Annotated in this window: 51 protein-coding genes and 4 tRNA genes (1 of these 55 only partly in view); 40 read left to right on the top strand and 15 right to left on the bottom strand. The window is 55.5% G+C overall.

The window, feature by feature from the left end; genetic code table 11:
• Positions 1–8: 8 nt before the first annotated feature.
• The gene (gene gppA, locus ACMGGM_RS12595) at positions 9–1,493 is read right to left on the bottom strand and encodes a guanosine-5'-triphosphate,3'-diphosphate diphosphatase (RefSeq protein ID WP_045135413.1); all 1,485 of its coding nucleotides are present in this window, start codon (positions 1,491–1,493) and stop codon (positions 9–11) included.
• A gap of 6 nt (positions 1,494–1,499) precedes the next feature.
• Positions 1,500–2,765 (bottom strand): ATP-dependent RNA helicase RhlB, encoded by a 1,266-nt coding sequence (rhlB, locus tag ACMGGM_RS12590; protein ID WP_014885670.1) that lies wholly within the window; start codon positions 2,763–2,765, stop codon positions 1,500–1,502.
• A 144-nt stretch (positions 2,766–2,909) separates the two neighbouring features.
• On the opposite strand from rhlB, the gene trxA reads away from it, so the two are divergent.
• The 17 genes from trxA (at position 2,910) to ACMGGM_RS12505 (ending at position 18,066) form a co-directional block, all read left to right on the top strand.
• Positions 2,910–3,239: a thioredoxin TrxA gene (gene trxA, locus ACMGGM_RS12585; protein WP_006179218.1), complete on the top strand. Its 330-nt coding sequence runs from the start codon at positions 2,910–2,912 to the stop codon at positions 3,237–3,239.
• Positions 3,240–3,583: 344 nt separating this feature from the next.
• Positions 3,584–4,843, top strand: coding sequence for a transcription termination factor Rho (gene rho, locus ACMGGM_RS12580; RefSeq protein ID WP_008501566.1), 1,260 nt, complete (start codon positions 3,584–3,586; stop codon positions 4,841–4,843).
• A gap of 241 nt (positions 4,844–5,084) precedes the next feature.
• Positions 5,085–6,188 (top strand): UDP-N-acetylglucosamine--undecaprenyl-phosphate N-acetylglucosaminephosphotransferase, encoded by a 1,104-nt coding sequence (wecA, locus tag ACMGGM_RS12575; protein ID WP_014885669.1) that lies wholly within the window; start codon positions 5,085–5,087, stop codon positions 6,186–6,188.
• Between the two features lie 13 nt (positions 6,189–6,201).
• Entirely contained in the window at positions 6,202–7,248 is a 1,047-nt protein-coding gene (gene wzzE, locus ACMGGM_RS12570) for an ECA polysaccharide chain length modulation protein (RefSeq protein ID WP_014885668.1), read from the top strand.
• A gap of 56 nt (positions 7,249–7,304) precedes the next feature.
• Positions 7,305–8,435, top strand: a complete 1,131-nt coding sequence (gene wecB, locus ACMGGM_RS12565) for a non-hydrolyzing UDP-N-acetylglucosamine 2-epimerase (protein ID WP_014885667.1) — start codon at positions 7,305–7,307, stop codon at positions 8,433–8,435.
• Entirely contained in the window at positions 8,432–9,694 is a 1,263-nt protein-coding gene (gene wecC / locus ACMGGM_RS12560) for a UDP-N-acetyl-D-mannosamine dehydrogenase (RefSeq protein WP_063943809.1), read from the top strand. Before wecB ends, wecC begins: the two co-directional genes overlap by 4 nt.
• A complete protein-coding gene (gene rffC / locus ACMGGM_RS12555) occupies positions 9,691–10,368 on the top strand; it encodes a dTDP-4-amino-4,6-dideoxy-D-galactose acyltransferase (protein WP_063943807.1) in 678 nt (225 codons plus the stop codon). The genes wecC and rffC overlap by 4 nt, the downstream gene beginning before the upstream one ends.
• Before the next feature lie 4 nt (positions 10,369–10,372).
• On the top strand, positions 10,373–11,503 hold the full coding sequence (gene rffA, locus ACMGGM_RS12550; protein WP_063943805.1) for a dTDP-4-amino-4,6-dideoxygalactose transaminase: 1,131 nt from the start codon (positions 10,373–10,375) through the stop codon (positions 11,501–11,503).
• 1 nt (position 11,504) lies between these two features.
• Positions 11,505–12,755 (top strand): lipid III flippase WzxE, encoded by a 1,251-nt coding sequence (wzxE, locus tag ACMGGM_RS12545; RefSeq protein ID WP_014885663.1) that lies wholly within the window; start codon positions 11,505–11,507, stop codon positions 12,753–12,755.
• The gene (locus ACMGGM_RS12540; protein ID WP_063943803.1) at positions 12,752–13,831 is read left to right on the top strand and encodes a TDP-N-acetylfucosamine:lipid II N-acetylfucosaminyltransferase; all 1,080 of its coding nucleotides are present in this window, start codon (positions 12,752–12,754) and stop codon (positions 13,829–13,831) included. Before wzxE ends, ACMGGM_RS12540 begins: the two co-directional genes overlap by 4 nt.
• Positions 13,828–15,180, top strand: coding sequence for an ECA oligosaccharide polymerase (wzyE, locus tag ACMGGM_RS12535; RefSeq protein ID WP_063943801.1), 1,353 nt, complete (start codon positions 13,828–13,830; stop codon positions 15,178–15,180). Before ACMGGM_RS12540 ends, wzyE begins: the two co-directional genes overlap by 4 nt.
• Before the next feature lie 12 nt (positions 15,181–15,192).
• Complete coding sequence (gene wecG, locus ACMGGM_RS12530) at positions 15,193–15,933, top strand: lipopolysaccharide N-acetylmannosaminouronosyltransferase (RefSeq protein WP_023331579.1); 741 nt, start codon at positions 15,193–15,195, stop codon at positions 15,931–15,933.
• A 197-nt stretch (positions 15,934–16,130) separates the two neighbouring features.
• A complete protein-coding gene (gene thrP, locus ACMGGM_RS12525) occupies positions 16,131–17,516 on the top strand; it encodes a bifunctional threonine/serine APC transporter ThrP (protein WP_032635139.1) in 1,386 nt (461 codons plus the stop codon).
• A 102-nt stretch (positions 17,517–17,618) separates the two neighbouring features.
• Positions 17,619–17,695 (top strand) — tRNA-Arg (locus ACMGGM_RS12520).
• Between the two features lie 67 nt (positions 17,696–17,762).
• Positions 17,763–17,838, top strand: a tRNA-His gene (locus ACMGGM_RS12515).
• A 21-nt stretch (positions 17,839–17,859) separates the two neighbouring features.
• A tRNA-Leu gene (locus ACMGGM_RS12510) sits at positions 17,860–17,944 on the top strand.
• 45 nt (positions 17,945–17,989) lie between these two features.
• Positions 17,990–18,066, top strand: a tRNA-Pro gene (locus ACMGGM_RS12505).
• Positions 18,067–18,607: 541 nt separating this feature from the next.
• Here ACMGGM_RS12505 and hemY read toward each other — a convergent pair.
• The 4 genes from hemY to hemC are packed head-to-tail and all read right to left on the bottom strand — an operon-like array spanning position 18,608 to position 22,711.
• Positions 18,608–19,807: a protoheme IX biogenesis protein HemY gene (gene hemY, locus ACMGGM_RS12500; protein ID WP_014885656.1), complete on the bottom strand. Its 1,200-nt coding sequence runs from the start codon at positions 19,805–19,807 to the stop codon at positions 18,608–18,610.
• 2 nt (positions 19,808–19,809) lie between these two features.
• The gene (hemX, locus tag ACMGGM_RS12495; protein WP_063943799.1) at positions 19,810–21,012 is read right to left on the bottom strand and encodes a uroporphyrinogen-III C-methyltransferase; all 1,203 of its coding nucleotides are present in this window, start codon (positions 21,010–21,012) and stop codon (positions 19,810–19,812) included.
• 20 nt (positions 21,013–21,032) lie between these two features.
• On the bottom strand, positions 21,033–21,773 hold the full coding sequence (gene hemD, locus ACMGGM_RS12490) for a uroporphyrinogen-III synthase (RefSeq protein WP_014885654.1): 741 nt from the start codon (positions 21,771–21,773) through the stop codon (positions 21,033–21,035).
• On the bottom strand, positions 21,770–22,711 hold the full coding sequence (hemC, locus tag ACMGGM_RS12485) for a hydroxymethylbilane synthase (RefSeq protein WP_063943797.1): 942 nt from the start codon (positions 22,709–22,711) through the stop codon (positions 21,770–21,772). The genes hemD and hemC overlap by 4 nt, the downstream gene beginning before the upstream one ends.
• 350 nt (positions 22,712–23,061) lie before the next feature.
• Between hemC and cyaA the strand changes: the two genes are divergently transcribed.
• Positions 23,062–25,605 carry a class I adenylate cyclase gene (cyaA, locus tag ACMGGM_RS12480; protein ID WP_014885652.1) on the top strand — a complete coding sequence of 848 codons (2,544 nt, stop codon included), beginning with the start codon at positions 23,062–23,064 and terminating at the stop codon, positions 25,603–25,605.
• A 91-nt stretch (positions 25,606–25,696) separates the two neighbouring features.
• On the opposite strand, the gene cyaY is transcribed toward cyaA, so the two are convergent.
• Positions 25,697–26,017: an iron donor protein CyaY gene (gene cyaY / locus ACMGGM_RS12475; protein WP_050862996.1), complete on the bottom strand. Its 321-nt coding sequence runs from the start codon at positions 26,015–26,017 to the stop codon at positions 25,697–25,699.
• 135 nt (positions 26,018–26,152) lie between these two features.
• Here cyaY and lptM point away from each other — a divergent pair, with 135 nt between their 5' ends.
• From lptM to corA, 8 genes are all read left to right on the top strand, one after another.
• The gene (gene lptM / locus ACMGGM_RS12470; protein WP_014885650.1) at positions 26,153–26,356 is read left to right on the top strand and encodes an LPS translocon maturation chaperone LptM; all 204 of its coding nucleotides are present in this window, start codon (positions 26,153–26,155) and stop codon (positions 26,354–26,356) included.
• A gap of 35 nt (positions 26,357–26,391) precedes the next feature.
• Positions 26,392–27,216 carry a diaminopimelate epimerase gene (dapF, locus tag ACMGGM_RS12465; protein ID WP_014885649.1) on the top strand — a complete coding sequence of 275 codons (825 nt, stop codon included), beginning with the start codon at positions 26,392–26,394 and terminating at the stop codon, positions 27,214–27,216.
• A complete protein-coding gene (locus ACMGGM_RS12460) occupies positions 27,213–27,920 on the top strand; it encodes a DUF484 domain-containing protein (protein WP_023331571.1) in 708 nt (235 codons plus the stop codon). Before dapF ends, ACMGGM_RS12460 begins: the two co-directional genes overlap by 4 nt.
• The gene (gene xerC / locus ACMGGM_RS12455; RefSeq protein ID WP_063943795.1) at positions 27,917–28,819 is read left to right on the top strand and encodes a tyrosine recombinase XerC; all 903 of its coding nucleotides are present in this window, start codon (positions 27,917–27,919) and stop codon (positions 28,817–28,819) included. Before ACMGGM_RS12460 ends, xerC begins: the two co-directional genes overlap by 4 nt.
• Positions 28,819–29,535 (top strand): 5-amino-6-(5-phospho-D-ribitylamino)uracil phosphatase YigB, encoded by a 717-nt coding sequence (gene yigB / locus ACMGGM_RS12450; protein ID WP_063943793.1) that lies wholly within the window; start codon positions 28,819–28,821, stop codon positions 29,533–29,535. Before xerC ends, yigB begins: the two co-directional genes overlap by 1 nt.
• A 107-nt stretch (positions 29,536–29,642) precedes the next feature.
• Positions 29,643–31,805, top strand: coding sequence for a DNA helicase II (uvrD, locus tag ACMGGM_RS12445; RefSeq protein ID WP_014885645.1), 2,163 nt, complete (start codon positions 29,643–29,645; stop codon positions 31,803–31,805).
• A gap of 149 nt (positions 31,806–31,954) precedes the next feature.
• Entirely contained in the window at positions 31,955–32,011 is a 57-nt protein-coding gene (ysgD, locus tag ACMGGM_RS12440) for a YsgD/CorL family protein (protein WP_212743980.1), read from the top strand.
• Positions 32,012–32,161: 150 nt separating this feature from the next.
• A complete protein-coding gene (gene corA / locus ACMGGM_RS12435) occupies positions 32,162–33,112 on the top strand; it encodes a magnesium/cobalt transporter CorA (protein ID WP_008501540.1) in 951 nt (316 codons plus the stop codon).
• An 84-nt stretch (positions 33,113–33,196) separates the two neighbouring features.
• On the opposite strand, the gene rarD is transcribed toward corA, so the two are convergent.
• Together rarD and yigI are read right to left on the bottom strand one after the other, a co-directional pair.
• The gene (gene rarD / locus ACMGGM_RS12430; protein WP_014885644.1) at positions 33,197–34,093 is read right to left on the bottom strand and encodes an EamA family transporter RarD; all 897 of its coding nucleotides are present in this window, start codon (positions 34,091–34,093) and stop codon (positions 33,197–33,199) included.
• Positions 34,094–34,144: 51 nt separating this feature from the next.
• Entirely contained in the window at positions 34,145–34,612 is a 468-nt protein-coding gene (yigI, locus tag ACMGGM_RS12425; RefSeq protein WP_023331568.1) for an acyl-CoA thioesterase YigI, read from the bottom strand.
• Positions 34,613–34,772: 160 nt separating this feature from the next.
• Here yigI and pldA point away from each other — a divergent pair, with 160 nt between their 5' ends.
• The 3 genes from pldA (at position 34,773) to rhtC (ending at position 38,244) form a co-directional block, all read left to right on the top strand.
• Positions 34,773–35,642, top strand: coding sequence for a phospholipase A (pldA, locus tag ACMGGM_RS12420; protein ID WP_014885642.1), 870 nt, complete (start codon positions 34,773–34,775; stop codon positions 35,640–35,642).
• 90 nt (positions 35,643–35,732) lie between these two features.
• Positions 35,733–37,562: an ATP-dependent DNA helicase RecQ gene (gene recQ / locus ACMGGM_RS12415; RefSeq protein ID WP_014885641.1), complete on the top strand. Its 1,830-nt coding sequence runs from the start codon at positions 35,733–35,735 to the stop codon at positions 37,560–37,562.
• A 61-nt stretch (positions 37,563–37,623) separates the two neighbouring features.
• On the top strand, positions 37,624–38,244 hold the full coding sequence (gene rhtC, locus ACMGGM_RS12410) for a threonine export protein RhtC (protein ID WP_014885640.1): 621 nt from the start codon (positions 37,624–37,626) through the stop codon (positions 38,242–38,244).
• Here rhtC and rhtB read toward each other — a convergent pair.
• Positions 38,241–38,861 (bottom strand): homoserine/homoserine lactone efflux protein, encoded by a 621-nt coding sequence (gene rhtB, locus ACMGGM_RS12405; RefSeq protein WP_014885639.1) that lies wholly within the window; start codon positions 38,859–38,861, stop codon positions 38,241–38,243. The genes rhtC and rhtB overlap by 4 nt on opposite strands.
• A 111-nt stretch (positions 38,862–38,972) precedes the next feature.
• Between rhtB and pldB the strand changes: the two genes are divergently transcribed.
• The 3 genes from pldB to ACMGGM_RS12390 all read left to right on the top strand — a co-directional run bounded on the left by pldB (position 38,973) and on the right by ACMGGM_RS12390 (position 41,779).
• On the top strand, positions 38,973–39,965 hold the full coding sequence (gene pldB / locus ACMGGM_RS12400) for a lysophospholipase L2 (protein ID WP_045135424.1): 993 nt from the start codon (positions 38,973–38,975) through the stop codon (positions 39,963–39,965).
• A gap of 31 nt (positions 39,966–39,996) precedes the next feature.
• Entirely contained in the window at positions 39,997–40,797 is an 801-nt protein-coding gene (yigL, locus tag ACMGGM_RS12395) for a sugar/pyridoxal phosphate phosphatase YigL (RefSeq protein WP_023331564.1), read from the top strand.
• Positions 40,798–40,879: 82 nt separating this feature from the next.
• Positions 40,880–41,779, top strand: coding sequence for a carboxylate/amino acid/amine transporter (locus ACMGGM_RS12390; RefSeq protein ID WP_063943791.1), 900 nt, complete (start codon positions 40,880–40,882; stop codon positions 41,777–41,779).
• On the opposite strand, the gene metR is transcribed toward ACMGGM_RS12390, so the two are convergent.
• Positions 41,667–42,620: an HTH-type transcriptional regulator MetR gene (metR, locus tag ACMGGM_RS12385; protein ID WP_023331563.1), complete on the bottom strand. Its 954-nt coding sequence runs from the start codon at positions 42,618–42,620 to the stop codon at positions 41,667–41,669. The genes ACMGGM_RS12390 and metR overlap by 113 nt on opposite strands.
• 115 nt (positions 42,621–42,735) lie before the next feature.
• Between metR and metE the strand changes: the two genes are divergently transcribed.
• Complete coding sequence (gene metE / locus ACMGGM_RS12380; protein WP_063943789.1) at positions 42,736–44,997, top strand: 5-methyltetrahydropteroyltriglutamate--homocysteine S-methyltransferase; 2,262 nt, start codon at positions 42,736–42,738, stop codon at positions 44,995–44,997.
• A gap of 32 nt (positions 44,998–45,029) precedes the next feature.
• On the opposite strand, the gene ACMGGM_RS12375 is transcribed toward metE, so the two are convergent.
• The 3 genes from ACMGGM_RS12375 to ACMGGM_RS12365 are packed head-to-tail and all read right to left on the bottom strand — an operon-like array spanning position 45,030 to position 48,567.
• Positions 45,030–46,112: an ABC transporter ATP-binding protein gene (locus ACMGGM_RS12375; RefSeq protein ID WP_045269174.1), complete on the bottom strand. Its 1,083-nt coding sequence runs from the start codon at positions 46,110–46,112 to the stop codon at positions 45,030–45,032.
• The gene (locus ACMGGM_RS12370; RefSeq protein ID WP_063614532.1) at positions 46,109–47,497 is read right to left on the bottom strand and encodes a phosphomannomutase/phosphoglucomutase; all 1,389 of its coding nucleotides are present in this window, start codon (positions 47,495–47,497) and stop codon (positions 46,109–46,111) included. Before ACMGGM_RS12370 ends, ACMGGM_RS12375 begins: the two co-directional genes overlap by 4 nt.
• 29 nt (positions 47,498–47,526) lie before the next feature.
• A complete protein-coding gene (locus ACMGGM_RS12365) occupies positions 47,527–48,567 on the bottom strand; it encodes a LacI family DNA-binding transcriptional regulator (protein ID WP_050863000.1) in 1,041 nt (346 codons plus the stop codon).
• Positions 48,568–48,753: 186 nt separating this feature from the next.
• On the opposite strand from ACMGGM_RS12365, the gene ACMGGM_RS12360 reads away from it, so the two are divergent.
• From ACMGGM_RS12360 to ACMGGM_RS12340, 5 genes are read left to right on the top strand one after another with little or no spacing between them, the layout of a single operon-like run.
• Entirely contained in the window at positions 48,754–50,043 is a 1,290-nt protein-coding gene (locus ACMGGM_RS12360) for an ABC transporter substrate-binding protein (RefSeq protein ID WP_063614531.1), read from the top strand.
• A gap of 8 nt (positions 50,044–50,051) precedes the next feature.
• Positions 50,052–50,918, top strand: a complete 867-nt coding sequence (locus tag ACMGGM_RS12355) for a carbohydrate ABC transporter permease (protein ID WP_080463683.1) — start codon at positions 50,052–50,054, stop codon at positions 50,916–50,918.
• Positions 50,919–51,746: a carbohydrate ABC transporter permease gene (locus ACMGGM_RS12350; RefSeq protein ID WP_014885628.1), complete on the top strand. Its 828-nt coding sequence runs from the start codon at positions 50,919–50,921 to the stop codon at positions 51,744–51,746.
• A gap of 10 nt (positions 51,747–51,756) precedes the next feature.
• Positions 51,757–53,340 carry an alpha-amylase family glycosyl hydrolase gene (locus tag ACMGGM_RS12345; protein ID WP_063614530.1) on the top strand — a complete coding sequence of 528 codons (1,584 nt, stop codon included), beginning with the start codon at positions 51,757–51,759 and terminating at the stop codon, positions 53,338–53,340.
• Positions 53,324–54,382 carry a glycoside hydrolase family 130 protein gene (locus ACMGGM_RS12340; protein WP_023331554.1) on the top strand — a complete coding sequence of 353 codons (1,059 nt, stop codon included), beginning with the start codon at positions 53,324–53,326 and terminating at the stop codon, positions 54,380–54,382. Before ACMGGM_RS12345 ends, ACMGGM_RS12340 begins: the two co-directional genes overlap by 17 nt.
• Before the next feature lie 41 nt (positions 54,383–54,423).
• Here ACMGGM_RS12340 and ACMGGM_RS12335 read toward each other — a convergent pair whose 3' ends face one another.
• Positions 54,424–55,227: a dienelactone hydrolase family protein gene (locus ACMGGM_RS12335; RefSeq protein WP_047626220.1), complete on the bottom strand. Its 804-nt coding sequence runs from the start codon at positions 55,225–55,227 to the stop codon at positions 54,424–54,426.
• A gap of 255 nt (positions 55,228–55,482) precedes the next feature.
• On the opposite strand from ACMGGM_RS12335, the gene udp reads away from it, so the two are divergent.
• Complete coding sequence (gene udp / locus ACMGGM_RS12330) at positions 55,483–56,244, top strand: uridine phosphorylase (RefSeq protein WP_003860792.1); 762 nt, start codon at positions 55,483–55,485, stop codon at positions 56,242–56,244.
• A 139-nt stretch (positions 56,245–56,383) separates the two neighbouring features.
• Positions 56,384–57,671, top strand: the 5' portion of a protein-coding gene (gene rmuC / locus ACMGGM_RS12325; RefSeq protein ID WP_063943787.1) for a DNA recombination protein RmuC. It continues 170 nt past the right edge of the window; 1,288 of the gene's 1,458 nt are visible here — the first part of the coding sequence; it begins with the start codon at positions 56,384–56,386; its stop codon lies off the right edge, out of view.

Genomic DNA, 57,671 nt, shown 5'->3' with positions numbered 1-57,671 from the left:
TTACTCTCTTATTTTACTTCCAGTGCCCAGTGCACATAGCTTTGCCACTGGTACTCCTGCTCGATCATCTCTGCGCCGAGCGGGTGATGATCAATCCAGTTTTCCGGCAGCGTCAGCGTCAGCTTCTCATCATCGGCCACCAGATTAATCGCAGACAGCAAATCATCACGACGACGGCTGGCAAACAGAATCGCCAGACGCAGCAGGCGGCACAGATGCTCGGCCACGCGCGGCGGTACGGCGTTTTGCTGATGAAGAGAGGAGAGATCAACGGCGTTGGTCTGGTTCAGCAGCAGCGTTGCCAGCAGCTTTTTCTGTGCGGGCGTGTAGCCCGGTAAGTCAAGGTTACGCACAAGGTAGGCTGCATGAGCCGGGGCCTGCTTAAAGTCGATACTCAGCCCCACTTCATGCAGAGCACAAGCGCTCAGCAATAAATCGCGGCTCAGAGGGTCAAGATCCCAGACGTTAGCGACCTGATCGGCAAAGCGAGAGGCCAGCTGCGATACGCGGCCAGCCTGATCGATATCAACCAGAAAACGACGCTGCACGTTGCGCAAAGTACGGTTGCGGATGTCCTGATCCACTGAAAGATGCAGCATCCCGTAGACCAGACCTTCGCGCAGCGCGCCGCCGGCAAGGGTCATACACTGGATGTTCAGCTCGGTGAAAATGGCGATCAGAATGGCGAGCCCGCTCGGGAAGACCAGGGCACGTTCCAGCGTCAGGCCTTCAATTTCCAGCTCTTCCAGGCGTCCGCACTGAATAGCGCGCTGTTTAAGCTGCTGAAGCTTGGCAAGCGTAATGCGCTCGTCCATTCCCTGCGCCATCATGATTTCCTGCAGGGCCTGAACGGTACCTGACGCACCGACACACACTTTCCAGCCGTGGTAGCGCAGTTCGTCCATCACCGGACGTAACACTTCGCGCGCGGCATTTTCTGCCTCGTCGAAATTCTCTTTACCCAGATTGCGGTCAGCGAAGTAACGCTCAAGCCAGGTTACGCAGCCCATCGACAGGCTGAACAGCGAGGTCGCCTGCGCGCCGGTACCGGTCACAAGCTCGGTACTGGCACCGCCGATATCCACCACCAGACGGCGATCGTCCCCGCCTGTCGTATGCGCAACTCCCTGATAGATCAGGCGAGCTTCTTCTTCGCCGCTGATTACCTGAACCGGGCACCCCAGGATTTCCTGCGCTTTGGCAATAAAATCCACGGCGTTAACCGCCAGGCGGAGCGTCGCGGTGGCGACCACGGTGATTTGGGCATGCGGGATATCCTGCAGACGCTCTGCAAAGAGCCGCAGACACTGCCAGCCACGTTCCATGGCTTCGGGAGAGAGAACATTATCGCTGCTCAGGCCCGCCGCGAGGCGGACCTTGCGCTTAATGCGCGTCAGCGTTTGTATGCTCCCTGCCACCTCGCGCACAACCAGCATATGAAAACTATTCGAACCGAGATCGATTGCTGCATAAAGCGAGGTGGAGCTGAGCATATTTTCTTAACCTGAACGACGACGATTACGCGGCGCGCCTGAACGACGCGGGCCATTGCCGGAGCGTGGGCGTGTAAGACGCTTAGGCGGCGGCAGTTCGCTTAACAGCGCTTCCGGATTGTATTTGCTCTGCGGAATCGAGTGACCGATGTACGTCTCAATGGCTGGAAGATTCAGCGCATACTCTTCACACGCAAGGCTGATTGAGTGGCCGCTCGCACCCGCACGACCGGTACGACCGATACGGTGTACATAGTCTTCGCAGTCATCCGGCAGATCATAGTTAAAGACGTGCGTAACGGCAGGAATGTGCAAGCCACGCGCTGCCACGTCGGTTGCGACCAGAATATCGAGATCGCCACGGGTAAATTCGTCGAGGATACGCAGGCGTTTTTTCTGTGCAACGTCGCCAGTGAGCAGGCCCACACGGTGACCGTCTGCAGCCAGATGGCCCCAGATGTCTTCACAGCGGTGTTTGGTGTTTGCGAAGATAATGGCGCGGTCCGGCCACTCTTCTTCGATCAGCGTTTGCAGCAGACGCATTTTCTCTTCATTAGAAGGATAGAAGAGCTCTTCTTTAATGCGATGACCTGTTTTCTGCTCAGGCTCGACTTCCACGTATTCGGCGTTGTTCATCTGTTCAAACGCCAGTTCACGCACACGGTAAGAGAGGGTGGCAGAGAACAGCATGTTCAGACGCTGATTGGCCGGCGGCATGCGGCGGAACAGCCAGCGGATATCTTTAATGAAGCCCAGATCGTACATACGGTCGGCTTCATCAAGCACCACAACCTGGATTGCGCCGAGGTTGATGTGGTTCTGTTTGGCGTAGTCGATAAGACGGCCAGTGGTACCAATCAGGATATCCACGCCGCTTTCCAGCACTTTCAGCTGCTTATCGTAGCCGTCACCGCCATAGGCCAGGCCAAGCTTCAGACCGGTAGCCTGTGCCAGGGGTTCAGCGTCTGCGTGGATCTGTACCGCCAGTTCTCGCGTCGGGGCCATAATGAGCGCGCGCGGCTGGTTAACTTTGCGGTCTGCAATCGCTGGGTGAGAAAGTAAATAATGAAACGTTGACGTTAAAAACGCCATCGTTTTGCCGGTACCGGTTTGCGCCTGCCCTGCAACATCGCGACCGGCCAGCGTCAGCGGCAGTGCGAGAGCCTGAATGGGCGTGCAGTTATGAAACCCTTTAGTTTCAAGGGCTTCAATCACTTTTGGGTGCAGGGCGAAGTCGGAAAACTTCTGTTCTGTTAAATGTGTTTTGCTCATAGTGTGGTAGAATATCAGCTTACTATTGCTTTACGAAAGCGTATCCGGTGAAATAAAGTCAACCTTTAGTTGGTTAATGCGACATCAACACGTCGTTGGTGTAGACAAAACCAACGTACCAGGCTTATTCCTGTGGAGTTATATATGAGCGATAAAATTATTCACCTGACTGACGATAGTTTTGACACGGACGTACTTAAGGCTGACGGGCTGATCCTCGTCGATTTCTGGGCTGAATGGTGTGGTCCTTGCAAAATGATCGCTCCGATTCTGGATGAAATCGCTGACGAATATCAGGGCAAACTGACCGTTGCCAAACTGAACATCGACCAGAACCCGGGCACCGCACCAAAATACGGTATCCGTGGCATCCCGACCCTGCTGCTGTTCAAAAACGGCGAAGTGGCGGCGACCAAAGTGGGCGCGCTGTCCAAAGGTCAACTGAAAGAGTTCCTGGACGCTAACCTGGCGTAAGGTTTCTCCGCTGCGCGTCCAGAGCACCCGGCTAAATGATGTGGAACTCTGGACGCCCGGCTTAAGTCGTGCTAAGTTAGCTATGACTTCGTTTTAAACATATCTGTTGTTTGAATCTTGTTTTACCCGATACTTCCCCTTGTTGACATCAACAGTGCGTGAAGTGGCTAAATTCCGGGCTTGTCACTCAATCCGTCTTGTCGTTTCAGTTCTGCGTTCTTTCCCTGTGACCAGACAGCGAACAGACATGAGATGATGGCCGCTAAACAGGCATGGATGACCCTGCCATACCATTCACAACATTAAGTTCGAGAATCACCCCGAGTTTAAGAACCCACACCATTATGAATCTTACCGAATTAAAGAATACGCCGGTTTCTGAGCTGATCACTCTCGGCGAAAATATGGGGCTGGAAAACCAGGCTCGTATGCGCAAGCAGGACATCATTTTCGCCATCCTGAAGCAGCATGCTAAGAGTGGCGAAGATATCTTTGGCGACGGTGTGTTGGAGATATTGCAAGACGGATTTGGTTTCCTCCGCTCTGCAGACAGCTCCTACCTCGCCGGCCCTGACGACATCTACGTATCCCCCAGCCAAATCCGCCGTTTCAACCTCCGCACTGGTGACACCATTTCAGGTAAGATTCGTCCTCCTAAAGAGGGTGAACGCTACTTTGCGCTGTTGAAAGTCAATGAAGTTAACTTTGACAAGCCAGAAAACTCACGTAACAAGATCCTCTTTGAGAACTTAACGCCTCTGCACGCGAACTCTCGCCTGCGCATGGAGCGTGGTAATGGTTCAACGGAAGACTTAACCGCGCGTGTTCTGGATCTGGCATCGCCAATTGGTCGCGGCCAACGTGGTCTGATTGTGGCACCGCCAAAAGCGGGTAAAACGATGCTGCTGCAGAATATCGCGCAGAGCATCGCCTATAACCACCCAGACTGCGTGCTAATGGTACTGCTGATTGACGAACGTCCGGAAGAAGTGACCGAGATGCAGCGTCTGGTTAAAGGTGAAGTGGTTGCTTCTACCTTTGACGAACCCGCCTCTCGTCACGTTCAGGTCGCGGAAATGGTTATCGAGAAGGCGAAACGCCTGGTTGAGCACAAGAAAGACGTGATCATCCTGCTCGACTCCATTACCCGTCTGGCACGTGCTTACAACACCGTGGTTCCGGCTTCCGGTAAAGTACTGACCGGTGGTGTGGACGCCAACGCCCTGCACCGTCCGAAACGCTTCTTCGGTGCAGCACGTAACGTGGAAGAGGGTGGTAGCCTGACCATCATCGCAACGGCGCTGATCGATACCGGCTCCAAAATGGACGAAGTGATTTACGAAGAATTTAAAGGTACAGGTAACATGGAACTGCACCTTTCTCGTAAGATTGCTGAAAAACGCGTCTTCCCGGCAATCGACTACAACCGTTCCGGTACCCGTAAAGAAGAGCTGCTCACTACCCAGGAAGAGCTGCAGAAAATGTGGATCCTGCGCAAAATCATCCATCCAATGGGTGAAATCGACGCAATGGAATTCCTCATTAACAAACTGGCGATGACCAAAACGAACGACGATTTCTTCGATATGATGAAACGCTCGTAACGTAAATAAAGCCTGTAAACGCCACGTTTTTACGTGGCGTTTTTCTTTTATGGATTATACGCTAGTACCATCTACTCCCAATTTTGACCGGTCAGTGCGACAATAAGATAATTCGCACAGTAAAAACATTAATAGCTTGAATAATAAGCAAATGGAATTGTAAGAGGTTTGCTTTATAACTTCAGGCTCAGCGCCTTGATGGTTATACTTCCTTGACTAACATTTGTTGAGAACATCCATTGTGAACCTACTTGATACGTTTACTGAACTAACCAGTATTTTCTTATTTACCACCTGCTTTTTGTTTCTGGCTCGTAAGGTGGCAAAATACCTGGGATTAGTGGATAAACCTAACTTCCGTAAGCGGCATCAAGGCATGATCCCTCTGGTTGGGGGGATTTCTGTTTTTGCAGGTATCTGCTTCACTTTTGCAATAGCTGATTATTACATTCCCCACGCCCGGTTGTACCTGGCATGTGCAACCGTTCTCGTCGTGGTCGGCGCTCTTGACGATCGTTATGACATTAGCGTCAAGATCCGTGCCTTCGTTCAGGCTGCTGTAGCCATCACCATGATGACATTCGCAAAGTTGCACCTGAGTAGCCTGGGTTATATTTTTGGCCTCTGGGAGATGGAGCTCGGCCCATTCGGTTATTTCCTGACGCTTTTTGCTGTGTGGGTTGCGATTAACGCATTTAACATGGTTGACGGTATTGATGGATTGCTGGGAGGACTGTCCTGCGTCTCATTTGCCGCAATAGGTTTCATTTTATGGTTCGACGGGCAATACAGCCTGGCTATGTGGTGTTTTGCCATGATTGCGGCGATCCTGCCATATATCATGTTAAATCTTGGCGCACTGGGTCGACGCTACAAAGTATTCATGGGCGATGCGGGTAGCACGTTCATCGGCTTTACTATCATTTGGATCTTGCTGGAAACCACTCAGGGTGACGTGCATCCCATTAGTCCTGTAACGGCATTGTGGATTATTGCCATCCCGTTAATGGATATGGTCGCGATTATGTATCGCCGGCTTCGTAAAGGGATGAGCCCTTTCTCTGCTGACCGTCAGCACATTCATCATTTGATCATGCGAGCCGGATTCACTTCCCGGCAGGCATTTGTGCTAATTACACTGGCGGCTGCTATTCTAGCGGGGATTGGTGTGACGGCGGAATATACACATTTTGTGCCTGAGTGGGCTATGTTGGTATTGTTCTTGCTAGCTTTTTCTCTCTATGGCTACTGCATTAAGCGCGCATGGAAAGTCGCGCGATTCATTAAACGTCTTAAGCGCAGGATGCGTCGTAACAGTGGCAAAAACACAACATTAACTAAGTAAAACCGGGACTATGATGACTCAACCGTTGGCGGGAGCGAAATCAGTGGTAACTGAGAATGAACTGGATATTCGGGGTTTGTTTCGCGTGTTATGGGCAGGCAAACTTTGGATTGCGGGGATCGCGCTGGGGTTTGCACTGTTAGCGCTGGCCTACACATTCTTTGCAAAACAGGAGTGGAGCGCCACGGCAATCACAGACAGACCAACGGTTAACATGCTCGGGGGGTACTATTCCCAGCAGCAATTCCTGCGAAACCTGGATATTAAAGCCAATCTCGCGACGCCGGACCAGGCTTCCGTTATGGATGAAGCCTATAAAGAGTTTGTGATGCAACTGGCCTCGTGGGATACACGCCGCGATTTCTGGTCCCAGACGGATTACTACAAGCAGCGTCGGGTTGATAACACCAAAGCCGATGCCGCGCTGCTGGACGATCTGATTAACAATGTTCAATTTATGCCGGGTGATGCGCTGCGTAACGTCAACGACAGCGTCAAGCTGATTGCAGAAACCGCGCCGGACGCCAACAATCTGTTGCGTCAGTACGTCGCGTTTGCCAGCCAGCGTGCCGCAAGCCATCTTAATGAAGAGCTGAAAGGCGCATGGGCGGCCCGCACAATCCAGATGAAGGCGCAGGTCAAACGCCAGGAGGAAGTGGCAAATGCCATTTTCGCCCGACGCATACATAACATTGAACAGGCGTTGAAAATTGCGGAGCAGCACAATATTTCCCGCTCTGAGACGGATGTCCCGGCAGATGAACTGCCTGATTCTGAAATGTTCCTGCTTGGTCGCCCAATGTTGCAGGCGCGTCTGGAAAATCTGCAGGCCGTTGGCCCTGATTTTGACCTCGACTACGATCAAAATCGCGCGATGCTGAACACGCTTAATGTCGGTCCCACGATGGACCCGCGTTTTCAGACCTATCGTTATTTGAGAACACCTGAAGAACCTGTAAAACGCGATAGTCCGCGCCGTGCATTCCTGATGATCATGTGGGGGATTGTGGGTGCACTCGCTGGTGCTGGTGTTGCGTTAACGCGTCGTCGCGCAAACTAAGAACGCCGTTTACGATGAAGGCCAGGGCCTTCATCGTCTAATCGAAGAGAATCGATGTGAAAGTACTTACCGTATTTGGCACCAGGCCGGAGGCCATTAAGATGGCGCCTCTGGTACATGCGCTGGCCAGCGACCCTGATATTGAAGCGAAAGTCTGCGTTACGGCCCAGCACCGTGAGATGCTCGACCAGGTCTTAACGCTCTTTTCCATCGTCCCGGATTACGATCTCAATATTATGAAGCCGGGACAAGGATTGACGGAAATAACCTGCCGCATACTGCAAGGTCTCAAGCCGATCCTGGAGTCATTCCAGCCCGACGTTGTTCTGGTACATGGCGATACCACGACGACGATGGCAACAAGCCTGGCCGCTTTTTACCAGCGTATTCCCGTCGGCCATGTTGAGGCGGGCCTGCGTACCGGCAACCTTTATTCGCCGTGGCCAGAAGAGGCCAACCGTACGCTTACCGGCCATCTGGCGATGTACCATTTTGCCCCTACCGAGAACTCGCGTCAGAACCTGCTGCGCGAAAATATCGCCGACAACAAAATTTTTGTGACCGGCAATACGGTCATCGATGCGTTGATTTGGGTACGCGATCGCGTCCTGGCAAACAGCGATCTGCAGAAAGCGCTCGCTGCCCGCTATCCATTCCTGAATAACGGCAAAAAAACCATTCTGGTCACAGGCCATCGTCGCGAAAGCTTTGGCCGGGGTTTTGAGCAAATCTGTCACGCGCTGGCTGAAATTGCGGCGCAGAACGTCGATGTACAGATTGTCTATCCGGTCCACCTCAATCCTAACGTCAGCGAGCCGGTCAACCGCATCCTTGGCCATGTTGAAAATGTCCTGCTGATTGAACCGCAGGACTACCTGCCGTTTGTCTGGCTGATGAACCATGCCTGGCTGATCCTCACCGATTCCGGCGGCATTCAGGAGGAAGCACCGTCCCTCGGCAAGCCGGTGCTGGTGATGCGTGAAACGACTGAACGCCCGGAAGCGGTCAAAGCGGGTACCGTGCGTCTGGTCGGTACTGACGCGCAGCTCATCGTCGAAGAGGTGACGCGACTTCTGCATGATGATGACGCATATCAGACAATGAGCCGGGCCCATAATCCGTACGGAGATGGCCAGGCTTGTGGTCGTATTTTGCATGCACTTAAACACAATCGGGTATCGCTATGAGTTTTACTACCATCTCTGTCATTGGTCTTGGCTACATTGGCCTGCCCACCGCGGCGGCGTTTGCCTCTCGTCAGAAACAGGTTGTCGGTGTGGATATCAATGCCCGGGCGGTGGAAACCATTAACCGCGGCGAAATTCATATTGTTGAGCCCGATCTGGACCGCGTGGTGAAAGAGGCCGTTGACGGCGGCTTCCTGCGTGCCAGCACGACGCCAGTGGAAGCGGATGCGTACCTGATCGCCGTCCCGACGCCTTTTAAAGGCGAGCACGAGCCCGATATGGTCTACGTCGAGGCGGCAGCGAAATCCATTGCCCCTGTGCTGAAGAAAGGGGCGCTGGTGATCCTGGAATCGACCTCGCCAGTGGGCGCCACCGAGCAGATGGCGCAATGGCTGGCCGACGCGCGTCCCGATTTAAGCTTCCCGCAACAGGCGGGAGAGCAGGCGGATATCAACATCGCCTACTGTCCGGAGCGAGTGCTGCCGGGCCAGGTCATGGTTGAGCTGATTAAAAACGATCGCGTTATTGGCGGTATGACCCCCGTCTGCTCGGAACGTGCCAGCACCCTGTACAAAATTTTCCTCGAAGGCGAATGCGTAGTCACCAACTCCCGCACCGCTGAAATGTGCAAGCTGACGGAAAACAGCTTCCGTGACGTGAATATCGCCTTTGCGAATGAGCTGTCGCTGATCTGCGCCGATCAGGGGATTAACGTCTGGGAATTGATTCGCCTGGCGAATCGCCATCCGCGCGTGAACATTCTTCAGCCGGGCCCGGGGGTGGGTGGACACTGTATCGCCGTCGATCCGTGGTTTATCGTGGCGCAGAATCCGGCGCAGGCGCGTCTGATCCGTACCGCGCGCGAAGTGAACGACAGCAAACCTCACTGGGTGCTCAACCAGGTCAAAGCCACGGTCGCCGATTGTCTTGCAGAGAGCGGCAAGCGTGCCAGCGAGCTGAAAATCGCCTGCTTTGGCCTGGCGTTTAAACCCAATATTGACGATTTGCGCGAAAGCCCGGCAATGGAAATTGCCGAGATGATCGCCGGGTGGCACAAGGGCGACACGCTGGTGGTTGAGCCGAATATCCATGAACTGCCGGCTAAACTGGCGGGGCACTGCACGTTGACCACCCTTGATGACGCGCTGGCAACGGCGGATGTGCTGGTGCTGCTGGTGGATCATAAAGAGTTTAAAGCGACGTCTGGTGATACCGTGCATCAACAGTATGTCGTTGATACCAAAGGCGTCTGGCGTTGAGTGAACTCCACGGCGTGCTTGAATCCCTTGAATGGGAAAGCACTTTTTTTGCACGCCCCTCGGCGATAGTGCGCTTGCGTGAGGATGCGCCTGCTCTGCAGGAAGCTGACTTCAACGCCTGGCAGCGCGTGCAGGCTAAGATCCCGGCGGACCGCGCCGATTGGCTTGATGCGCTCCAGCAACACGGTTTTCAGCTGGTTGAAGGTGAGGCAGACCTGTCTATTGCCCTTACCCGACACGATGCGTGCGGGGCGGAACTTGCAACGGAACAGGATATCCCTGTATTACGCCAGATGGCGGCTAAGGCATTTGCTCAGAGCCGCTTTCGTGCGCCCTGGTATGCACCTGATGACAGCGGACGCTTCTATGCCCAGTGGATTGAGAATGCGGTCAAAGGCACCTTTGACCACGTCTGTCTGGTATGTCGTGCCGCGGACGGTCAGATCCAGGGATTCGTTTCGCTGCGTAAGCTCAACGAGCGCGAGGCGCGTATTGGCTTATTAGCCGGACGCGGTATGGGGGCAAAACTCATGCAGGCGGCGCTGCACTGGGCGCAGCAGCAACAGAGTGTGACGCTGCGGGTGGCTACCCAAATGGGCAACACTGCCGCGCTTAAACGTTATATTGCGAGTGGCGCCAACATCGACGCCACCGCCTACTGGTTATACAGGTGACAAGATGATTCCATTTAACGCTCCCCCCGTCGTCGGTACGGAACTCGACTATATGCAGTCTGCCATGGGCAGCGGCAAACTTTGCGGTGATGGCGGTTTCACCCGTCGCTGTCAGCAGTGGATGGAGCAGCGTTTTCGCAGCGCTAAAGTGCTGCTGACCCCGTCCTGTACGGCATCGCTGGAAATGGCGGCACTGCTGCTGGATATCCAGCCCGGCGATGAAGTGATCATGCCGAGCTATACCTTTGTCTCCACAGCAAATGCGTTTGTCCTGCGCGGAGCAAAAATCGTCTTTGTGGATATCCGTCCGGATACCATGAACATTGATGAGACGCTGATTGACGCGGCGATCACCGACAAAACGCGGGCGATCGTGCCGGTTCACTACGCGGGCGTAGCCTGTGAAATGGACACCATCATGGCGATCGCCAAAAAACATAACCTGTTTGTGGTGGAAGATGCCGCTCAGGGTGTGATGTCCACCTACAAGGGACGCGCGCTGGGCACTATCGGCCATATTGGCTGCTTTAGCTTCCACGAAACGAAAAACTACACGGCGGGTGGAGAAGGTGGCGCGACGCTGATCAACGACCCGGCGCTCGTGGAGCGTGCGGAAGTGATCCGTGAAAAAGGCACCAACCGCAGCCAGTTCTTCCGCGGGCAGGTGGATAAATACACCTGGCGCGATATCGGCTCAAGCTATCTGATGGCGGATCTGCAGGCGGCATATCTGTGGGCACAGCTGGAAGCGGCGGAGCGGATTAACCTCCAGCGCCTGTCCCTGTGGCAAACCTATTACGATGCACTTGAACCGCTGGCAAAAACCGGGCGTATCGAGCTGCCAACTATCCCGGCTGATTGCGTTCACAATGCCCACATGTTCTACATCAAGCTTCGCGATAACGACGATCGCAGCCAGCTCATCGCCTGGCTGAAAGAAGCCGAAATTATGGCGGTCTTCCACTACATTCCGCTGCATTCGAGCCCGGCAGGCGAGGCGTTCGGGGTGTTCGCCGGTGAAGACCGTTACACTACAAAAGAAAGTGAGCGTTTGCTTCGCTTGCCACTGTTCTACAACCTCGCGCCAGTTAACCAGCGTACGGTGATTAATACCCTTCTGAGTTATTTCGGCTGATATGTCTCTGGCAAAAGCATCGGTGTGGACCGCCGCGTCCACGCTTGTAAAGATTGGCGCCGGACTGCTGGTCGTCAAGCTGCTGGCCGTCTCATTCGGTCCTTCAGGTGTCGGGCTGGCGGGGAACTTCCGCCAGCTGGTGACCGTCCTTGGCGTGCTGGCCGGGGCCGGTATCTTCAACGGTGTGACCAAATACGTTGCTCAGTATCATGATGATGCGGCACAGCTTCGCAGGGTCGTCGGCACCGCGTCGGCGATGGTTACCGGGTTTTCGACCCTGCTGGCTATCGTATTTTTGCTCGCGGCGGCCCCCATCAGTCAGGGATTATTTGGGCACACCCAGTATGAGGGGCTGGTGCGTCTGGTCGCATTGGTTCAGATGGGTATTGCCTGGGCAAACCTGCTGCTGGCATTGATGAAAGGCTTTCGTGATGCTGCCGGGAACGCGCTTGCGTTAATCCTGGGGAGCGTCATCGGCGTGATTGCCTATTACTTCTGCTACCGCCTGGGTGGCTATGAAGGGGCACTGCTCGGGCTGGCGCTGGTTCCGGCGCTGGTTGTCGTTCCTGCCGCGTTTATGCTGATGCGTCGGGGCGTTATCCCTCTGAGCTACCTCAAACCGCAATGGGACAAAGTGCTTGCCAGCCAGTTGGGTAAATTTACCCTGATGGCGCTCATCACTTCCGTCACGCTGCCGGTGGCTTACGTGATGATGCGAAACCTGCTGGCGGCGCATTATAGCTGGGATGAGGTAGGGATCTGGCAGGGCGTAAGCAGTATTTCCGACGCCTACCTACAGTTTATTACGGCTTCCTTTAGCGTTTATTTGCTGCCAACCTTATCGCGTCTGACGTCCAGGCAGGATATTACCCGTGAGATTTTCCGCTCGCTGCGCTTTGTGCTTCCCGCCGTGGCGGCGGCCAGTTTTACCGTCTGGCTTTTGCGCGATGTCGCCATATGGCTGCTTTTCTCAGCGAAGTTTACCGCCATGCGCGATCTGTTTGCCTGGCAACTGGTGGGTGATGTGCTGAAAGTGGGGGCTTACGTTTTCGGCTACCTGGTGATTGCGAAAGCCTCGCTGCGGCTGTATATCCTGGCGGAGATAAGCCAGTTTGGGTTACTGACGGCATTTTCACACTGGCTAATACCTTCGCATGGTGCGCTGGGGGCGGCTCAGGCCTATATGGCAACCTATATCGTTTATTTCGCTGCCTGTTGCGGCGTATTTTTATTGTGGCGTAAACGCGCATGACTGCACTGATTCACATCCTGGGATCGGATATCCCACACCATAACCAGACCGTTTTGCGGTTCTTTAACGATGAACTGGCACCGGGTAACCCTGATGCACGTGAGTTTATGGTTGCAGGTCAGGATAAGGGCCTGAGCGAGGCATTTCCGGCGCTGACTCTTCGCTTCTGGCCGGACAAGGCCGCGCTGGCGAAGGCGGTCATTGCCAAAGCCAAAGCGAATCGCCAGCAACGTTTCTTTTTCCACGGGCAGTTCAATACCGGCCTGTGGCTGGCCCTGCTCAGCGGGGGAATCAAACCTTCCCAGTGCAGCTGGCATATCTGGGGGGCGGATCTCTACGAAGTCTCACGCGGCTGGAAATTCCGCCTTTTCTATCCCCTGCGCCGCATGGCACAGGGCAGGGTGGGCTGCGTTTTTGCCACCCGTGGCGATCTCAACTATTTTGCGAAACAGCATCCGAACGTGCGCGGTGAGCTAATCTATTTCCCAACCCGCATGGATCCGGCGCTAAATACCCTGGCGAATGACACGGTTCGTGAAGGCAAGCTGACGATTCTGGTGGGAAATTCAGGCGACCGCAGTAACGAGCATGTTGCCGCGCTGCGGGCGGTACACCAGCAGTTTGGCGACACGGTGAACGTGGTCGTGCCGATGGGTTATCCGGCCAATAACGACGCCTACATCAACGAGGTTCGCCAGCAGGGTCTTACGCTTTTTAGCCCTGAGAATCTTCAAATCCTCAGTGAAAAGCTGGCGTTTGATGAATACCTTACGCTGCTAAGAAAATGCGATCTCGGCTATTTTATCTTTGCGCGTCAGCAGGGGATTGGTACGTTGTGTCTGCTGATCCAGGCGGGGGTGCCGTGCGTGCTCAACCGTGACAACCCATTCTGGCAGGATATGGTTGAACAGCATATTCCGGTGCTGTTTACCTCCGATACGCTGAATGTCGAGGTGGTACGGGAAGCACAACGCCAGCTCACGCTGGTGGATAAAAACAGTATCGACTTTTTCAGCCCGAACTATCTCACGCCGTGGCACCGTGCGCTGCGTATCGCGTCAGGAGAGAAAGCATGAGTCAGTTGCAATTCAGCGGCTTACTGGTTGTCTGGCTTCTGAGCACGCTGTTTATCGCCACCCTCACCTGGTTTGAATTCCGCCGGGTGCGCTTCAACTTTAACGTATTCTTCTCGTTACTGTTTCTGCTGACCTTCTTTTTCGGCTTTCCGCTGACCAGCATTCTGGTCTTCCGGTTTGACGTGAGCGTCGCGCCGTCGGAAATCTTGCTCCAGGCGCTTCTGGCGGCGACCTGTTTCTATGCGGTTTACTACGTCACCTACAAAACGCGGCTGCGTTCAGCCAGGGCCACTGCATCACGCCGGGCGCTCTTTACCATGAATCGGGTGGAGACCCACCTGACATGGGTGATATTGATGGCTATCGCCCTGGTCAGTGTCGGGATCTTCTTTATGCATAACGGCTTCCTGCTGTTTAAGCTCAACTCCTACAGCCAGATTTTTTCGGCTGAAGTTTCGGGCGTGGCGTTAAAGCGATTCTTCTACTTCTTTATCCCGGCGATGCTGGTGATTTTCTTCCTGCGACAGGACAGTAAAGCGTGGCTGTTCTTCCTGGTCAGTACCGTCGCGTTCGGTATCCTGACCTACATGATTGTGGGCGGTACGCGCGCCAATATCATCATTGCTTTCGCTATCTTCTTGTTTATTGGCATCATCCGCGGCTGGATCTCGCTGTGGATGCTGGTGGCGGCAGGGGTGTTTGGCATTGTGGGGATGTTCTGGCTGGCGCTGAAGCGCTACGGGATGAACGTGGCGGGCGATGAGGCGTTTTACACGTTCCTCTACCTGACGCGCGATACTTTCTCGCCATGGGAAAACCTGGCCTTGCTGCTGCAAAACTACGACAAGATTGATTTCCAGGGGCTTGCGCCGATTGTTCGCGACTTCTATGTCTTTATCCCGAGCTGGCTATGGCCGGACCGCCCTGGCGTGGTTCTCAATACCGCGAACTATTTTACCTGGGAAGTGTTGAACAATCATTCGGGTCTGGCGATCTCGCCAACGCTGATCGGCTCCCTGGTGGTGATGGGCGGCGGCTGGTTTATCCTGCCTGGTGCGGTTGTCGTAGGGCTGATTATTAAATGGTTCGACTGGCTTTACCTGCGCGGTATTGAAGAGACGAACCGCTACAAAGCGGCCATTTTGCACAGTTTCTGCTTTGGTGCCATTTTCAATATGATCGTACTGGCGCGCGAAGGCCTGGATTCATTCGTTTCGCGCGTGGTGTTCTTCATGGTCGTTTTCGGCATCAGCCTGTTACTGGCCAAATTGCTGTACTGGCTGTTTGACAGTGCAGGGCTTGTGCACAAGCGCGGGCAACAGGGCAGCACAACGCTGTCGCAAGTTTAAGAAAGGATAGTCATGACGGATAAAACTTCTGCACCGCGTTATGCGCTTCGTGGTTTGCAGCTTATTGGCTGGCGCGATATGCAGCACGCGCTGGATTTTCTTTTTGCCGATGGTCAGATGAAATCCGGTACGCTGGTTGCCATCAATGCAGAAAAGATGCTGGCGGTGGAAGATAACGCCGAAGTCAAAAGCCTGATTGAAGCGGCTGAATTTAAATACGCGGACGGGATTAGCGTGGTCCGATCTATCCGTAAAAAGTTTCCTGGCGCTAATGTTTCCCGCGTGGCGGGGGCCGATCTCTGGGAGCATCTTATGGCCCGCGCGGGCGCGGAGGGGACGCCAGTCTTCCTGATTGGCGGTAAGCCCGAAGTGCTGGCACAGACCGAAGAGAAACTGCGTCGTCAGTGGAATGTTAATATTGTCGGCAGTCAGGATGGTTACTTTAAGCCTGAAGATCGGCAGGCCTTGTTTGCACGCGTTCGCGACAGCGGGGCAAAAATTGTCACCGTGGCGATGGGTTCCCCGCGACAGGAAATCCTGATGCGCGACTGTCGGCTGGTCAGCCCGGATGCCCTCTATATGGGCGTAGGAGGCACCTACGACGTCTTTACCGGCCACGTTAAGCGTGCACCGACGGTCTGGCAAAATATGGGGCTGGAATGGCTCTACCGCCTGCTTTCACAACCCACCCGCATTAAACGGCAGATTCGTCTGCTTCGCTACCTCGCCTGGCACTACACCGGGAAAATGTAATCAAAATGTAGCGCGATATGCTGTTCGCGCTGCAACTCGCCTGCAAAACTGCTGATAATTTGTGCAATGCATTCATTTTTTTTATGCATCGTTTGCCATTTGGTCGATTTTAAGAAACCATTCGCTCCGTATTTTAGTCCCCCTAAAAAACAATACCCGGTATTAAGCCGGGAAACAGCAAACACAATCGAGGATCTATGGCAGAGAAACAACCGGAGCTACAGCGTGGGCTGGAAGCTCGTCATATCGAACTGATCGCGCTGGGCGGCACTATCGGCGTGGGCCTGTTTATGGGCTCCGCAAGCACCCTTAAATGGGCAGGCCCTTCCGTATTACTGGCGTATATCATCGCCGGGCTGTTTGTTTTCTTCATCATGCGCTCAATGGGCGAAATGCTCTTTCTGGAACCCGTAACCGGATCTTTTGCCGTTTACGCGCACCGTTATATGAGCCCGTTCTTCGGCTACCTGACAGCCTGGTCCTACTGGTTTATGTGGATGGCGGTGGGCATCTCTGAAATCACCGCGATAGGGGTCTATGTCCAGTTCTGGTTCCCGGACATGGTCCAGTGGATACCGGCGCTGATTGCCGTGGGGCTGGTGGCGCTGGCAAACCTGGCCGCGGTGCGCCTGTACGGTGAAATCGAGTTCTGGTTTGCGATGATCAAAGTGACCACCATCATCGTGATGATTGTGATTGGTCTGGGCGTGATTTTCTTTGGCTTTGGCAACGGTGGGCACGCCATCGGCTTTGGCAACCTGACTGAACACGGCGGCTTCTTCGCTGGCGGCTGGAAGGGCTTCCTGACAGCGCTGTGTATCGTGGTGGCTTCATATCAGGGTGTGGAGCTGATCGGTATTACTGCCGGTGAAGCGAAAAACCCGCAGGTCACGCTGCGCAGCGCGGTGGGCAAAGTGCTGTGGCGCATCCTGATTTTCTATGTGGGCGCGATCTTTGTTATCGTGACCATCTTCCCGTGGAATGAAATTGGCACGACCGGAAGCCCGTTCGTTTTAACCTTTGCGAAGATTGGTATTACCGCAGCAGCAGGCATCATCAACTTTGTGGTTTTGACGGCGGCACTCTCTGGCTGTAACAGCGGGATGTACAGCTGTGGCCGTATGCTCTACGCGCTCTCGAAAAATAACCAGCTACCTGTGGCGATGAGTAAAATATCACGTGCGGGTGTGCCGGTTGCGGGGGTCGCGGTATCCATTGTAATTCTGCTGATTGGCTCATGCCTGAATTACATCATTCCTAATCCGCAGCGTGTGTTTGTTTACGTCTACAGTGCCAGCGTGCTGCCGGGTATGGTGCCGTGGTTTGTCATTCTCATCAGCCAGCTGCGTTTCCGTCATGCACATAAAAAAGCGATCGCCAGCCATCCGTTCCGCTCGATCCTGTTCCCATATGCGAACTATTTAACGATGGCGTTCCTGATTTGCGTATTAATTGGAATGTACTTTAATGAAGATACCCGCATGTCGCTGTTTGTCGGGCTAATCTTCCTGGCGGCAGTGACGGCCGCGTATAAGCTTTTTGGCCTGGGTCGCCGCGGCACCACGCACAAAGTGGAGGAATAAGCGGCAAAATGTGCAAACCATAACCAAACGCGCATTTTTTTCAAAAAAGCACTAGACAGCGGGGACGGAGGTACGTAATATCCAGCCCCGCAACGGCGCTAAGCGCCCGTAGCTCAGCTGGATAGAGCGCTGCCCTCCGGAGGCAGAGGTCTCAGGTTCGAATCCTGTCGGGCGCGCCATTTTAGTCCCGGCGCTAGAGCTGCGGTGGTCTGAGAAGTAGTCAGTACCGCGTGAAAGAATACAGTGGTGGCTATAGCTCAGTTGGTAGAGCCCTGGATTGTGATTCCAGTTGTCGTGGGTTCGAATCCCATTAGCCACCCCATTATTGAAAGAGTTGTGAATTGCGAAGGTGGCGGAATTGGTAGACGCGCTAGCTTCAGGTGTTAGTGTCCTTAGGATGTGGGGGTTCGAGTCCCCCCCTCGCACCACGACTTTTTAAATGAATTGAACTAAAAATTCAAAAAGCAGTACATCGGCGAGTAGCGCAGCTTGGTAGCGCAACTGGTTTGGGACCAGTGGGTCGGAGGTTCGAATCCTCTCTCGCCGACCAATTTTGAACCCCGCTTCGGCGGGGTTTTTTGTTTTCTGTGATGTTTCTTTCCTGTAGTGATTCCCCGACAGCGCCCTTTTTCAGTGTCGCGATTCAGCGACATGTAATCCGTTGAAAGTGATAAAAATATTTATTTAGGGGCTTTACTGTCTCTTTCTGACGACATATTTCTGCATTTAGCGATACGTTATGAAGCTTCAGACAGTGCTTAACAGCATAATTTCCTTTTATCTTAAAATGTTGCGTCATGTAAACGTTTTGCGTGTAACTCTGGCACGTTACGTGCAATAATATACGTGTAGATGCTCATTCCATCTCTTATGTTCGCCTTAGTGCCTCATAAACTCAGGAATGACGCAGAGCCATTTACGGTGCTTATCGTCCACTGACAGATGTCGCTTCGGCCTCATCAGACACCATGGACATAACGTTGAGTGAAGCACCAAATATGTTGTCTTACAGACCTGTTTTAACGCCTGCTTTTATAGCAGGCGTTTTTTTATGCCCATAAAAAAAGGAGGCCGTCTGGCCTCCCTGTGAATTACTGCTGCGTGCCGTTGTTCTGCAACGTCAACAGCAACCCATCTCGCCGCATGGCAGCAGCCTCTTCTGGCTTATGCTGTTTGTCGAGCGTATCGGCAAGCCACGCGTAGTCATAGGCGTCCGGACGCTGTTTCAGTGCCGCACGGAAGGCGAGGCTCGCCTCCTGCCATTCGCCGTGCTTCATCAGCGACTGGCCCAGCGTGCTCCACAGCAGCGGGCGGTCACCGACGGTTTTGATCTGCTGACGCAGCACTTTCTCGACTTGCTCTGGGTTATTGGTTTTCAGGCGCGGGATCACCATGACCAGACGATCGTCGTACTGGCGCTTGAGACCGTCGAGGAGGATCTCCTGGGCGGTGTCATGATCGTCACATTCAATAAGATGTTCCGCCATCGCCACCTGCAGAGGAACCTGCTGACGCGTTTTCCGGCTCTGATTTTTCCACCAGGTCTTCAGGCCGTCGCTACCCAGGTCGGCGCGTGCCTGATCCATCAGGCCAATCCATGCCAGACGCTGAAGCTCGTCACGATGCTCGTCATCACCCACTTCGGCCTTCGCCATTGACGGAATGATGTCCAGCAGCGAGCCCCACGCACCGGTACGAATATAAGCCTGTTCGGCAAGACGCAGGACTTCAGGATGGCGGGGAGCGATTTCCAGCAGGCGGTCAATGCCATGGCGCGCCGCATGGTTCTCATTGCGTGCCAGCTGCAGACGAACGCGGGTGATCTCCACCGGAATCGGGTCACCAGAAGCCAGTTCTGACGCACGTTCCAGATGCTGATTCGCACGGGCTTCATCACCGCGCTGCTGCGCTGCTTCGGCAGCCAGAAGATAGTTCACCACCGGCTGTTCTGCATGGTCGGCATTTTTCGACATCAGCTTTTCAACCTGCTGATAATCGCCTTCGGCGAGCTTAAGCAGCGCCTGCTCGGTTTGCTTACGCGCACGACGACGCTTGCGGCCAACGAACCAGCCGCGCGTATGCGCGCCGGTACGAAAAATACGGCGCAGGATCCATTCGACTGCCAGCAGTACTACGACGCCGAGGATCAGAATAATCACCAGACCCGTTACGCTGGTTTCGATGTTGTAATTATCGGTCTGGATCAGAACGTATCCCTGATGACCGGCAAGCATCGGTCCCAGGACGATCCCGGCGATCAACAAGATGAAGAGTAAGAGAACTTTTAGCATCATTACTCTCCTTGTGGCGCGCTTTCAGGCGCTGGCGCTGGCGCTGGCGCTGGTGCCGCTCCACCTGTTTGCTCTACCGGAACGCCCGGCTGTGCCAGCAGGTTACGCACGCGCGTCTGCATCAGTTTCTCCAGAATCGGCTGGCTGGCCAGCTTATCCGGTACGTTCATCGTGATGTTCTGCTGGCTCAGCTTGTCGATGTCTTCGAGGAAAGCGGTGGTCGTCGCGTCATCGGTATTGTAATACGCACGCACCCACGTCGAGACGTTATCCAGCGCCTGTTTGTAGGTCTCTTCCTGATGACGCGGCACAGCCTGAGCCGCCACCAGCAGGCGGGAACGGATGTTTTCGCGCAGATAGATATCCTGATTCGGCGCTAACAGCGGTACAGCGGTTTCATCGCGGCGACGGATGGTGATAAAGCTGTCCATAAAGTTCTGCCAGCTTTTCTGCAGGTTAATGCGCCATTCGCTCAGAGAGCTGGAAAGCTCGGTACCGTCGGAATCCATGGGGGAGTCGTCGTCGTTGTTATCCGCCAGCTGCAGGTTATCAATCTGATTCGAAAGCTGGTTCACCTTGAGGATAATGCCGTCGTAATCCACCTGCGAAACGGCGGAAAGGCTCGCGATATCTTCGGTGATCGCGCGACGTGCGGTAATGAGGCTGGGATCGTTCATGTCTGCCAGGCTTGCATCGGCGCTTTTCAGCAGTGCGGCGGCGGTGGTAACGTCCTGGTCGCTCCAGAGCTTACGCCCGGCGAGTTTTACGAGGAAATCGGCCTGAGAGAGCAGCCAGGTTTTGGCATCGGTACCGGAAATCGTGGCGACTTTCTGCTGTACTTCGTCCAGTTGTTTGGTCAGCTCTTGCTGTTTGCTGTTTGCCTCGGCCAGCGCGGCAGCCTGCTGCTTAATCACCGCTTCCAGCTCGGTTTTCTGCGTTTCCTGCGCTTTTTGCAGGGAGGTAAGCTGATTGACCAGCGTATCGCTGGTGGCCGTCTGGTTAGCGCCCTGTTGCTTCACAAGGCCGTACAGGCCAACACCTGCCGCCAGTGCAATGGCGATGGCAATTGCGCTCAGCGCGAGGCTGGTTTTGTTGCTGCCGTTTTTCTTCTCAGCGGTTTTCTCAGTCGTCTCTGGCTGTGGCGTGGTGTCCACAGTCTCCCTGGTCTCTTCAACCACGGCGGAGGATTTTTCGTGTTCCGTCATTATGGCTTCCCATTTGAGAGTTATTGTAATGCGCGCAGCAGCGCATCGTTGTCGGCGTTATCAGCGATCCGAATATCCTGCCAGCCCAGTTCCCGGGCGAGGTTCGCCAGACGCTCACTGACGACCAGAAGCCGACAGCGGAGTAACCAGTTTTCGCGATACCAATGCGGTATCAGCGACCAAAGCTGTTGTAACATTTCACCGCTGGTGACCACCAGCGTATTAATGCCGCGCGCGTGCCAGCGCATCGCTTCTTCCGCGCCATCGTAGTGCTTTGCGCAACGCTGATAGCACTCAACAAACGTCACGTCGGCACCCCGTTCACGCAGCGTTTCGCCCAGCAGCTCGCGGCCACCATTGCCGCGCAAAATGAGCGCGCGCTTTCCGGCAATAGTTTGTAATTCAGGTAATTGTAGCAAGACTTCGCTAATTTCCCGATCTAACGGGTAGCGAACATCAGCGCCGCTTACGGTATGCAGCGCCAGCGCCGTTGAGCGACCAATGGCGAAATAGCGTGGGGCAGTTGTCCAGGACAGACTTTGCTGTTGCAGCTGGGCGTTGGCGAATTCCACGGCATGTTGCGACAACGCAAACAGCAGATCGCCTTCCTGCAGGGTATTTATCCGATCGGCGAGCGCAGAGAGCTCGCGACCGGGGGAGAATTCAATCAGCGGAAAACTCCAGGCCACCTGCCCCAGTGTGCGCAGACGGCTCACTAACTGCTCTCCTGCGGGAGAAGGGCGGGTGACAAGAATACTCATGCAGGGGGTTCTCCGTTATAGACCTCAGCCAGGATTTCACGCGCGCCGTTATTCAGCAGCTCTTCCGCCAGCGACACGCCAAGCTGTTCGGCATCTTGCGGATTGCCACGACGTTCGCCGCGTACCATCTGCGAACCGTCCGGGGCACCCACCAGCGCGCGCAGCCAGAGTTTCCCTTCGGTTAATTCAGCATAGCTGCCAATCGGCACCTGGCATCCGCCTTCGAGGCGGGTATTCATCGCCCGCTCGGCTTTTACGCGGATAGCGGTCTCGTCATGGTTCAGCGGCGCGAGCAGTTCGCGGGTACGCACATCGTCCAGACGGCACTCAATGCCGACGGCACCCTGGCCCACGGCCGGCAGCGACAGTTCTGGTGGTAGCGCCACGCGAATGCGTTCCTCCAGCCCCAGACGCTTCAGTCCAGCGACGGCAAGAATAATGGCATCGTATTCACCGTTATCCAGTTTGCCCAGGCGTGTGCCGACGTTGCCGCGCAGCGAGCGGATGATCAGGTCAGGGCGACGCTCCGCCAGCTGACACTGACGGCGTAAACTGGAGGTGCCAACTACGCTACCTTCGGGCAACGCATCAAGCGAGTCATAGCGGTTAGAGACAAACGCATCACGCGGATCTTCGCGCTCGCAGATGGTCACCAGCCCCAGCCCTTCCGGGAACTCGACGGGCACATCTTTCATGGAGTGCACGGCGATATCGGCGCGGTTCTCAAGCAATGCCAGTTCCAGTTCTTTGACAAACAGGCCCTTGCCGCCCACCTTCGCCAGTGGCGTATCCAGGATCACGTCACCGCGCGTGACCAGCGGCACCAGCTCGACGCGCAATCCATTGTGGCAGGCTTCAAGGCGCTGCTTAACATAATGTGCCTGCCAGAGCGCGAGAGGGCTTTGGCGTGTGGCAATTCTCAAAACATTGTCTAACATGCTTGTTACCGTCATTATCAATCGCTAACCATCCTAACATTGTTGACTCTGGGATGGCAGTTTTACGGTTGATGAAGCGCGAGAGGGACACGGTGGCGTATTGGCCAGCCATAGCCGTATTCAGGAATTTACACGTACAGAACGGTGCTACACTTGTATGTAGCGCATCTTTCTTTACGGTCAACCGGCAAGGTGTTAAATTGATCACGTTTTAGACCATTTTTTCGTCGGTACCACCATAATGATAAGGGCGAAAAAAGGGTAACGGTTATCTTTTTGAAATACTGCGGGCTCGCGGTTATTCGTGTTTTGAATGGCTTACGACACCCGGAAACATCAGGCGATACGTCTTGTACCTCTATATTGAGACTCTGAAACAGAGACTGGATGCCATAAATCAATTGCGCGTGGATCGCGCGCTTGCTGCCATGGGCCCTGCTTTCCAGCAGGTATACAGTCTGCTGCCGACATTATTGCACTATCACCATCCGCTGATGCCTGGGTACCTTGACGGTAACGTTCCCAGAGGCATATGTCTTTTCACGCCTGATGAAACCCAACAGCATTATCTGAACGAGCTGGAACTCTACCGCGGCATGCCGCCGCAGGAATCACCGACAGGTGAATTGCCGATTACCGGCGTTTACACGATGGGGAGTACCTCATCGGTAGGGCAAAGCTGTTCTTCAGACCTGGATATCTGGGTCTGCCATCAATCCTGGCTCGATAACGAAGAGCGGCAGCTGCTGCAGCGTAAATGCAGCCTTCTGGAGAGCTGGGCCGCGTCGCTTGGCGTAGAAGTGAGCTTCTTCCTGATTGATGAAAACCGTTTCCGCCATAACGAAAGCGGCAGTCTGGGTGGTGAAGACTGCGGCTCGACTCAGCACATCTTATTGCTGGATGAATTTTATCGTACTGCTGTGCGTCTGGCCGGGAAGCGTATTCTGTGGAATATGGTGCCGTGCGATGAAGAAGAGAATTATGACGACTACGTCATGTCGCTTTATTCGCAGGGCGTTCTGACGCCAAACGAGTGGCTGGATCTGGGCGGCCTTAGCTCCCTGTCCGCAGAAGAGTACTTCGGCGCTAGCCTCTGGCAGCTCTATAAGAGCATTGATTCACCGTACAAAGCGGTGTTGAAAACGCTGTTGCTTGAAGCTTACTCCTGGGAATACCCCACGCCACGTCTGCTGGCGAAAGATATCAAGCAGCGCCTGCACGATGGTGAGATTGTCTCCTACGGGCTTGATGCCTACTGCATGATGCTGGAACGCGTTACCGAATACCTGAAAGCCATTGATGACTCCACGCGTCTTGACCTGGTGCGTCGATGTTTTTATCTCAAAGTTTGTGAAAAACTGAGCCGCGAGCGCGCCTGTGTGGGCTGGCGTCGTGAAGTGGTCAGCCAGTTAGTGAAAGAGTGGGGATGGGACGAAGCGCGTCTGTCCATGCTCGACAACCGTGCTAACTGGAAAATCGATCAGGTGCGTGAAGCGCATAACGAACTGCTCGATGCGATGATGCAAAGCTACCGTAACCTGATCCGCTTTGCGCGCCGCAACAACCTTAGCGTCTCCGCCAGCCCGCAGGACATTGGCGTACTGACTCGTAAGCTCTATGCCGCGTTTGAAGCGCTGCCGGGCAAAGTCACCCTGGTGAACCCGCAGATTTCGCCTGACCTGTCAGAACCGAACCTGACCTTTATCTATGTACCGCCGGGCCGCGCAAACCGCACCGGGTGGTATCTGTACAACCGTGCGCCTAGCATGGACTCGATCATCAGCCATCAGCCGTTGGAATATAACCGCTACCTGAACAAACTGGTGGCCTGGGCGTGGTTTAACGGTCTGCTGACTTCACGTACCCGCCTGTTTATCAAGGGCAACGAGGTCGTCGATTTAGCCAAGCTGCAGGAGATGGTGGCGGATGTTTCGCACCACTTCCCACTGCGTCTGCCTGCGCCAACGCCGAAAGCGCTCTACAGCCCCTGTGAAATTCGCCATCTGGCGATTATCGTCAACCTGGAATACGACCCGACGGCAGCTTTCCGTAATCAGGTAGTCCATTTTGACTTCCGCAAACTGGACGTCTTCAGCTTTGGCGAACAGCAAAACTGTCTGGTGGGCAGCGTGGATCTGCTGTACCGCAACTCGTGGAATGAAGTGCGTACTCTGCATTTCAACGGCGAGCAGGCGATGATCGAAGCGCTGAAAACTATTCTGGGCAAAATGCACCAGGACGCCGCGCCGCCGGACAGCGTCGAAGTGTTCTGCTACAGCCAGCACCTGCGCGGTTTGATTCGTACCCGCGTGCAGCAGCTGGTATCCGAGTGCATCGAGCTGCGTCTCTCCAGCACCCGTCAGGAAACCGGGCGCTTTAAAGCGCTGCGCGTCTCCGGCCAGACCTGGGGGCTGTTCTTCGAACGTCTGAATGTATCGGTACAGAAGCTGGAAAACGCCATTGAGTTTTACGGGGCGATTTCACATAACAAGCTGCATGGACTGTCGGTCCAGGTGGAAACCAACCACGTCAAACTGCCACAGGTGGTGGACGGCTTTGCGAGTGAAGGGATTATTCAGTTCTTCTTCGAAGAGTCGGGCGACGATGCCGGGTTTAACATTTACATTCTGGATGAGACCAACCGCGCCGAGGTGTATCACCATTGTGAAGGTAGCAAAGAGGAGCTGGTGCGCGACGTCAGCCGTTTCTACTCTTCTTCACATGACCGCTTCACCTATGGCTCCAGCTTTATCAACTTCAACCTGCCGCAGTTCTATCAGATTGTGAACGTTGATGGGCGAGCGCAGGTGATCCCGTTCCGTACGCAGGCAATTACCCCTGCGGTGCCAGCAAACCAGGATACCGCACCGCTGTTGCAGCAGTATTTCTCCTGATTTCGTGATCCCGGTGGCGGCTACGCTTTACCGGGCCTACAACAGCCCGAACGCGTAGGCCGGGTAAGCGCAGCGCCACCCGGCAACAAAACTACCTGAAACTGACGGTCTCACCCGCCTGCGCCGACGCTGCCTGCTCCAGCAAATCCCAGAACGTTTCGCCGCTGCGGTCGCAAACCCATTCCCCGTCTTTCAGATCGAAATGATACCCGCCCTGTTTTGCGGCCAGCCAGACCTGGTGAAGCGGTTCCTGGCGGTTAATAATAATTTTGCTGCCGTTTTCGAAGCTCAGGGTCAGAATGCCGCCGTTGATTTCACAATCGATATCGCTGTCGCCGTCCCAGTCGTCGAGACGTTCTTCGATGGTCATCCACAGGGTGTCTGCAAGGCGATGGAATTCACTGTCGTTCATGGTTTTGTTCCTGTTTTTCGTGATGCCGGCAGTATAACGCTAAATAATTCCCGTTGCAGGAAAGCGGCAAACTCTTGCTTTTGTGTCTTCTCCTGCGATGATAGAAACAGATTTGAACTTACGGGCAACTTTATAATGAAAAACGCTTTCCGAACGCTTGCCGTTCTCATCACCCTGTTTAGCCTGACGGGCTGCGGACTGAAGGGACCACTCTACTTCCCACCTGCGGATAAAACCGCGCCGCCGCCGACGAAACCCGTCCAAAGCGGCATTGAGTCTACCACGCCAAATACTAACGATCGTGGCGACAACGGTGGCCCGACTCAGGTTAATCTCTGACGACAACGTTCTGTACCCGCGCAATGGAGCAAATGATGCAGTTCTCTAAAATGCATGGCCTTGGCAACGATTTTATGGTCGTCGACGCGGTAACGCAGAATGTGTTTTTCTCCCCGGAACTTATCCGTCGCCTGGCGGATCGGCATCTGGGCGTGGGGTTTGATCAACTGCTGGTGGTTGAGCCGCCATACGATCCCGACCTCGATTTCCACTACCGTATTTTTAACGCGGACGGCAGCGAGGTTAACCAGTGCGGCAACGGTGCGCGCTGTTTTGCCCGCTTTGTCCGCCTGAAAGGGCTGACCAACAAGCGCGATATTCGCGTCAGTACGGCCAACGGCCGCATGGTGCTCAGCGTCACCGATGACGAACTGGTGCGCGTGAACATGGGCGAGCCTAACTTCGAACCCTCTGCCGTGCCGTTTCGCGCAAACAAAGCGGAAAAGACCTATATTATGCGTGCGGCCGAGCAGACAGTATTGTGCGGCGTCGTCTCGATGGGTAATCCGCACTGCGTGATTCAGGTAGATGATGTGGAAACCGCCGCGGTTGAAACGCTCGGTCCGGTGCTGGAAGGCCACGAGCGTTTTCCGGAGCGGGCGAACATCGGTTTCATGCAGGTGGTGAAGCGTGAGCACATCCGCCTGCGGGTTTACGAGCGCGGCGCGGGCGAAACCCAGGCCTGCGGTAGCGGTGCGTGTGCGGCCGTGGCGGTCGGCATCTCACAGGGGCTACTCGCCGAAGAGGTTCGCGTCGAGTTACCGGGCGGTCGGCTTGATATCGCCTGGAAAGGACCGGGTCATCCACTGTATATGACTGGCCCGGCGGCACATGTCTATGACGGGTTTATCCATCTATGAAACAACCAGGGGAAGAACTGCAGGAAACAGTGACGGAACTGGACGACAGAGCTGTTGTGGATTATCTGCTGCGCAATCCTGAGTTTTTTATTCGCAATGCACGCGTCGTCGAAGAGATGCGCGTGCCGCATCCGGTTCGCGGGACCGTGTCGCTGGTCGAATGGCACATGGCGCGCTCGCGCAACCACATCAATCAGCTTGAAGAGAACATGACGCTGCTGATGGAACAGGCCAGTACCAACGAAAGCCTGTTCTATCGTTTGCTGCATTTGCAGGCGCGTCTGGCCTCGGCGCACAGCCTTGATGAGTTCCTTAGCCGCTTCCACCGCTGGGCGCGTGAGCTTGGGCTGGCGGGTGCAACGATTCGTCTTTTTCCTGACCGCTGGCGCATTGGCGCACCGTCCGGGTTTACCCATCTGGCGCTCAGTCGTCAGGCGTTTGAACCGCTGCGCATTCAGCGTCTGGGCCATGCGCATCACTATCTGGGGCCGCTGAACGGGCCTGAACTGCTGGTGGTATTACCGGAAGCGAAGGCGATTGGCTCGGTGGCGATGTCGCTGATGGGACGCGATGGCGATCTGGGCGTCATGTTATTTACCAGCCGCGACGCGCACCACTACGAGCAAGGCCAGGCCACGCACCTGCTGCAGGAGATCGCCCTGATGCTGCCCGAACTGCTGGAGCGCTGGATTGAACGCGTATGACGGACGGACTGCTTTCCACTGACGTCGCGCGCTTTCTGCGCTATCTGGGGGTGGAACGTCAGCTCAGCCCCATTACGCTGCTTAACTACCAGCGTCAGCTTGATGCCATCATGCAGATTGCCGACGAGATCGGCCTGAAAAGCTGGCAACAATGTGACGCTGCCACGGTACGCGGGTTCGTTGTGCGTAGCCGTAAAAAAAACCTCAGCCCGGCGAGCCTGGCGCTCAGGCTTTCCGCGCTACGCAGTTTCTTTGACTGGCTGGTCAGCAAGGGTGGCATAAAAGCCAACCCGGCAAAAGGGATCGCCACGCCGAAAGCCCCGCGCCATCTGCCGAAAAATATCGACGTCGACGACGTAAACCGTCTGCTGGATATCGATCTGAACGATCCGTTGGCGGTGCGTGACCGCGCGATGCTGGAGGTGATGTACGGTGCCGGACTGCGTCTGTCTGAACTGGTCAATCTCGATATAAAACATCTCGATCTGGACACCGGCGAAGTGTGGGTGATGGGCAAGGGCAGCAAAGAGCGCCGCCTGCCCATTGGCCGCAATGCCGTCGCCTGGATTGAGCACTGGCTTGACCTGCGCGGGCTATTTGGCGCGGAAGAAGATGCGCTGTTTTTATCGAAACTCGGCAAGCGGATCTCGGCGCGTAACGTACAGAAGCGCTTTGCGGAGTGGGGTATTAAGCAGGGGCTGAACAGTCATGTTCACCCGCATAAGCTGCGCCACTCTTTTGCGACACACATGCTTGAGTCGAGCGGCGATCTGCGCGGCGTGCAGGAGCTCCTCGGCCATGCGAATCTGTCGACCACTCAAATCTACACCCACTTAGACTTCCAACACCTTGCCTCGGTGTATGACGCGGCGCATCCACGCGCCAAACGGGGGAAATAATGCGTTTTTACCGCCCACTCGGCCAGATCTCAGCCCTGACGTTTGACCTTGATGACACCCTTTATGACAACCGCGAGGTGATTCTGCGTACCGAGCAGGAATCGCTGGCGTTTGTACAGAATTACCATCCGGCGCTGAAAGCGATGCAGAACAAGGACTTCCAGACGCTGCGTCAGTCCCTGCGGGAGACCGAGCCGGACATTTACCATGATGTGACCGAATGGCGTCGCCGCGCGGTGGAGCAGGCGATGCTCAACGCGGGTCTGAGCGTGCAGGACGCGGCCATCGGTGCTGAGGCAGCGATGGAAAACTTTGCCAAATGGCGCAGCCGTATCGACGTGCCGCAGGAGGCCCACGACACGCTGGCGAAGCTCGCCGAAAAGTGGCCGCTGGTGGCCATCACAAACGGCAATGCGCAGCCGGAGCTGTTTGGTCTCGATCATTACTTTGAGTTTGTGCTGCGCGCGGGCCCGCATGGGCGCGCCAAGCCGTTCAGCGATATGTACCATCTGGCGGCGGAAAAACTAACTCTGCCGCTGGGTAACATTCTGCATGTGGGTGATGACCTCACCACCGACGTGGCTGGCGCTATCCGCTGCGGCATGCAGGCCTGCTGGATCAAACCAGAGAACGCCGACCTGATGACCACGCTGGATAGCCGTCTTCTGCCGCACGTGGAAATTTCACGGTTGGCATCCCTCACGACGCTGATATAATCACCAGTAATATTGTATAAATTACCAGGGTTTTGCAGTTGTAGGCCCGGTAAGCGAAGCGCCACCGGGCGTTTTGCTCTGTTCCTGAATACTATGTGACGGTGCCAATGGACGTTTCTTACCTGCTCGACAGCCTTAATGACAAACAGCGTGAAGCCGTAGCGGCCTCGCGCACTAACATGCTGGTGCTGGCTGGGGCGGGCAGTGGTAAGACGCGCGTGCTGGTTCACCGTATCGCGTGGCTGCAGAGCGTGGAAAACTGCTCGCCGTACTCAATCATGGCCGTCACGTTTACCAATAAGGCGGCGGCGGAGATGCGCCACCGTATCGCCCAGTTAATGGGTACCAGCCAGGGCGGCATGTGGGTCGGCACCTTCCACGGCCTGGCGCACCGCCTGCTGCGCGCGCACCATATGGACGCCAACCTGCCGCAGGATTTTCAGATCCTCGACAGCGAAGACCAGCTCCGTCTGCTGAAGCGTCTGATCAAGGCGATGAACCTTGACGAGAAACAGTGGCCGCCGCGTCAGGCGATGTGGTACATCAACGGTCAGAAAGATGAAGGGTTGCGCCCGCACCATATTCAGAGCTTCGGCAACCCGGTGGAGCAGACCTGGCAAAACGTCTACAAAGCCTACCAGGAAGCGTGCGATCGCGCCGGTCTGGTGGATTTCGCCGAGCTGCTGCTGCGCGCCCACGAACTGTGGCTCAACAAACCACATATCCTTCAGCACTACCGTGAACGCTTTACCAATATCCTGGTGGACGAATTCCAGGATACCAACAACATCCAGTACGCATGGATCCGCCTGCTGGCGGGCGACACCGGCAAGGTGATGATCGTGGGGGATGATGACCAGTCGATCTACGGCTGGCGCGGGGCGCAGGTGGAAAACATCCAGCGCTTCCTCAATGACTTCCCCGGCGCACAAACCATCCGTCTGGAGCAGAACTATCGCTCCACCAGCAACATTCTGAGCGCAGCCAACGCCCTGATTGAAAACAACAACGGGCGTCTGGGTAAAAAGCTGTGGACCGACGGCGTCGACGGCGAGCCGATTTCAATTTACTGCGCCTTCAACGAGCTCGACGAAGCCCGCTTCGTGGTGAACCGTATTAAAACCTGGCAGGATAACGGCGGCGCGTTAGAGCAGTGCGCCATTCTCTACCGCAGTAACGCCCAGTCACGCGTGCTGGAAGAGGCGCTGCTGCAGGTTGGTATGCCGTACCGCATTTATGGCGGTATGCGCTTCTTCGAACGTCAGGAAATCAAAGATGCGCTCTCGTATCTGCGTCTGATTGCGAACCGTAATGATGACGCGGCGTTTGAGCGCGTGGTCAACACCCCAACCCGTGGCATTGGCGACCGCACGCTGGACGTGGTGCGTCAGGCCTCGCGCGACCGTCAGCTGACGCTGTGGCAGGCGTGCCGCGAATTGCTGCAGGAGAAAGCCCTTGCCGGTCGTGCGGCCAGCGCATTGCAGCGCTTCCTTGAGTTGATTGACGCCCTGGCGCAGGAAACCGCCGATATGCCGCTGCACGTGCAGACTGACCGGGTAATCAAAGACTCCGGCCTGCGCACCATGTACGAGCAGGAAAAAGGCGAGAAGGGTCAGACCCGTATTGAGAACTTAGAGGAACTGGTCACGGCAACGCGCCAGTTCAGCTACAACGAAGAAGACGAAGACCTGATGCCGCTGCAGGCGTTCCTTTCCCACGCCGCGCTGGAGGCGGGTGAAGGGCAGGCGGACACCTGGCAGGATGCGGTGCAACTGATGACCCTGCACTCCGCCAAAGGTCTGGAGTTCCCGCAGGTCTTTATCGTCGGGATGGAAGAGGGGATGTTCCCGAGCCAGATGTCGCTCGATGAAGGCGGACGGCTGGAAGAGGAGCGTCGACTGGCCTATGTGGGCGTGACGCGCGCGATGCAAAAGCTGACGCTAACCTATGCGGAAACCCGCCGCCTGTACGGGAAAGAGGTCTACCACCGTCCGTCTCGCTTTATTGGTGAACTGCCGGAGGAGTGCGTGGAGGAAGTGCGCCTGCGTGCCAGCATCAGCCGCCCTGTCAGCCATCCGCGTATGGGATCACCGATCTCTGAAACGGACACCGGCTACAAGCTGGGTCAGCGCGTGCGCCATTCGAAGTTTGGCGAAGGCACCATTGTAAATCTGGAAGGCAGCGGCGAGCACAGCCGCCTGCAGGTGGCGTTCCAGGGGCAGGGGATCAAATGGCTGGTGGCCGCTTACGCTAAGCTGGAAACAGTGTAACATTCAGAAAAATATCACTATTTTGTAATAATCTGCTAGCCTTATACGTTGAAGGTCAATTAATGCCCTTCAGCGTTCCGTTGCGTGTTGACGCCACAGTTACTGCTGGCGTAACATGCGCGCACGATTACGCTAAGAGGACATTCGCCTTGGACACACCCAGTAGATACTGGCTCAATTCCCTGTCATCCAGGAACAACTCCTAAGGCTATCTCCCCTTGCTGATGGCCTTAGTGGTTGTCAGCGACTGCATTATTCCCGTCGCGCTGAGTCAGGCTGTTTAATGGTCTGAAACCCAATTTGTTTCTGTGTGCCCACCGAACTGTCCGATATTTTTTGCATTGGGAGTCCCGGTCATGTTGAGCGCATTTCAACTCGAAAATAACCGACTGACTCGGCTTGAAGCCGAAGAGTCACAGCCCCTCATTGATGCCGTATGGGTGGATCTGGTCGAGCCGGACGACGATGAGCGCCTTCGCGTACAATCTGAGCTGGGGCAAAGCCTGGCAACCCGTCCTGAACTGGAAGACATCGAAGCTTCTGCGCGTTTTTTTGAAGATGAAGACGGCCTGCACATTCACTCCTTCTTCTTCTTTGAAGATGCGGAAGACCATGCGGGCAACTCCACCGTGGCCTTTACCATTCGCGACGGTCGCCTGTTTACCCTTCGCGAGCGTGAACTGCCCGCGTTTCGTCTCTACCGCATGCGCGCCCGCAGCCAGGCAATGGTGGACGGCAACGCTTACGAACTGCTGCTCGACCTGTTTGAGACCAAAATTGAACAGCTGGCGGATGAGATTGAAAACATCTACAGCGATCTGGAAAAGCTGAGCCGCGTGATCATGGAAGGCCATCAGGGCGATGAATACGACGAAGCGCTCTCCACGCTGGCCGAGCTGGAAGATATCGGCTGGAAGGTGCGTTTGTGTCTGATGGATACCCAGCGCGCGCTGAACTTCCTCGTGCGCAAGGCGCGTCTGCCGGGCGGTCAGCTGGAGCAGGCGCGTGAGATCCTGCGCGATATCGAATCCCTGCTGCCGCACAACGAATCCCTGTTCCAGAAGGTGAACTTCCTGATGCAGGCGGCGATGGGCTTTATTAACATCGAGCAGAACCGCATCATCAAGATCTTCTCGGTGGTATCCGTGGTGTTCCTGCCGCCGACGCTGGTGGCCTCCAGCTATGGGATGAACTTCGAGTTTATGCCGGAGCTGAAGTGGAGCTTTGGTTACCCGGGGGCGATTATCTTTATGATCCTCGCCGGGCTGGCGCCGTATCTGTACTTTAAGCGTCGTAACTGGCTTTGAGTATCCGCCCGGTGGCGCTACGCTTACCGGGCCTACAGAACGTGTAGGCCGGATAAGGCGCAGCCGCCATCCGGCAAAAAGGCACTACAGCCCTTTGCGCACTCTGCGCTGGGTGTAAATCGCATCGGCGACAAAAATCGCCAGCGCTACCCAGATAAAAGCGAACGTCACCATCTTATCTGCGCCTGGCACTTCGCCGTAAAACACCACCGCCAGCAGAAACATCAGCGTCGGGCCGATGTACTGGAAGAAGCCCAGCGTGGAGAGACGCAGACGCGTTGCCGCACCGGTGAAGCACAGCAGAGGAATAGTGGTCACCACGCCTGCCGCCATCAGCATCAGATTCAGCGACCACGGGTTGCTGCCCATATGACTGGTGGCGCTGTCGGCGATACCGAAGAGGTAGATCGCCGCCACCGGCAGCAGCCACAGGGTTTCAAACAGCATCCCCGTTTGGGCTTCCACCGCAATCTTCTTACGTACCAGACCGTAGAACGCAAAGCTGAACGCCAGGCCGAGGGCAATAATCGGCAGCGAGCCGAACGTCCAGAGCTGTACCAGCACGCCGCAGAAGGCCAGAAACACCGCTAGCCACTGCATACGGCGGAAACGTTCGCCGAGGAAAAGCATCCCCAGTACGATGTTTACCAGCGGGTTAATAAAGTAGCCAAGACTGGCTTCGAGCATGTGGTGGTTATTCACCGCCCAGATAAACAGCAGCCAGTTTCCGCCAATGAGCACCGCCGAGAGTGCCAGCAGGAAAACTTTCTTAGGCGTTTTGAGCAGCGTCTTGACGCCGGACCACTGACGGCTGAGGCTCATTAGCGCGATCATAAAGAAAAAGGACCAGATGACGCGGTGAGTGAGGATCTCGTCGGCCGGTACATAAGCGATAAACTTGAAGTACGCCGGTGCAATACCCCAAATAAAATAAGCGGCAAGGGCGAGTAAAACGCCCTGCCGCGTCTGTTTAGCATCCATCGGGAAAATCCGTTACAAAAAAGTGAATTAATTTTACCCGATTTTGCCGCTTCAACCCACCATATAAGTGGCGGTTGCGCTGGCGATATAAACCTGTTCTTCGTTGTGTAATTCTACGCGCGCCACCGCCACTTTATTCCCCGCGCGCAGCAGGCTGCTGGTGCAGGTAAAGCGATTGCCGCGTCCGGGGCGAAGATAATCGACGCGTAAATCAATGGTGCCCATGCGTGCCAGACGCTGACGGAGTTCGTCTTCATTGATGGTGTCATGACGCGTCAGCGTACTGCCCACGCAGACCAGACCAGCCGCCACGTCCAGCGCGGAAGCAATCACCCCGCCGTGCAAAATACTTTGCGCCCAGTTGCCCACCATCATCGGCTGGTTGTTAAAGCTCAACTGGGCAAACTCTTTCTCGTAACGTTCCAGCTCCAGACCCAGCGCACGGTTAAATGGCATATGGTAAACAAAAATCTCGCCCACGAGCTTTAACACTTCTTCAGAGGTAAGCATGGCTGACATGAGGCATCACATCCCTATTGTTAATGAAATGTTGATTTTATGCCTCAACAATACGGATTTCCACTTTCAGAAACGAGGAGGCGGAAGTTGGCGCAGAAGTCTGTAGAATGCCCGGATAAAATTATTCATTACACGTCACTATTTCAGGAGAACACCACCGATGCGGACGTATCTGGGTTGGTTACTGGCGGCGGTTGCGCTGCCTCTCACAGCATATGCGCAGGAAGCGACAGTTAAAGAAGTGCACGATGCGCCATCCGTACACGGTAGCATCATTGCTAACATGCTTCAGGAGCATGACAATCCGTTCACGCTTTACCCCTATGACACCAACTATGTGATTTACACCCAGACCAGCGATCTGAACAAAGAAGCGATAAGCTCCTATAACTGGTCTGATAATGCGCGTAAAGATGAGGTGAAGTTCCAGTTGAGCCTCGCCTTCCCGTTCTGGCGCGGTATTCTGGGGCCGAACTCGGTACTCGGTGCCTCTTATACGCAGAAATCCTGGTGGCAGCTTTCCAACAGCGGCGAATCTTCGCCGTTCCGTGAAACCAACTATGAGCCGCAGCTGTTCCTTGGCTTTGCAACGGATTATGAATTTGCCGGATGGACGTTGCGTGACGTCGAAGTCGGCTTTAATCACGATTCTAACGGCCGTTCAGACCCCACGTCTCGTAGCTGGAACCGTGCCTATACGCGCCTGATGGCGCAGAACGGCAACTGGATGGTGGAAGTGAAGCCGTGGTATGTGGTGGGGAGCACCGACGATAACCCGGATATCACCAAATATATGGGGTACTACCAGCTCAAGGTCGGCTACCAGTTAGGCGATGCCGTGCTGAGCGCGAAAGGCCAGTACAACTGGAATACCGGCTACGGTGGTGCTGAAGTGGGCCTGAGCTATCCGGTAACGAAGCATGTGCGCCTCTATACGCAGGTGTACAGCGGTTACGGCGAGTCGCTGATCGACTATAACTTCAACCAGACCCGCGTGGGTGTGGGCGTAATGCTGAACGATATTCTCTAAGCTGCTCGAATGTTTTTGCGTTAAACGTTGAAGTTTCTCTCTCAGGCGCTGAAAATAGCGCCTGTTTCATTTCTGGCATATGGGGTTAACGTGGCGCAGGCGGAAGTATTGAATCAGGAGTCGCTGGCTAAACAGGTTTTGCATGAAACCTTTGGCTACCAGCAGTTCCGCCCTGGCCAGGAAACCATCATTGAAACCGTGCTGGAAGGCCGTGATTGTCTGGTCGTTATGCCGACCGGCGGCGGGAAATCACTCTGTTATCAGGTGCCCGCGCTGGTGCTTAACGGCCTGACGGTCGTGGTATCGCCCCTTATTTCTCTGATGAAAGACCAGGTTGATCAACTGCTCGCCAACGGCGTGGCGGCGGCCTGTCTTAATTCCACGCAAACCCGGGAGCAGCAGCAAGAGGTGATGGCCGGGTGTCGCACCGGGCAGGTTCGTCTGCTGTATATCGCACCGGAACGCCTGATGCTGGATAACTTCCTCGACCATCTCGCACACTGGAACCCGGTCCTGCTGGCGGTGGATGAAGCGCACTGTATCTCGCAGTGGGGGCACGATTTCCGCCCGGAATATGCCGCCCTCGGCCAGCTCCGTCAGCGCTTCCCGGAACTGCCGTTTATGGCGCTTACCGCCACGGCAGATGATACGACGCGTCTGGATATCGTTCGCCTGCTGGGGCTGAATGATCCCTATATTCAGGTCAGCAGTTTCGACCGCCCTAACATCCGCTACATGCTGATGGAAAAATTCAAGCCGCTGGATCAGCTCCTGCGCTATGTCCAGGAACAGCGCGGCAAGTCGGGCATTATCTACTGCAACAGTCGGGCGAAGGTGGAAGACACCGCCGCGCGTCTGCAAAACCGTGGCTTTAGCGCCGCAGCGTATCATGCCGGGCTGGAGAACCACATCCGTGCGGATGTGCAGGAGAAATTCCAGCGTGACGACCTGCAGATTGTGGTCGCGACGGTGGCGTTCGGAATGGGGATTAACAAGCCCAACGTGCGTTTTGTGGTGCATTTCGACATCCCGCGTAATATCGAATCCTACTATCAGGAAACCGGCCGCGCCGGGCGTGATGGTCTGCCTGCGGAAGCGATGCTGTTTTACGATCCAGCCGATATGGCGTGGCTGCGCCGCTGTCTGGAAGAGAAACCGCAGGGACAGCTGCAGGATATCGAACGCCATAAGCTCAACGCGATGGGGGCGTTTGCCGAAGCGCAAACCTGCCGCCGTCTGGTGCTGCTCAACTATTTTGGTGAAGGGCGACAGGAGCCGTGCGGCAACTGCGATATCTGCCTGGATCCGCCGAAGCAGTACGATGGCCTGATGGACGCGCGTAAGGCGCTTTCGACCATTTACCGTGTGAATCAACGCTTCGGGATGGGTTACGTGGTGGAAGTGTTGCGCGGCGCCAATAACCAGCGTATCCGCGACATGGGCCACGACAAACTGCCGGTCTACGGGATCGGTAAAGATCAGAGCCACGAGCACTGGGTTAGCATTATTCGTCAGCTGATTCACCTCGGATTTGCCACGCAGAACATCGCTCAGCACTCGGCGCTACAGCTGACCGAAGCCGCGCGTCCGGTGTTGCGCGGTGACGTTGAACTGAAGCTCGCCGTACCGCGCGTGGTCGCCCTCAAACCACGCGTGATGCAGAAATCCTACGGCGGTAACTATGACCGCAAGCTGTTTGCCAAACTGCGTAAGCTGCGTAAAGCCATTGCTGATGAAGAGAACATCCCGCCTTACGTGGTGTTCAACGACGCGACGCTGATTGAGATGGCGGAACAGATGCCGCTCAGCGCCAGCGAAATGCTCAGCGTCAACGGCGTAGGCACGCGCAAGTTGGAGCGCTTCGGTAAAGAGTTTATGGCGCTTATCCGTTCTCACGTTGACGGAGATGATGAGGAGTAGTCAGCCGGCCAAAAAAGTGCCAGTATGATGACTCACTGAATTATTTCCCTGCGAGCCAATTATGTTAATGCTATTTCTCACCGTGGCGTTAGTGCACATCGTTGCGCTGATGAGCCCGGGCCCTGACTTTTTCTTCGTATCGCAAACAGCGGTCAGTCGTTCCCGTAAAGAGGCGATGATGGGCGTGCTCGGTATTACCATGGGCGTCATGGTCTGGGCGGCCGTTGCGCTGCTCGGTCTGAACCTGATCCTGGCGAAGATGGCCTGGCTGCATAACATCATTATGGTTGGCGGTGGCCTGTACCTGTGCTGGATGGGCTACCAGATGCTGCGCGGGGCGCTGAAAAAAGAAGAGAAAAAAACGCAAGAGCCTAAGGTGGAGCTGGCAACGGGTGGACGGAGCTTTGTAAAAGGGCTACTGACCAACCTGGCGAATCCGAAAGCGATTATCTATTTCGGCTCGGTGTTCTCGCTGTTTGTGGGCGACAGCGTTGGCGCGGGCGCACGTTGGGGCATTTTCCTGCTTATCGTCGTGGAGACCTTCGCGTGGTTCACTATCGTGGCAAGCCTGTTTGCCTTACCGGCGATGCGCCGTGGCTACCAGCGTATCGCGAAGTGGATCGATGGCTTCGCCGGCGCGCTGTTCGCCGGCTTCGGCATTCATCTCATCATTTCTCGCTAAGCATGACGCGCTGACGCAAGCAGCGCGCCAACCAGCATAAACAGCGAGCCAAACACTTTGTTCAGGGCCTTCATCTGCTTAGGCCCTTTTATCCATCCGGCAATCCGCTGTGCCAGCGTCGCGTAACCAATCATCACGATAATATCGACAATAATTGTGGTCGCACCCAGCACCACGTACTGCATCACCTGAGGCTGGTGCGGCACGATAAACTGTGGGAACAGCGCGGCGAGGAACACAATGCTTTTCGGGTTGGTCAGGTTGACGAATACTGCCCGCTTAAACAGATGACCACGGTTTTGCGTCTGCGCGAGCGTATTCAGGTTAATGGCGCCAGCCGCGCGCCACTGCTGAATACCCAGCCAGATAAGATATGCCGCACCGGCCCATTTCAGCACTTCAAACGCCAGCACCGAGCGGGAGAACAGCGTTCCCAGGCCAATCCCGACCAGGACGATGTGAATGCCCAGCCCGGTTTGCAAACCGGCAATCGACGCCGCCGCCCCGCGATAGCCGTGGTTGATGGAGGTAGTCATGGTGTTAATCGCACCCGAACCCGGTGAAAGGCTCAGGATGATGGATGTCAGCAGGTAGGCGAACCACCACTCGAAGGTCATTTGAAACTCCCGAATCGTCTGTTTTTATGCCACAATACGCTATTGATGAGTCATTTTGTGACCGGTGACGAAAAAAAACGATATTCCCTGGATTACGTGAGTGGAAACCCAATGTTTCAGCAGAAAAAGGACTGGGAAACACGAGAAAACGCATTTGCTGCTTTCTCTATGGGGCCGCTGACCGATTTCTGGCGGCAGCGTGAGGAAGATGAGTTTACGGGCGTCGGGGGCATCCCGGTACGCTTCGTTCGTTTCCGTGATGAGAAAAATGACCGGGTAATCGTGGTTTGCCCGGGGCGCATTGAAAGCTACGTTAAATACGCCGAACTGGCCTACGATCTGGTCCATATGGGGTTCGATGTGCTCATCATCGACCACCGTGGACAGGGGCTGTCCGGACGCATGCTACAGGACACGCACCGTGGACATGTCGATCGCTTCAGCGATTACGTCGACGATTTTGCCGCGTTCTGGCAGCAGGAAGTGCAGCCCGGCCCCTGGCGTAAGCGCTATATCCTTGCGCACTCCATGGGTGGCGCTATTTCGACGCTGTTTTTGCAGCGGTATCAACACCAGTGTGATGCCATTGCGCTAACCGCGCCGATGTACGGTATCGTCATACGTTTCCCCGACTGGATGGTGCGTCATCTTCTCGACTGGGCTGAGGGCCATCAGCGCATTCGTGAAGGCTATGCCATCGGGACCGGACGCTGGCGTGCGCTGCCGTTCGCCATCAACGTCTTAACCCACAGTCGGCAGCGTTATCGCCGCAACCTGCGCTTTTATGCCGATGAACCGCGCTTACGCGTCGGTGGCCCGACCTGGCACTGGGTGCGGGAGGGGATTCTGGCCGGTGAACAGGTGCTGGCGGGGGTAGGTGATGATGACACGCCAACACTCCTGATTCAGGCTGAAGAAGAGCGTGTGGTCGATAACCGCATGCATGACCGTTATTGTGAATTACGCGCCGCCGCCGGTCACCCTTGTGAAGGGGGAAAACCGCTGGTCATCAACGGCGCTTACCATGAGATCCTTTTCGAAAAGGACGTTATGCGCTCAGTCGCGCTCAACGCCATTGTTGAATTTTTCAACAGGCATAACTGATTATTGTTTTCCACCAGAGGTTGAAATCCCTATGTACCAGGTTGTTGCATCTGATTTAGATGGCACGCTGCTTTCCCCTGACCACACCCTGTCGCCTTACGCGAAAGAGACCTTAAAGCTTCTGACTGCCCGTGGCGTGAACTTTGTGTTTGCCACCGGACGCCACCACGTAGACGTGGGGCAGATCCGCGATAATCTTGAGATCAAATCGTACATGATCACCTCCAACGGTGCGCGCGTGCATGATACTGACGGTAACCTGATCTTTACCCATAACCTGGATCGCGATATTGCCGCCGATCTCTTCGGCGTGGTGCATAACAACCCGGCTATCATCACCAACGTGTACCGCAACGACGACTGGTTCATGAACCGCCACCGCCCGGATGAAATGCGTTTCTTCAAGGAAGCGGTATTTAACTACTCCCTGTACGAGCCGGGCCTTCTTGAGCCGGAAGGTATCAGTAAGGTGTTCTTCACCTGCGATAGCCATGAAGAACTGCTCCCACTGGAACAAGCGATCAACGCCCGCTGGGGCGATCGCGTCAACGTGAGCTTCTCAACCCTGACCTGTCTGGAAGTGATGGCGGGGGGCGTCTCCAAAGGTCACGCGCTGGAAGCGGTCGCGAAACGTCTGGGTTTCGCGCTGAAAGACTGCATCGCTTTTGGTGATGGCATGAACGACGCTGAAATGCTCTCCATGGCAGGCAAGGGCTGCATCATGCAGAACGCGCATCAGCGTCTGAAAGATCTGCACCCGGAACTGGAAGTGATTGGTTCCAACGCTGATAACGCGGTACCGAAATACCTGCGCAAGCTGTTCCTTGAATAATCTTCATTTGGTTGTTTGTTGACCAGATGTCAACTGAAGAGTCCGCTACAATGCCTGTCCTTCTTTCTGAGAGACAAGCATTGTGGCGCTACTCATTATCACCACTATCCTGTGGGCCTTCTCCTTTAGCCTGATTGGCGAGTACCTTGCCGGTTCGGTCGACAGCTACTTCTCGGTGCTGATGCGCGTGGGGCTGGCGGCGCTGGTATTCCTGCCGTTTCTGCGCTCGCGTGGTCAATCGCTGAAAACGATTGTGCTGTACATGCTGGTGGGCGCGATGCAGTTGGGCATCATGTATCTGTTCAGCTTCCGGGCTTACGTCTATTTGTCCGTCTCTGAATTCCTGCTCTTTACCGTGTTGACGCCGCTCTATATTACGTTGATTTACGACCTGCTCAGCAGGCGTCGTCTGCGCTGGGGATACCTGCTAAGCGCGGCGCTGGCGGTGATTGGCGCGGCAATTATTCGCTATGACAAAGTCAGCGATCACTTCTGGACCGGGTTGTTGTTCGTCCAGCTCGCCAACATCAGTTTCGCCATCGGCATGGTGGGCTACAAACGCCTGATGGAAACCCGCCCGATGCCTCAGCACAATGCATTTGCGTGGTTCTATATGGGCGCGGCGATTGTCGCGGTATCGGCGTGGTTTCTGCTCGGTAACCCGCAAAAGCTGCCGACCACGTCGGTGCAGTGGGGCGTTCTGGTCTGGCTGGGCGTGGTGGCGTCAGGGCTGGGTTACTTCATGTGGAACTACGGCGCGACGCAGGTCGACGCCGGAACGCTCGGGATTATGAATAACGTGCACGTCCCGGCGGGGCTGCTGGTCAACCTCGCCATCTGGCAGCAGCAACCGCACTGGCCGAGCTTCCTTATTGGGGGAGCGGTGATCCTGGCTTCACTGTGGGTCCATCGCCGCTGGGTCGCTCCGCGCTCCGCACAAACGGAAGATGGTCGCACGCGTGGTTCCGCGCTGAGCGAATAAACGCTTCTGTCACCGGCTGACGCTGCTCGCCATCGCGCACGGCAGCGTACAGACGGCTCCACAGTCCTTCACCCAGGGTTTTGGTCACCACCAGGCCCTGGCGTTCAAAACTCTCCACCACCCAGTGCGGCAGCGCCGCGATGCCCATGTTGGCGGCAACCATCTGAATCAACAGCAGGGTGTTATCCACGCTTTTCAGCTGCGGGCTAATGCCTGCCGGCTGCAGGAAATGACGCCAGATATCCAGGCGACTGCGCTGAACCGGATAAATCAGCAGCGTTTCTGTTGCCAGGTCTTCCGGCGTGATGCGCGTTTTAGCCGCCAGCGGATGATCCGGTGCCAGCACCAGGCGCACTTCAAAATCAAACATCGGCGAATAGTGCAGGCCGCTGCGCGGCAGAATGTCGGAGGTCATCACCAGATCCAACTCACCCTGCTGCAGCGAGGGTTGCGGGTCGAACGTCACACCGGATTTAAAATCCATCTCCACCTGCGGCCACTTCTGGCGGAAGTTCTCAAGCGCAGGGGTCAGCCATTGAATACAGCTGTGGCACTCAATGGCGATGCGCAGTTTTGTCTGCTGCGGCTCGTTACAGGACTGTAGCGCGCTGGCGATCTGCGGCAGGACCTGATTCGCCAGTTGAAGAAGAATTTCACCCTGCGGCGTAAAGCGCAGAGGTTGGCTCTTACGCACAAAAAGACGAAATCCGAGGCGTTGTTCCAGATCGCTGAACTGGTGAGAAAGGGCAGACTGGGTCTGGTGCAGCGTGGCCGCAGCCGCCGCGAGCGATCCGCAGTTCCGCAACGCTTGCAGCGTTTTCAGGTGTTTTATCTCGATCATGAAAGTCCTTCACTTCGCCATGAACATTTTGCGCTTGAGGAATATACAGTACCTGCCAATTATAGATGTGTAAACATCTGGACGTCTAAATAGCGAAATTCACAAGGGGCATAACATGACAATCCGCAATCACACTCTCGGTTTCCCTCGCGTTGGCCTGCGTCGCGAGCTGAAAAAAGCGCAAGAAAGCTACTGGGCGGGTAAAGCTACCCGTGAAGAACTACTGACCGTGGGGCGCGAGCTGCGCGCCCGTCACTGGGATCAGCAAAAGCAGGCAGGCATTGACCTGCTGCCGGTGGGCGATTTCGCCTGGTACGACCATGTTCTGACGACCAGCCTGCTGCTGGGCAACGTGCCGGCTCGTCATCAGAACAAAGATGGATCGGTAGATATCGATACCCTGTTCCGCATAGGCCGTGGTCGTGCGCCAACGGGTGAACCCGCGGCAGCGGCGGAAATGACCAAGTGGTTTAACACCAACTATCACTATATGGTGCCGGAGTTCGTAAAAGGTCAGCAGTTCAAACTGACCTGGACACAGCTTCTGGACGAAGTCGACGAAGCGCTGGCGCTGGGCCACCAGGTAAAACCGGTGCTGCTCGGACCGGTAACCTACCTGTGGCTGGGCAAAGTCAAAGGCGAGCTGTTTGACCGCCTCAGCCTGCTGAAGGACATTCTGCCCGTCTACAAACAGGTACTGATTGAGCTGGGTAAACGCGGCATTCAGTGGGTGCAAATCGACGAACCTGCTTTGGTGCTTGAGCTGCCCCAGGTTTGGCTCGATGCCTTCAAACCGGCGTATGACGCGCTTACCGGGCAGGTGAAGCTGTTGCTGACCACCTATTTCGAGGGCGTGACGCCTAACCTGAGCACGATTGCCGCGCTGCCGGTTCAGGGTCTGCATGTTGACCTGGTTCACGGCAAAGATGACGTGAAGGACCTGCACAAACGTCTGCCCGCAGACTGGCTGCTCTCAGCGGGGCTGGTAAACGGTCGTAACGTCTGGCGTGCCGATCTCACCGAAAAGTATGCTCAAATTAAAGACATTGTCGGTAAACGTGAGCTGTGGGTGGCCTCATCATGTTCACTGCTGCACAGCCCGATCGATCTGAGCGTGGAGACCCGTCTTGACCCGGAAGTGAAAAGCTGGTTTGCCTTCGCCCTGCAAAAATGTGAAGAACTGGCGCTGCTGCGCGACGCGCTGAACAGCGGTGACACGGCGGCGATTACCGAATGGAGCGCCCCGATTCAGGCGCGCCGTCATTCGGCACGCGTGCATAATCCGGCAGTGGAAAAACGTCTGGCGGCCATCACCGCTCAGGACAGCCAGCGCCAGAGTCCGTATGAAGTCCGTGCCGAAGCCCAGCGCGCCCGCTTCAACCTGCCCGCATGGCCAACCACGACGATCGGTTCATTCCCACAAACGACCGAGATCCGCGGCCTGCGTCTCGACTTCAAAAAGGGCAATCTGGATGCGAATCACTACCGTACCGGCATTGCTGAGCACATCAGGCAGGCGATCATCGAGCAGGAGCGTTTAGGTCTGGACGTGCTGGTGCACGGTGAAGCCGAGCGTAACGACATGGTGGAATACTTCGGTGAACACCTGGACGGCTTCGTGTTTACCCAGAATGGCTGGGTGCAGAGCTACGGTTCCCGCTGCGTGAAGCCACCGGTGGTGATCGGTGACGTCAGCCGCCCGGAAGCGATTACGGTGGCGTGGGCGAAGTATGCTCAGTCTCTGACCGACAAGCCGGTAAAAGGCATGCTGACCGGGCCGGTGACCATTCTGTGCTGGTCGTTCCCGCGTGAAGACGTGACCCGTGAAACCATTGCGAAGCAAATCGCGCTGGCGCTGCGTGATGAGGTGGCGGATCTGGAAGCCGCTGGCATTGGCATTATCCAGATTGACGAACCGGCGTTACGAGAAGGTTTGCCGCTGCGCCGCAGCGACTGGGATGAGTATCTGAAGTGGGGCGTGGAAGCCTTCCGCATCAATGCGTCGGTGGCGAAGGACGACACGCAGATCCACACTCATATGTGTTACTGCGAATTTAACGACATTATGGATTCCATTGCCGCGCTGGATGCCGACGTGATCACCATCGAGACCTCGCGTTCAGATATGGAGCTGCTCGAGTCGTTTGAAGAGTTCGACTATCCAAACGAAATCGGACCGGGGGTGTACGACATTCACTCCCCGAACGTGCCGAGCGTGGAGTGGATTGAAGCCCTGCTGAAAAAAGCCGCTCAGCGTATTCCGGCAGAGCGCCTGTGGGTGAACCCGGACTGCGGCCTGAAAACCCGCGGCTGGCCGGAAACCCGCGCAGCGCTCGCCAACATGGTGAAGGCAGCGCAGAATTTGCGTCAGGGGTAAGTCTGCGCATTTCCCGCCGCCTGATACTCTACTCAGGCGGCATTTTCCGTCATTGCAATCCGCTTGCCTGCCGCGTCAAAGAGATGCAGATGAGCCTCCTGCACGGTCAGCGTGATACGTTGCTGCGCAGGCAGACTCAGTTGCTGGAAGGATTTCAGGCACACGGCATGCCCTGCCACGTCCAGCCACACCAGGGTTGAATCTCCCTGCAGTTCGCATAACCGCGTTTTCCCGCTCAGGCTAAAATCCCCCGGCTGCTGATAACCCAGGTGTTCAGGGCGGATCGCGACAAATACCGATTCCCCCTCCTGAATGTCTGCGGGCTGACGCGAAAGCGGGAAGACGGTATCAGGGTCGATATGCAATGCCCCCTGCTGCCAGATGGCGGGTAACATATTGATTTTTGGCGTACCGATGAATTCGGCCACGAAGCGGTTCGCCGGGGTGTTGTACAGTTCAAGCGGCGTACCCGTTTGCTCAATATTGCCTTTACACATCACCACGATACGGTCGGCCAGCGTCATCGCCTCGACCTGATCGTGCGTGACGTAAATCATGGTGTTTTTCAGGGTATTATGGAGTTGCTGGATCTCCTGGCGCATTTCAACCCGCAGAGCGGCGTCAAGGTTGGAAAGGGGTTCGTCAAACAGGAACAGCGCGGGCTGCTGGACAATAGAACGACCTATCGCCACGCGCTGGCGCTGGCCGCCGGAGAGGTGTTGCGGAAGCCTGTCGAGCAGCTCGTCCAGCCTGAGCATGTTGGCGGCGTGGGTGATGCGCTGCGCAATGTCGGCCTCCGGGGTGCGGATATTGCGTAAGCCAAAGGCGAGGTTCTCCCGTACGGTCATATGCGGATAAAGTGCATAGGACTGGAAAACCATCGACAAGCTCCGCTTGCCCGCCGCCAGGTGGGTGACATCCTCATTGCCCATCATCAGCATGCCACTGTCTGGCGCCTCTAATCCCGCGATCATGCGCAGCAGCGTCGATTTCCCGCACCCGGAGGGGCCCACAAGAACGATAAATTCTCCTGATGCTATCTCCAGTGACAGATCCGCCACGATGACGTTTTTATCGTACTTTTTATGAATATGTCGTAATGAAAGGGCGGTCATAATGTCTCCTGAGCCCCTTGCAGGGCAGAAATCAGCATCAGCACTTCATGAGTTTTATGGACAAGCAGAGCGGTATCTCCCCGCGCTTCAACATTAAGGCGAACCAGCGGCTCGGTGTTGGAGGCGCGGAGGTTAAAACGCCAGTCTGTGAAGGACAGGCTCAGGCCGTCGCAGTTGTCACGTTCGCATGCGACCGGGGCATAGTGCGCGGCGACGTCATTGAGGAGTGCGGCGGGCTCGTTGACCGTCAGGTTGATTTCACCAGACACCGGATAGCGGGTCTGTGCGTGACGCATAAGATGAGAGAGCGGCTGCGCGGCTGCGCCCAGGATCTGGAGCATCAGGATCAGCGGGATCATGCCGCTATCGCAGTAGCCAAAATCGCGAAAATAGTGATGGCCACTCATCTCGCCGCCGTAAATGGCGTTTTCCCTTCGCATCCGGGCTTTCAGGAAGGCATGCCCGGTTTTACTCACGATTGCGCTACCGCCGCAACGGGCGACCGTGTCGAGCGTGTTCCAGATTAAGCGGGGATCAAGAATGATGCGGCTGCCGGGATAGCGTCGCAGAAAATGTTCGGCAAACAGCCCCACGAGATAATAGTTCTCAACGTAATCCCCGCGCTCGTCGAAGAAAAAGCAACGATCGAAATCGCCATCCCAGGCGATGCCAGCATCGGCGTGATGTTCGATGACGGCCAGTCGGGTGCTTTGCCGGTTTTCAGGCAGCATCGGGTTAGGTACGCCAGCGGGAAAGCGGCCATCTGGCTGGTGATGAATACGGATAAACTCGACCGGTACACCGGCACGCTTTAAGCCCTCATCAAGCGCATCTAGCGCCGGACCTGCGGTGCCGTGCCCGGCGTTGACCACCAGGCGTAACGTTCGCGTTGGGGACGTAGTGATAAATCGCAGCAGAGCGTTCACCCAGGCCGGGCGATTGTCGAAGGGAAAAATGCCCCCACGACGCACGCAGGGTGGAAAGCGGTTCTGTTCTGCCAGCGCTTTGATCTCCAGCAGACCGTTGTCATTACTGATCGGGCGCGCCTCAAGGCCAACCAGCTTAAAGCCGTTGTAATGGGCGGGATTGTGGCTCGCCGTCACCTGGATCCCTCCGTCTGCCCGCAATTCCCGGGTGGCGAAATAGACCTCTTCCGTACCGGTCATGCCCAGGTCGATAACATCGACGCCGCCTGCGGTAAGCCCGTCGATCAGGGCCGTTTTTAGCGCCTCCGAGCTGAGGCGGACATCAGCGCCTACTACCACGCGCCGGGGATGCAGCCAGACGGCGTACGCCCTTCCGATGCGACGCGCAATGTCAGGGGTGAGATTGACGTCAACTTCGCCACGAATGTCATAGGTTTTAAAGCACGTTAGTTCATCCATAGTTCACTCTTATCTTAAGCAGGGTAATCTCATGCCGTATCACGCTCGATAAGCCGGTGTTCCAGCGCAACGTGGGTGACGGGGCCATTGTTCAGAAGCAGATCAACCGCGATTTCACCTTTACGTTCGGCATCCTGCGCGATGGTGGTAAGTCCAGGCCCGTTATACTGCCGGGCGGTATTGTCGAATCCGGTAATGGCGACCCGGCCAGGTATAGCAAGACGCTGTCGCTGGCAATAATTCACCGCGCCGATGGCAAAACGATCGGATAAGCAGATCAGCGCCGTGATCTCAGGGTGTGCCGTCAGCAATGCTTCCGCTGCCCGTTCGCCGTGTGGCTCATCGTGATGGGTTTCACACAGCCAGCAGTCACTGAGCCTAATACCGTGCTCTTGAAACGCGTCGCGGCAGGCATTCACGCGGGTCAGCATGAGTTGGTTATCCCCCGTCACGCGGTGCGTCAGAGGCCGCATCCCGCGCGCGTTCGGGTGAGACGGGAAGGCAATAATGCCGAAATGGCGATGACCCTTTTGTATCAGGTAGTGGGTGATATCACGCATGGCGCGTGTGTTATCCACCGACACGCTGCTGAACTGCGGAAGCTGAAAATCGAGCGTCACCACAGGCAGATTGCGGGCCAGGGTTTGTTGAATAATGGCGGCGCTGTTATGCGTGGCGTTGAGAATATACCCGTCCACCAGGGTAGTGAGCGATGAAGGCCCTTTTTGAAGCGGTATCAGCACCAGATTAATATTACGGTCTTCGCAGCGGGTCGCGACGCCGCGCATCAGGCTGACGTCATGCGGATCGATAAAAACATAGCTCATGGCATCGTTAAAAATGACGCCTATGGCCCCGGATTTTCCGGTGCGTAAAGCCCGGGCGAGTTTATCCGGCCCCTGAAATCCAACCTGACGGGCGTACCCAAGTATCTTTTCACGTAATTCAGCAGACAGCTTTTCGGGATTATTCCACGCGTTAGATACCGTGGTATGTGAAATACCCATCTTTGCTGCCAGCGATTTAATCGTCACGTTTTTATTCTTTCTTTTGCTAAATGAATTAGGCATTTTATATTCACGTAAATTATTTATGAGGCGTAATTAAATAAATAATAGCGGCTGAGTTTATCGTTAAATATAAATAGTTTTGTGATTTGTTTAACGTTAAACATAAAAAAGGGGTGTTAGCTTACGCACCATTCACAGAGTGCAGCAGTGAGCGATTAACACTTATCGACATCAGGGAGATATAACGTGAGAGTTGCAGAAGCAGCAAAATTAATAGCATCGGTAATATTCCTCTTTTTTCTTACCGGTTGCGGGCCTGATGATAAAAAAGAGACACAATCCGGGGCGCGTGAAACAATCAAAATGTGGGTCACACCCACCGTCAATGAAGAAGCCTTCTGGAGTAAAATAGTGGCGGAATGGAATAAAGACCCTGCCCATATGCCCGTCGAATTTACCGCTATTCCTGCCGCAAACAGTTCAGAAGAAGCGATAATGAACGCGCTGGCATCAGGGACTGAACCGGATATTTCAACCAATATATTTATCGGTTTTGCCAGCCAGCTTGTTGATGTCGGGCAGATAGAAGATCTCTCCAGAATGCCGGGTTTTCAGGAAACGGTTCAGAAACGGCAAATGGCTTCTCTGCTGTCAGCCTGGGAATTAAACGGCAAACAAACGGTACTGCCGGTATATATCAACCCGATTGTCTGGTGGTGGCGCGGCGATTTACTGAAGCAATACGGTTTTGATCGGGTACCGGTTAGCTACGATGAACTTTACGCGCTGGCGAAGCGTCGGGCGGCGGATAATCACGGCTATGTGATACAGCTTACGGCGGGTAAAAACTGGTGGGAACGCTGGTTCGACTTCATTCCGCTGTTCTACGCCCAGAGCCACGGCAAGCCGTATCTGGTCGACAAAAAACCTGCGCTGACCACGCCTGCTGGCGAGGCCGTGCTGACCTTCATGGGCAACGTTTTTAATAATAAGTGGAGCAGCTACGACTTCACCTCTGCCGAGGATCCGCTCGCAACGGGGCAGGTTATCGCCTCAGCGCGCGGACCGTGGGATTTAGCCCGCTATCGCAAGCAGTATCCGGACATATTAAAAACGATTCAGATCGGTCCGATGCTGACCGAGACGGGCATTGAACACCCCTATACGTTCGGCGACAGTAAAGGTCTGGTGATCTTCAGTTCCAGTAAGCGAAAGGCGCAGGCCTGGCAGTTTATGCAGTGGGTCTTCAGTAACCCTGAACATGACCGGCTGTGGCTTGAGTTGACAGGGATGCCGCCCGCCCGCGCGGATTTAATGAGTAATCCGATCTTTGTCAGTTACTTCAAACAAAATCCGCTAGAGAAACAGATCGCCTCGTGGGTGGACGTCGCGCTTCCTCCTGCGGCAACTAACCAGACGACAGAAGTACAGCGCAGCATGACGCAGATGCTTGAGCGCGTGATATTCAAAACCAGTACGCCTGCCGACGCGCTGAAACAATCTCAGCAGGAAATCAGCGCCCTCGCGGGCCAGTAGGGGGCATGATGGCTGGATATGAATCCCGAACCGGAGGCCTGCTGGCCTCCACCTGGATTGGCTATTCGCTGCTATTTTGGTTCTACCCGCTTGCCTGGCTGGTGGTGCTAAGCGTGACCCGCTGGCAGTTTATCGGCGTGCCGCAATTTACCGGGTTGCAGAACATTATTGGCGTACTGCACGATGCATTATTCTGGACATCCATGTGGAACATTTGCCGCTTTTTAATGTGGTATGTCCCGATCGTGTTTATTACCGCGCTGCTTTTTGCTGCCGGGTTACGCAGGATTAACTATGGCCGGGGGTTTATCGCCCTGAGTTTTTTACTGGCAAATATCTCGTCAGGGGTGGCGTACTCAATTGTCTTTTCCCGTCTTTTTAATGAGTACGGCCCGGTTAACCGCTTATTGTCTGCGTGGTTTGGGATTTCCGTGCCGTGGTTTACCAACCCTGACTGCGCCATGCTATCCATTGCGCTTATCGTGACCTGGAAATTTGTCGGTTATTACGGATTAATTCTCTATTCCGGCATGCAGGCTATTCCATCGGATATTTATAGTGCGGCTATTCTCGATAAAACCGGGCGTTTTCAGAAAGGTTGGGCAATAACGCTTCCGATGATGAATCCGCAAATTGTGATGGTGATGGTGCTGGCTATTACGGTGGCGTTCAGTATTTTTACAGAGCCCTATTTAATTACCGGTGGCGGGCCACTAAACAGTACCACCAGTCCCATGGTGGTCATGTACGAAGCCGCGTTTCAAAATATGAAACCTACCTGGGCCGCTGCCATGTCGATTATCGTCGCTGCCTGCAGTTTCCTGATGATCTGGCTATTTCGTCGGTTATTCGAAAAACACATTGAGATTGTATGAATGAAAAAACTCACGCCCCTGAGCCTGCTAATTCATGCGCTGATGTTTATTCTGGCGTTAAGCTGGCTCTATCCGTTTGTCTGGATGGTCGTGTCATCCCTGAAGCCTACGGCACAGATTTATACCACGGATCTCTTTTCGGGCACGCTGACGCTCGAAAATTACACTTTCCTTTTCGATAACAGCAACCGGGCCGATAAGCCGTTTCTGCGCACGCTGTTTAACTCGCTTTTTGTTTCCGTCACCGTGACCGCGAGCGTGACCGTCACCTCCATGCTGGTGGGGTATGCGCTGGCAAAAACGGAATTCTGGGGCAAAAACGCTTTCCGTAATCTGTTGATTGTGCAGATGGTTTTCCCGGTTTTCATGTTCATCATTCCACAGTTTGTGCTGATGCGTGAGCTCGGTCTGATCAACCGTTACAGCGCCATGATCCTGCCTTATGCAATGAGTGCCTGGGGGATCTTTATGGTGTCCCAGAGCTTCAAGGGCACGCCCAACGATTACCTGTACGCCGCGCGTCTGGATCATGCCAGCCTGTGGGCCATTCTGCGGCACGTCATGATGCCGCTGAACAAGTCCATTCTGGCGATCGTGGCGCTATTTACCTTCTCAAGTTCGTGGGACAACTTCCTCTGGCCGCTGATTGTCATGCGCGATGCCGACAAAATGCCGTTTTCGGTGCTGCTGGCCACCTTCAGTAAATCCTACGGCGTTTATCTGGGGCCAGTGATGGCGGGAGCCGTGGTGCAAATGCTGCCGGTCATCGTGTTGTTTATCCTGTTCCGGAAATATTTCCTGCAGGGCATGTCGTTATCACTGAAATAAGGAACGTACGGTGAACAATCAACCCTGGTGGCAGGCCTGTACCTGTTACCAAATTTATCTGCCGTCGTTTTGCGATGGTAACGGTGACGGGCTGGGTGATTTCCCCGGCCTGCTCTCAAAAGTGGATTACCTGAGCGCGTTAGGCATCGGTGCCATCTGGATCACGCCGTTTTACCCCTCTCCTCTGGTGGATAACGGGTATGACATTAGTGATTACTGCGCCGTCGACCCACGATTCGGCACGCTGACCGATTTTCGCGACGTCGTTCATCGCTGCCATGAAAAGGGGATCCGGGTCATTATCGATCTGGTGCTTAATCATGTCTCTTCGCAGCATCCGTGGTTTCAGGATGCCTGGAATAATCCCGCAAGCCGCTATCGGGACTATTTTCTTTTCAGCGCGCACCCTAACAACTGGGAGTCATTTTTTTCCGGCAGCGCCTGGAGCCCGGAGCCGGACACCGGCGAGTTTTACTACCATAAATTCGCGCCTGAGCAGGTCGATCTCAACTGGGCGAACCCCGCGGTAGAGCAGGAAATGCTTCAGGTCATTGATTTCTGGCAGGCACAGGGCGTGGATGGCTTCCGCTTCGACGTGATTAATTTCCTCAGCACGCGCGGCATCGGGCCTGACAATCCGGAGAAAGCGGGAGTACAGCAGCATGAGCATGACGTGAATCAGCCGGGGCTCATCGGCACGCTGCAGCGCGTATGCCAACATGCCAGGCAGCAAGGGGATGTTTTCCTGATCGGCGAAATTGGCAGCGAGGAGAGGGAGACCCTGGCCCGTTATCAGGCCCCGTCGCTGATGGACGTGGTCTTTAACTTCAATATTGGCAGCCAGAAAACCTTCGATGCGGCACGCCTGTGCGACGAGATTAACGCCACGCTGGCGCTGCAGTCTGGCCTGCCGACGCTATTCTTTTCCAGCCACGATATGCCGCGCATGATTAGCCGCTTTGGTGAAGGCCCGCATGACGCCGCCCGGGCGTTGGCCGTTCTGGCGCTACAGCTGACCGTGCGCGGCGTACCGTTTATTTTTCAGGGTGACGAGTTGGGGATGCCCGACTATGTGCCTCAGACGGTCGGGCAGATTTTTGATATTCAGGGAAAAAACTTCTACGACACGGCCATGCGGCAGGGGTGCAGTGCCGCCGACGCGCTGGCGCAGGCCATTGAACATTCACGGGATGGGTCCCGTGCCCCCTTCCTCTGGTACGACGCCCCGTTTGCGGGCTTTTCCACATCCACGCCGTGGATGCCCGTCAGCCAGGACTATCCCTTGCTCAATGCCGAACATCAGATATCGACGCCCGGCTCGTTGTGGCGTCAGTACCAGACCTTCATTGCGCTTCGGGCCGCCATCGAGGCGCTACAGCATGGGAAGTGCAGCCCGCTGAAACGCCATAAGGCGTGCGTCTGGTTTACCCGAACAACGGCGCAGGAACAGGTCTGGGTGGCCGTGAATTTTGGCCAGCCGGTACAAAACCCATTGTGGGCCATTGAAGCGGATGTCCTGTACGGCCAAAACGCGCAGCAGCTGGACAAAAATCAAATTCTGATAAAAAGGAGTGTATATGAACAGACACGGTAAGAATCCGTTGATCACCCCCAGCGACGTGGTGCCTTCTCTGCCAGGACGGAAAGTGGAGTGCGTCTTTAACGCCGGCGTAACGGAGTATCACGGGGAGATTATCCTGCTGCTTCGGGTTGCCGAGAGCGTGATAAATGATGACCCACAGAAGATCGTCGTTCCGCTTCTGGTGCAGCAGTCCGGCGGCTGGCAGGCGGCAACAAAAACGTTCGACCGCAACGACCCGCGCTATGATTTTAGCGACCCGCGTACCATTGTGCTGAAAAGCGACCCGGCTCAGGTCTGGCTGACGTCAATGTCCCACCTGCGCCTGGCGCGAAGCCAGGACGGTGTAAATTTCACCATCGATCAACAGCCGTTTATTACCGCCGACAGCCGCTATGAGGAATTTGGCTGTGAAGATGCGCGTATCACCCTGATTGACGATGTCTGGTACATCAATTACTCCGCCGTGTCATCGCTGGGTATCTCCACCGCGCTGGCGACCACCGTTGATTTTATCTCCGTCGACAAGAAAGGGCTGATTTTCTGCCCTGATAACCGCGACGTCTGTTTCTTCCCGGAGAAGGTTGGCGGATCCTTCCGGGCGCTTACCCGGCCCGCGCCCTGCCATTTCGGCCACCCGGAAATCTGGATCTGCGAATCGCCCGATATGCTGCACTGGGGAAACCACCGGCATCTGCTGGGACGCTCGGGAGACGAATGGGATGCGCTGAAGTCGGGTGGCGGCGCGCCGCTGATCAAGACCGCGCGCGGCTGGCTGGAGATTTATCACGGCGTTGACGCTAGCCAGCGTTATTGCCTGGGCGCTCTGCTTCTGGATCTTGAGGATCCGCTCACCCTCATCGCCAAATCTTCCGTACCGCTGCTGGAGCCGAGCGCACCCTATGAGCGTGAAGGCTTTTTCGGTAACGTCGTCTTTACCTGCGGGGCGCTGGTGCGTAATGACACGTTGCATATCTGGTATGGTGCGGCGGATGAGCGTATCGCCCTGGCCACGCTGCCGATGGACGAGCTGTGGAAACATCTGGGCCTGGAGTAAGCCCTGACGCAGCCCCGGCGAAAGCCGGGGCTGCGAAGTGTTTATTTCTTCCCGCCGTACTGGCTAAACCACGCCAGCATTCTCTGCCAGCCATCTTTCGCCGATTCCGCGTGATAACTCGGACGGTAATCTGCGTTAAACGCATGTCCGGCATCCGGATACACCACAATCTCCGCATTGGCATTGGCTGCCCGTAGCGCATGGCGCATGGTTTCTACCGAATCAAGCGAAATACCGGTGTCCTGGCCGCCATACAGACCCAGCACCGGGGCATTGAGCTCAGTGGCGATGTCCACCGGATGTTTTGGCGAATTCAGCGTTTTCTCGCCCACCAGTTTGCCATACCAGGCGACAGCCGCTTTGAGCTGCGGATTGTGTGCGGCATACAGCCAGCTAATGCGTCCGCCCCAGCAGAAGCCGGTGACCATCAGACGGTGCGGGTCGCCGCCGTTACGCGCCGCCCAGCTGGCAACGTGGTCGAGATCGGCCAGCACCTGCGCGTCCGGGACTTTGCTGACCAGATTGCTGAACAACGTTGGAATATCGCTATAGTCGTTCGGATCGCCCTGACGGAAGTAGAGTTCTGGCGCAACGGCCAGATATCCTTCAAGTGCCAGGCGACGGCAGAGGTCGCGAATATGTTCGTGAACCCCAAAAATCTCCTGAACCACAATCACGATGGGCAGCGGACCGTCTGCCGATTTTGGTCGTGCGTGATAGGCAGGCATATTCTCCCCCTGAGAGGGAATGGAGGTCTCTCCCGCCGTAATGGCCTCTTCTGAGGTTGAAACGATGGTTGAAGCAAGCGGGGCTGCAGCAGGTGCAAAACCGGTTTTTTCAGTCATGGCATTCTCCGTACCAATGAGTTAGCGCAAAGGTAAATATAGACACCAGGTTAACAACTCACAGTGCCTTAAACGGTCTATCTTTTGTGCAGCACCTGACGATATAACTTGTTAATGTGATGTAAATCACTTTTTGATGGAAATTCACTGCAATCATTTTCATTCATGGTGAGATGCATCACGAAATTATGCTTACTGCTTCTGTAAAGTACCGTTTTACTTCTTCTGACTAACCGACCCACAGAGGAGTCACCTATGTCTAAGTCTGATGTTTTTCATCTCGGCCTCACTAAAAATGATTTACAAGGGGCTACGCTCGCTATCGTCCCTGGCGACCCTGAGCGTGTGGAAAAGATCGCCGCGCTGATGGATAAGCCGGTCAAACTGGCTGCCCATCGTGAATTCACCACCTGGCGTGCAGAGCTGGATGGCAAAGCGGTGATTGTGTGCTCCACCGGTATCGGCGGTCCGTCTACCTCTATTGCAGTTGAAGAGCTGGCGCAGCTGGGCATTCGTACTTTCCTGCGTATCGGCACGACCGGCGCGATTCAGCCGCACATCAACGTGGGCGACGTACTGGTGACGACTGCATCCGTTCGTCTGGACGGGGCAAGCCTGCACTTTGCGCCTATGGAATTCCCGGCAGTGGCTGACTTCGAATGCACCACCGCGCTGGTTGAAGCCGCGAAGTCCGTGGGCGCGACCACCCACGTTGGCGTAACCGCCTCTTCCGACACCTTCTACCCGGGCCAGGAGCGCTACGACACCTTCTCTGGCCGCGTTGTGAGCCGTTTCAAAGGCTCAATGGAAGAGTGGCAGTCCATGGGCGTAATGAACTACGAAATGGAATCCGCGACGCTGCTGACCATGTGTGCAAGCCAGGGTCTGCGTGCCGGTATGGTGGCGGGCGTTATCGTCAACCGTACTCAGCAGGAGATCCCGAACGCCGAAACCATGAAGCAGACCGAAAGTCATGCGGTGAAAATTGTGGTGGAAGCGGCTCGTCGTCTGATCTAGCCCTCTCTTCTCAAATCAAAGGCCGACGCGTTCGGCCTTTATTTTTTGCGTAGCGCCTCGAAGGAAAACCCTTTCAAACTGGACGTTTATACAGCACAATTCTATTTTGTGCGGGTAATACGTTGATGCAGGGGGCATTGTGGATATCTCAATCCTGATTTATGCGGTGATTGCGCTGGCGGGCGTTGCGATAGGCTGGCTGATTTCCAGCTACCAGCATGCGCAGCAGAAGGCCGATCAGCTGGCGGAGCGCGAAGAGATCGTCGCCGAGCTCAGCGCGGTAAAGCAACAGCTTGCGCTAAGTGACCACTGGCGCGACGAGTGCGAGCTGCTCAATAACGAACTGCGCAACCTGCGTGATATCAACACGTCGCTGGAGGCCGATCTCCGCGAAGTGACTACCCGCCTCGAATCCACGCAGCTGCATGCGGAAGACAAAATCCGTCAGATGATTAACAGCGAGCAGCGCCTCAGCGAGCAGTTTGAGAATCTCGCCAACCGCATTTTCGAACACAGCAACCGCCGCGTTGACGAACAGAATCGCCAGAGTCTGAACAGCCTGCTGACGCCGCTGCGTGAACAGCTGGACGGTTTTCGCCGTCAGGTGCAGGACAGCTTTGGACAGGAAGCCCGCGAGCGGCACACGCTGGCGCACGAGATTCGTAATCTTCAGCAGTTGAATGCGCAAATGGCGCAGGAGGCGGTCAACCTCACTCGGGCGCTGAAAGGGGATAACAAAACCCAGGGTAACTGGGGAGAAGTAGTGCTCACCCGCGTGCTGGAGGCCTCTGGCCTGCGCGAGGGGTATGAATACGAAACGCAGGTGAGTATCGAAAACGATGCCCGCTCGCGGATGCAGCCGGACGTCATTGTGCGTCTGCCGCAGGGTAAAGATGTGGTGATCGACGCCAAAATGACGCTGGTGGCGTATGAGCGTTACTTCAATGCGGAAGACGACAACACGCGCGAGTCGGCGCTGCAGGAGCATATTGCCTCCGTGCGTAACCATATCCGACTGCTGGGCAGAAAAGATTATCAGCAGCTTCCGGGGCTGCGCTCGCTGGACTATGTGCTGATGTTTATTCCGGTCGAACCGGCGTTCCTGCTGGCCCTCGACAGACAGCCCGAACTGATCACCGAAGCGCTCAAAAATAATATTATGCTGGTGAGCCCCACCACCCTGCTGGTGGCATTACGTACCATTGCTAACCTGTGGCGCTATGAGCACCAGAGCCGCAATGCACAGAAGATTGCCGAGCGTGCCAGCAAGCTGTACGACAAAATGCGCCTCTTCGTGGACGATATGTCCTCGGTCGGGCAAAGCCTGGACCGTGCGCAGGATAACTACCGTCAGGCGATGAAAAAACTCGCCTCCGGGCGGGGCAACCTGCTTGCTCAGGCTGAAGCATTCCGCGGCCTGGGGGTGG

The sequence above is a fragment of the Enterobacter sp. BNK-14 genome, assembly GCF_047456095.1.
GTDB classification, from domain to species: domain Bacteria; phylum Pseudomonadota; class Gammaproteobacteria; order Enterobacterales; family Enterobacteriaceae; genus Enterobacter; species Enterobacter kobei.
Note: the sequence above shows the minus strand (reverse complement) of the source record. Positions and strands in the feature narration are given on the sequence as shown.

Coding starts and splice junctions, on each gene's coding strand:
- gppA (WP_045135413.1), bottom strand. CDS start 1,493: ATGCTCAGCTCCACCTCGCTTTATGCAGCAATCGATCTCGGTTCGAAT.
- rhlB (WP_014885670.1), bottom strand. CDS start 2,765: ATGAGCAAAACACATTTAACAGAACAGAAGTTTTCCGACTTCGCCCTG.
- trxA (WP_006179218.1), top strand. CDS start 2,910: ATGAGCGATAAAATTATTCACCTGACTGACGATAGTTTTGACACGGAC.
- rho (WP_008501566.1), top strand. CDS start 3,584: ATGAATCTTACCGAATTAAAGAATACGCCGGTTTCTGAGCTGATCACT.
- wzzE (WP_014885668.1), top strand. CDS start 6,202: ATGACTCAACCGTTGGCGGGAGCGAAATCAGTGGTAACTGAGAATGAA.
- wecC (WP_063943809.1), top strand. CDS start 8,432: ATGAGTTTTACTACCATCTCTGTCATTGGTCTTGGCTACATTGGCCTG.
- rffA (WP_063943805.1), top strand. CDS start 10,373: ATGATTCCATTTAACGCTCCCCCCGTCGTCGGTACGGAACTCGACTAT.
- wzxE (WP_014885663.1), top strand. CDS start 11,505: ATGTCTCTGGCAAAAGCATCGGTGTGGACCGCCGCGTCCACGCTTGTA.
- ACMGGM_RS12540 (WP_063943803.1), top strand. CDS start 12,752: ATGACTGCACTGATTCACATCCTGGGATCGGATATCCCACACCATAAC.
- wzyE (WP_063943801.1), top strand. CDS start 13,828: ATGAGTCAGTTGCAATTCAGCGGCTTACTGGTTGTCTGGCTTCTGAGC.
- wecG (WP_023331579.1), top strand. CDS start 15,193: ATGACGGATAAAACTTCTGCACCGCGTTATGCGCTTCGTGGTTTGCAG.
- thrP (WP_032635139.1), top strand. CDS start 16,131: ATGGCAGAGAAACAACCGGAGCTACAGCGTGGGCTGGAAGCTCGTCAT.
- hemY (WP_014885656.1), bottom strand. CDS start 19,807: ATGCTAAAAGTTCTCTTACTCTTCATCTTGTTGATCGCCGGGATCGTC.
- hemX (WP_063943799.1), bottom strand. CDS start 21,012: ATGACGGAACACGAAAAATCCTCCGCCGTGGTTGAAGAGACCAGGGAG.
- hemD (WP_014885654.1), bottom strand. CDS start 21,773: ATGAGTATTCTTGTCACCCGCCCTTCTCCCGCAGGAGAGCAGTTAGTG.
- hemC (WP_063943797.1), bottom strand. CDS start 22,711: ATGTTAGACAATGTTTTGAGAATTGCCACACGCCAAAGCCCTCTCGCG.
- cyaY (WP_050862996.1), bottom strand. CDS start 26,017: ATGAACGACAGTGAATTCCATCGCCTTGCAGACACCCTGTGGATGACC.
- lptM (WP_014885650.1), top strand. CDS start 26,153: ATGAAAAACGCTTTCCGAACGCTTGCCGTTCTCATCACCCTGTTTAGC.
- dapF (WP_014885649.1), top strand. CDS start 26,392: ATGCAGTTCTCTAAAATGCATGGCCTTGGCAACGATTTTATGGTCGTC.
- ACMGGM_RS12460 (WP_023331571.1), top strand. CDS start 27,213: ATGAAACAACCAGGGGAAGAACTGCAGGAAACAGTGACGGAACTGGAC.
- xerC (WP_063943795.1), top strand. CDS start 27,917: ATGACGGACGGACTGCTTTCCACTGACGTCGCGCGCTTTCTGCGCTAT.
- yigB (WP_063943793.1), top strand. CDS start 28,819: ATGCGTTTTTACCGCCCACTCGGCCAGATCTCAGCCCTGACGTTTGAC.
- uvrD (WP_014885645.1), top strand. CDS start 29,643: ATGGACGTTTCTTACCTGCTCGACAGCCTTAATGACAAACAGCGTGAA.
- corA (WP_008501540.1), top strand. CDS start 32,162: ATGTTGAGCGCATTTCAACTCGAAAATAACCGACTGACTCGGCTTGAA.
- rarD (WP_014885644.1), bottom strand. CDS start 34,093: ATGGATGCTAAACAGACGCGGCAGGGCGTTTTACTCGCCCTTGCCGCT.
- yigI (WP_023331568.1), bottom strand. CDS start 34,612: ATGTCAGCCATGCTTACCTCTGAAGAAGTGTTAAAGCTCGTGGGCGAG.
- pldA (WP_014885642.1), top strand. CDS start 34,773: ATGCGGACGTATCTGGGTTGGTTACTGGCGGCGGTTGCGCTGCCTCTC.
- rhtC (WP_014885640.1), top strand. CDS start 37,624: ATGTTAATGCTATTTCTCACCGTGGCGTTAGTGCACATCGTTGCGCTG.
- rhtB (WP_014885639.1), bottom strand. CDS start 38,861: ATGACCTTCGAGTGGTGGTTCGCCTACCTGCTGACATCCATCATCCTG.
- pldB (WP_045135424.1), top strand. CDS start 38,973: ATGTTTCAGCAGAAAAAGGACTGGGAAACACGAGAAAACGCATTTGCT.
- yigL (WP_023331564.1), top strand. CDS start 39,997: ATGTACCAGGTTGTTGCATCTGATTTAGATGGCACGCTGCTTTCCCCT.
- metR (WP_023331563.1), bottom strand. CDS start 42,620: ATGATCGAGATAAAACACCTGAAAACGCTGCAAGCGTTGCGGAACTGC.
- metE (WP_063943789.1), top strand. CDS start 42,736: ATGACAATCCGCAATCACACTCTCGGTTTCCCTCGCGTTGGCCTGCGT.
- ACMGGM_RS12375 (WP_045269174.1), bottom strand. CDS start 46,112: ATGACCGCCCTTTCATTACGACATATTCATAAAAAGTACGATAAAAAC.
- ACMGGM_RS12370 (WP_063614532.1), bottom strand. CDS start 47,497: ATGGATGAACTAACGTGCTTTAAAACCTATGACATTCGTGGCGAAGTT.
- ACMGGM_RS12365 (WP_050863000.1), bottom strand. CDS start 48,567: ATGCCTAATTCATTTAGCAAAAGAAAGAATAAAAACGTGACGATTAAA.
- ACMGGM_RS12355 (WP_080463683.1), top strand. CDS start 50,052: ATGGCTGGATATGAATCCCGAACCGGAGGCCTGCTGGCCTCCACCTGG.
- ACMGGM_RS12350 (WP_014885628.1), top strand. CDS start 50,919: ATGAAAAAACTCACGCCCCTGAGCCTGCTAATTCATGCGCTGATGTTT.
- ACMGGM_RS12340 (WP_023331554.1), top strand. CDS start 53,324: ATGAACAGACACGGTAAGAATCCGTTGATCACCCCCAGCGACGTGGTG.
- ACMGGM_RS12335 (WP_047626220.1), bottom strand. CDS start 55,227: ATGACTGAAAAAACCGGTTTTGCACCTGCTGCAGCCCCGCTTGCTTCA.
- udp (WP_003860792.1), top strand. CDS start 55,483: ATGTCTAAGTCTGATGTTTTTCATCTCGGCCTCACTAAAAATGATTTA.